Source organism: Streptomyces sp. NPDC107538, assembly GCF_055657445.1.
On the sequence record NZ_JBVKAY010000019.1, the window covers coordinates 1 to 54,847 of the forward strand.

Here is a 54,847-nt window from a genome sequence, read left to right on the forward strand (position 1 = left end):
AGGACCCTAGACAAGTCCCATCGTTGCAGGTCAGGAGCACTCTCCGCTTATTTGATCAAGCCTCGGACACCCCACCCCGTGAAAGCGCGAGGTTAAGTAGCATGTTGCGTGAGCCCCGCGTCGGCGCCGCGGGGTGACGGGGGAAACCGCTGGGGGGAGCGGTCATGGCAATTCACACACGCTTGCGAACATGTCTGTTTTTGGTGGGCGTACTGCTCCTGAGCGGGTGCGGCGACTCGGCCCCCTCACTGCTCGCGGTGAAGGCGGTGGCAGCGGGGGTACCGGCTCTCGCCCCCTTCTTCGACGAGGGCGAACAGCTGGGCCGGGACGCGCCAGACCTGCGGGCCCTTGAACCGCACAGCGGTCTTCAGCAGGGCAACACCTCTGGTCTGTACGGGGGCACACAGAAACCGAAGATCTGCGACGTGGGCAAGCTGGAGGATTTCCTCACCGCTCCGGAAAACAAGAAAAAGGCTCAGGAATGGGCCCGGATCGTCGGGATCGATGTCGACGGAATCGAACGTTATCTTGACGAACTCACACCCGTTCTCCTGCGCCACGACACCCTCGTGAAGAACCACGACTACAAAAAGGGCAAGGCCCTCCCCTTCGACGCGTTGCTCGAAGCCGGTATCGCGGTTCTGGTCGACGATCAGGGTCTGCCCGCCGTGAAGTGCAGCTGCGGGAATCCACTGCGCGCGTTCGACGAGAACCCCGAGCACATCGAGGTGGAGTTCGCCGGCGACCACAAGAAGTGGAAGGGCTACGACAAGTCCCGGGTGGTCGTCGTCAAGCCCGCTCCGGAGCAGTTGAAGGAGATCAAGCTCGTCGACGTCGAGGACCCGGACCAGGGCATCAGCCGGGAGGTCGGCACCACGGGCGAGGCCGACACGACGTTCGACACGCGGGTGCGGCAGGCCGTGCCGAAGGTGCGCGGGATGACCTTCGGCGAGGCGAGCGCGGCCATGGCGGACAAGGGGCTGGCGGTGACCGTCGCCGGGGACGCGCTGCCGCCGGGTGACGCGCCGGTGACCGGGTCGAGCCCCGGGGCGGGCACCGAGCTGGAGTTCGGGGCGGCGGTGGCCCTGCATGGGGAGTGGCCGGGCAGGGCCTCGGAATCGGACGAGGGAGCGGATGAGACGGACGGTTCTTCCCCCGACGGCTCTTCCTCCGACGGCTCGTCGTCGAGCGGTGACTCGTCGAGCGGTGACTCGTCTGGTGGTGACTCGTCGGGTGGGACCTCGCCGGGTGGGGAGTCCCCGTCGGAGACCGGCCCTACGTCGACGGATCGCGACACGGCACCGTCGAGCGGGGGTTCCTCCCCTACGGACGACGGGTCGTCGCCCACGGATTCGCCCCCTCCCCCTCCCCCGTCGACGGACGGCACCTCACCCGCGCCACCGCCGTCGCCGACCAAGCCCTCTGAGCAACCGTCGCCGGAGCCCACGCCCACGTCCGCGCCCACCTCCGCCGTTCCGCCGACGCCGCCCAGCCCCAGCAGGTCGACCCGGCCGCCGCCGACACCCGACCCCGACCCCACCCCGCCGGACGACAGTGGCCCGCCCACCGACACCCCGACCACGAGCGCTCCCGATCCGACGAGCGCGCCTCCGGACGACCCTGTCGGGGAATCGGCCCGGTTCATGTGGATCTGACGGAACTGAATTCCGGGAGTGACCGATGCAGTCAGGAGCACCGCATTCGGGAGTCGGCCGGGTCATCGCTGACCGCTATCTCCTGCTGAACCGGCTGGGCAGCGGCGGTATGGGCCATGTCTGGCTGGCACACGACCGGCAGCTGGACTGCGAGGTGGCGCTCAAGGAGATCGTGTTCCGCAATCCGGGCGAGGCCGAGCGGGAGCGCACGGCCCGGGTGGCCCGCGCCCGCGCCGAGGCCCGGCACGCCGCCGGGCTGCGCCACCACCCGAACGTGGTCACCGTGCACGATGTCCTCGAACACGACGAACTGCCGTGGATCGTCATGGAGTACGTGCCCGGCGCCCTCGACCTGAAGGCGCTCGTCGCCCAGCGCGGGGCCCTCGCGCCCGCCGAGTGCGCCCGGATCGGGCTCTGCGTGCTGGACGCGCTCACCGCCGGGCACGAGCGCGGCGTCATGCACCGGGACGTCAAGCCCGCCAACATCCTGCTCGCCCCGGACCGCACCGGATCGCCGTACGCGCGCGTGCTTCTCACCGATTACGGCATCTCCGTCCAGCCCGACACCCAGGAGACCCGCTACACCCGCACGCATGTCCTGGTCGGCACCGCCGGGTATCTGGCGCCGGAGCGGGCGCAGGGCGGGCCGCCGACCGCCGCGTCCGATCTGTTCTCGCTGGGCTGCACGCTCTACCACGGCGTCGAGGGGTACGGGCCCTTCGACCGCGACTCGGAGATCGCCGCGCTGACCGCCGTCGTACTGGAGGAGCCACGGCCCATGCTCCGGGCGGGCGCGCTGGAGCCCGTCCTGGCCGCCATGCTCACCAAGGACCCCGTACGCCGAATCACCGCCGCCGAGACCGAGGCGGCGCTCTCCGTGATCGTCACCCCCCAGGCCCACCCCCGCACCGAACCCGACCTGGGCTCGCAGCCGCACTGGGCGAACGAGGCCACGCACACGGCGGAGCGCGAGATCCTCGCTTCGCGGGCGCCCCACGCGACACCGTGGCACGCGCCGACGCCCGCGCCGCAGCCTCCCCCCGCCCGACCGGCGACCGGAACCGGCGGGCACCCCCGCGACCGCCCCCGCCGGCACCGGGGCCGGGCCCTGCTCGCCGGTATGGCCACCACCCTCGGGCTGGCCATGGTGGTCGGCGGGATCTGGTGGGCGACGGGCAACCTCAAGGAGCTGCCGGGCGGGCTGGGCGGCAGCGGCGACACCCTGAGCACCCAGCTGCCGTACGGGAGCACCGTGGGGCTGACCGAGCCGCTGCGGGACGGCGACTGTGTGGATGTGACCTGGACCGACACCCCCTTCACGGACGCCGCCCGGCTGCGGATCGTGCCCGAGTGCGTGGGGCGCGCGATGGACGGACAGGTGATGGCCTCCTTCGAGGTGTCGTCCGCCGAGGACGCCCGCACGGCCGGGGCCGCCCGATGCGAGCAGCTGACGGTGGAGGCCCGCGAAAGGCTCGTGGACTTCCGGACCTACGCCGTCCTGCCCACCGACGACGGCTTCGACGCCGCCGGGCATCGGGTCGCCTGTCTGCTGCTGGGCACACGCAGGCCGGTCTACGGGCCGATCGGCGACTACCGGACCGTGGGCTCCGCGGTGCTCGTCGATGTGGCCACCCTGCAGAAACAGGACTGCCTCGACCCGATCTCCGGCAACAAGATCCGGCTGGTCTCCTGCCGGGACCGCCACCGGCAGAAGGTGCTCGGCTTCCACCAGATGGACCCCGACACCACCTACGAGGACGCCCAGGACCAGGCTCTCGACGCCTGCCGGGAGAACCTGCCGCCGCAGCAGTACGGCTATGAACCCGGTCTGACGGGTTCCGGTTTCTGGATCAGCGAGGACGGCTGGAAAAAAGGCGCACATTTTGTCGTCTGCACTGTCATTTCCGGTAGTGGAGGCACCATGGAGGGAGAAGAAGCCTGAGGAAGGGTGTTGCGATGCCCGGTTCGACGAAGGCCATGGGGGTGCTCACCGTCGGTGGGCTGGTCGCGGTGACGGCCTACTCGGTGGCGCTAGGCAGCAATGGCTGGCTGTGGTTCGGATGGGTCGTCCTGGGTTTGCTGACCCTGGGGATGGTGGCGTCCCGCACCTGAGGCTCACACCTGGTGACCCTCAGGCCCGCGGTATTCCCCCGTCCGGGTGTACGCCCGGCTGGTACTTCGGCAGCCGGGCGGTGATCTTCATGCCCGCGCCGACCGCGGTCTCGATGACGAGGCCGTGGTCGTCGCCGTAGACCTGGCGGAGCCGCTCGTCGACATTGCTCAGGCCGATGCCGCCCGAGGGGCTGGTCTCGCCGGCGAGGATACGGCGCAGCACCTCGGGTTCCATGCCGACGCCGTCGTCCTCGATGACGACGAGCGCCTCGGCGCCCGCGTCCTGGGCGGTGATGCTGATGTGGCTCTTGCCCTCGGCGTTCACCGTGGTGCCTTCGAGGCCGTGCTTCACCGCGTTCTCCACGAGGGGCTGGAGGCAGAGGAAGGGCAGGGTGACCGGCAGGACCTCGGGGGCTATCTGGAGTGTGACCGAGAGCCGGTCGCCGAAGCGGGCCCGGACCAGCGCCAAGTAGTGGTCGATGGCGTGCAGTTCGTCGGCGAGGGTGGTGAAGTCGCCGTGCTTGCGGAACGAGTAGCGGGTGAAGTCGGCGAATTCCAGCAGGAGTTCACGGGCGCGCTCGGGGTCGGTGCGGACGAACGAGGCGATCACCGCGAGCGAGTTGAAGATGAAGTGCGGGGAGATCTGGGCGCGCAGGGCCTTGATCTCGGCCTCTATCAGGCGGGTGCGGGACTGGTCGAGGTCGGCCAGTTCGAGCTGGACCGAGACCCAGCGGGCGACCTCGCCGGCGGCCCGGACGAGGACGGCGGACTCCCGGGGCGCGCAGGCGACGAGCGCGCCGTGGACCCGGTCGTCGACCGTGAGGGGGGCGACGACGGCCCAGCGCACCGGGCAGTCCAGGATGTCGCAGGTCAGCGGGAAGGCCTCGCCGCGGCCGGTCTCCAGGGGGCCCGCCAGCCGGCCCATGATCTCGGCGCGGTGGTGCTCCGCCACGCCCTCCCAGGCGAGGACCGACTCGTGGTCGGTGAGGCAGAGGGCGTCCGTGCCGAGCAGGGTGCGCAGCCGCTTGGCGGATCTGCGGGCCGTCTCCTCGGTGAGTCCGGCGCGCAGCGGGGGCGCGGCGAGGGTGGCGGTGTGCAGGGTCTGGAAGGTGGCGTGCTCGACGGGGGTGCCGAGGCCGCCCAGGCTGTTCCGGGGGTGGGCCGTACGCCGGCCGAGCCAGAACCCGGCCGCGAGCAGCGGCAGTACGGCCACACAGAACCCCGCGAGGAACCCGGTCACTTCAGCGCTCATCGCTCACCTCCTGCAATGGGTACACCGCTCGCGGCTCGTGGGTTCCCTTCCGTCGCTGCCGACCCGGGCCCGGCCCGGCCCGTGCGCGTCCTCACCCCCGCCACAGTTCGACCTCCTTGGTCGCCGCGCGGGTCCGGCCGCCGACGAGTTCCTCGGGGAGGTGGAAGCGGGCCAGGATCGCCGGGGTCTCGGGCGGGACCTTGCCGGGGGTGGCCAGGGACACCAGGACCATCGTGAGGAAGCCGAGGGGGACGGACCAGAGGGCGGGCCAGGCCAGCAGGGCGTGCAGGGTGCCGGTGCCGGGGTATCCGGCCATGGTCGCGGCGACCGCGAGGAGGGCCGCGCCGCCGCCGACGAGCATGCCCGCGGCGGCGCCCGGCGGGGTGAGGCGGCGCCACCAGATGCCGAGGACGAGCAGCGGGCAGAAGGAGGAGGCGGACACGGCGAAGGCGAGACCGACCGCGTCGGCGACGGGCAGCCCGCCGACCAGGCCGCTCGCGGCGAGCGGTACGGCCATGGCGAGGACCGTGCCGAGCCGGAAGTGCCGTACGCCCCGTGCGGGCAGCACGTCCTGGGTGAGCACGCCCGCGACCGCCATGGTCAGCCCCGACGCGGTGGACAGGAACGCGGCGAAGGCGCCGCCCGCGACCAGCGCGCCGAGCAGGTCGCCGCCGAGGCCGCCGATCATGCGGTCCGGGAGGAGCAGGACGGCCGCGTCGGCGTCGCCGGTGAGGGTGAGGTCGGGGGCGTAGATCCTGCCGAGCGCTCCGTAGAGCGGCGGGAGGAGATAGAAGAAGCCGATCATGCCGAGGACGACGACGGTGGTGCGGCGGGCGGCGACGCCGTGCGGGCTGGTGTAGAAGCGGACGACGACGTGGGGCAGGCCCATGGTGCCGAGGAAGGTGGCGAGGATCAGTCCGTAGGTGGCGTACAGGGGGCGTTCCTCGCGGCCCGCGGCGAGGGAGGTGGACATGCCGCCGTTGGTGCCGCGGTCGGCGACGGGGACGGTGTCGCCCTCGGTGAAGGTCAGGCGGGTGCCCCGGTCGATGCGGTGAGTGCCGGTGGGCAGGTCGACGCGCCGGTCGTCGTAGCGGCGGCCGTCGATGGTGCCGGAGGCGGTGACGGTCAGGGGACTTTCGAGCTTCAGGTCGAGGGTCTCGTCGACCCGGACGACACGTTGTTCGCGGAAGGTCGCGGGTTCGTCGAAGGCGTGGCGCGGGGCGCCGTCGCCCTGCCAGGCGAGGACGAGGAAGAGCACGGGGACGAGCAGGGCGGTGAGCTTGAGCCAGTACTGGAAGGCCTGGACGAAGGTGATGCTGCGCATGCCGCCGGCGGCGACCGTGGCGGCGACGACGACGGCGACGATGACTCCGCCGAGCCACTCGGGGGCGTCGGTGAGCACGTTCAACGTCAGTCCTGCGCCCTGGAGTTGGGGCAGGAGGTAGAGCCAGCCGACGCCGACGACGAAGGCGCCCGCGAGCCGCCGTACGGTCTTGGAGGCGAGCCGGGCCTCCGCGAAGTCGGGCAGGGTGTAGGCGCCGGAGCGGCGCAGCGGGGCGGCGACGAAGAGCAGGAGGACGAGGTAGCCGGCGGTGTAGCCGACCGGGTACCAGAGCATGTCGGGGCCCTGGACGAGGACGAGGCCGGCGATGCCGAGGAAGGAGGCGGCGGAGAGGTACTCGCCGCTGATCGCGGCCGCGTTGAGGCGGGGGCCGACGGTGCGGGAGGCGACGTAGAAGTCGGAGGTGGTGCGGGAGATGCGCAGGCCGAAGGCGCCGACGAGGACGGTCGCGACGACGACGAGGGCGACCGCGGGGACGGCGTAGTTCTCGTTCACGGGTTCACTGTTTCCGTCGCCTCAGCGGTCCTCGACGAGCCGGACCAGGTCCTGTTCGTTGCGTTCGGCGCGGCGTACGTGCCAGTACGCGAGGAGGACCAGGGGTGGGTAGACGCCGAAGCCGAGGAGGGCCCATTCCAGGCCGGCGCCGTCCGGCATCGCGGCGAAGACCAGGGGCAGCGGGGCGACCAGCAGGACCAGGACCGTGAACACGGCGAGGGCGGCGCGGAGTTGGCTGCGCATGAGGGAGCGGACGTAGGTGTGGCCGAGGGTGGTCTGTTCGTCGATCTCGGTGCGGGGGCGCTGGTGGCCGGTGGCGCGCCGGGTGCGGCGGGGCACTCCGGTGACGACGACGCGGCGGTCGGCACGGCGCTCGGCGGGGCGGTCGGCACGGCGCTCGGCAAGGCCGTCGGCGGGGCGTCCCGTGGGGTCGTTCGGCATGGCGGCTCCTCAGCCCGTGGTCCGGCGCATCAGCAGATCGCGCAGCTCGCGGGCGTGCCGGCGGCTGACCTGGAGTTCCACGGGGCCGACGAGGACGCTGACCGTGCCCGCGTCCAGGCGGAGTTCGCCGACGTGCCGCAGGGCGACGAGATGGCGGCGGTGGATGCGGACGAACCCGCGTGCGCGCCAGCGCTCTTCGAGGGTGGAGAGCGGGATGCGGACGAGGTGGCTGCCCTGGGGGGTGTGCAGTCGGGCGTAGTCGCCCTGGGCCTCGACGTGGGTGATGTCGTCGACGGCGACGAAGCGGGTCACCCCGCCGAGTTCGACGGGTATGTGGTCGGGGTCGGGTTCGTGGACCGGTATCGGCGGGGCCGGGGCGGTGGTGGCCTCGCGGAGCTGGGCGGCCCGGCGGATCGCCTCGGCGAGGCGTTCCCGGCGGACGGGCTTGAGGACGTAGTCGACGGCCTTGAGGTCGAAGGCCTGGACGGCGAAGCCCTCGTGCGCGGTGACGAAGACGACCAGCGGGGGCCGGGCGAAGCCGGTGAGGAGACGGGCGAGGTCGAGGCCGTCGAGTCCGGCCATGTGGATGTCGAGGAAGACGACGTCGATCGCCTCGGGCCCGTCGGGTCCGGACTCCAGGGCCCGGTTGATCCGCCGCAGAGCCTCGGTGGCGTCGCTGGCGCCCTCGGCGCTGCCGACGCGTGGATCCGCGTTCAGCAGGTAGAGCAGTTCCTCCAGGGAGGGTTTCTCGTCATCGACGGCGAGCGCGCGCAGCATGAACGTGGAGTGTAGGAGCAATTCGCACGCATGCACACGGGCGCACGCCGGAGGGCTTCGCGCCGGGGGCCGTGAGCCCCCTCGCTGGATACAGTGCCCGCATGAGCAGCAAGTCCGCGGCGTTCGACGAACTCGACCGCAAGATCATCACGGCGTTGATGGCGAACGCGAGGACCAGCTTCGCCGAGATCGGCTCGGACATCGGTCTTTCGGCCACCGCGGTGAAGCGGCGGGTGGACCGGTTGCGGGAGACCGGGGTCATCACGGGCTTCACGGCCACGGTGCAGCCGGCCGCGCTCGGCTGGCGCACGGAGGCGTACGTGGAGGTGTACTGCGAGGGCGCGGCGCCGCCCCGGCGGCTCGCGGAGGTGGTGCGCAACCATCCGGAGATCACCGCGGCGATGACGGTGACCGGGGGCGCGGACGCGCTGCTGCACGTACGGGCGGTCGACGTGGAGCACTTCGAGGAGGTGCTGGAGCGCATCCGCACCGAGCCGTTCATCCGGAAGACGATCAGTTACATGGTGCTGTCGCATCTGCTGCCGGAGGCTCCGGAGGCCGGGGCGACCCAGGACGCAGCGAACGTGCGTTGAGCCGCTTCAACACGCAGCATTACTGCGCGAACACGCAACGTTCGTTTCTTGTCGTGCGCCTGGCCTGATTCCTACCGTGGTGTCATCCCAGCCGACACTCGTCAGGAAGCGGAGAAACCCTCTGTGCCCGACAGCCGTGTGCCGCGCCTTCGGCGCTTTCTCGTCTGTGAACCCAGACACTTCGCCGTGCAGTACTCGATCAACCCCTGGATGCATCCGGACGCCCCCGTGGACGTCGATCTCGCCCAGGATCAGTGGCAGGAGCTGATCCGCACCTACCGGACCCACGGCCACACCGTGGACAGCGTGGAGCCGGTGGCGGCGCTGCCCGACATGGTCTTCGCGGCCAACTGCGCCCTCGTCCTCGGCGGCCGGGTCCTCGGCTCGCTGTTCCACGCGCCCGAGCGGCGCCCCGAGTCCACCGCCTACGACGCCTGGTTCAAGACAGCCGGGTACGAGGTGCTGCGCTCCGAGTCGGTGTGCGAGGGAGAGGGCGACCTGGTGCCCACCGGTCGCTATCTGCTCGCCGGGACCGGCTTCCGCACGACCCGTGAGGCCCATCGCCAGGCGCAGGAGTTCTTCGGCGTCCCCGTGATCAGCCTCCAGCTGGTGGACCCCCGCTTCTACCATCTGGACACCGCGCTGTTCGTCCTCGACGACGGCGCCGACGGCTCCCCCGGGAACATCGCGTACTACCCGGAGGCCTTCTCCCCCGGCAGCCGCGCGGTCCTCGCCCGGCTCTACCCGGACGCGGTGATCGCGACCCGCGAGGACGCCATGGCCTTCGGCCTGAACTCCGTGTCCGACGGCCGCCACGTCTTCATCTCGCCCCGCGCCAAGGAACTCGCCGACCAGCTCACCCGGCAGGGCTATGTGCCCGTCCCCGTCGACCTGTCGGAGTTCCAGAAGGCCGGCGGCGGCATCAAGTGCGTCACCCAGGAGCTCCGCCCATGACCCACGCGACCCCTGAGACCGGCACGGCCCACACGGCTGTGCCCCGCACGGCCCACGTGCCCCAGGACACCCGCCGCCCCGTCCCGGCGATCCGCCCCGCGACCCCGGAGGTCCGCTCATGACCGCCCCCGTCCACACGCGTTCGTCGGCCGACCTCATCCGCGCCGAGGAGCCGGTCCTCGCGCACAACTACCACCCGCTGCCCGTGGTCGTCGCCCGCGCCGAGGGCACCTGGGTGGAGGACGTCGAGGGCCGCCGCTATCTGGACATGCTGGCCGGCTACTCCGCCCTCAACTTCGGCCACCGCCACCCGGCGCTGATCGAGGCCGCGCACCGCCAGCTCGACACGCTCACCCTCACCTCGCGGGCCTTCCACAACGACCGGCTCGCCGAGTTCGCCGAGTCCCTGGCCGCGCTGACCGGCCTGGACATGGTGCTGCCGATGAACACCGGCGCCGAGGCCGTGGAGAGCGCGATCAAGGTGGCCCGGAAATGGGCGTACGAGGTCAAGGGCGTCCCCGCCGACCGGGCCACGATCGTCGTCGCCGCCGACAACTTCCACGGCCGTACGACGACGATCGTCAGCTTCTCCACGGACCCGGTGGCCCGGGACGGCTTCGGCCCGTTCACGCCCGGCTTCCGGGTGGTGCCGTACAACGATCTCGCCGCGCTGGAGGCGGCGATCGACGAGACGACGGCGGCGGTGCTGATCGAGCCCATCCAGGGCGAGGCGGGGGTGCTGATCCCGGACGACGGCTATCTGCGCGGGGTCCGTGAGCTGACCCGCCGCACGGGCTGTCTGTTCATCGCGGACGAGATCCAGTCGGGCCTCGGCCGCACCGGGCGCACGCTGGCCGTCGAGCACGAGGACGTCCTGCCCGACGCCGTCCTGCTCGGCAAGGCGCTCGGCGGCGGCATCGTGCCGGTGTCCGCGGTGGTGGCCCGCCGGGAGGTGCTGTCGGTCCTGCGTCCCGGTGAGCACGGGTCGACGTTCGGCGGCAACCCGCTCGCGGCAGCGGTCGGCTCGGCGGTGGTCGAGCTGCTGCGTACCGGGGAGTTCCAGCGCCGGGCCGCCGACCTGGGCGGAGTCCTGCGGGACGGGCTCACGGAACTGGTCGGCCGGGGCGTGGTCGGGTTCCGGGCGCGCGGCCTGTGGGCGGGCGTCGACGTCGACCCCGCGATCGGCACGGGCCGCGAGATCAGCCATCGCCTCATGCACCACGGCATCCTCGTCAAGGACACCCACGGCTCCACCATCCGCCTGGCCCCACCCCTGACGATCACGGCAGCGGAACTCCGCTCGGCGCTGGGGACGTTGGGGAAGGTACTGGAAGAGGGCTCCTAGGGTCCGGGGTCCCCGCGCCCCGAGAGGGGCGCGGGGAACTGCGCGAGCAACCACGACGGACCCGTGCACAGCGAACCGTCCGCAGCCGGTGCGCCCCCGCCCTCAGGCCCGCAACCGGTCGAACCGAAACGGCGAGAGCACCTCGGGCCGCCTCCCCGTACGGACGTACTCCGCGAGCCACGCCCCTGTCACCGGCCCGAGCGTCACCCCCAGCATCCCGTGCCCGGTGGCCGCGTACGCGTTCTCGTGCCCCGGCACCCGGTCGACGACGGGCAGCCCGTCCGGCAGGAACGGCCGCCCGCCCACCCATGGATCGCGGATCAGCCCGACCAGGTCGTCCGGATCGTCGAACCAGCGGCCCAGATAGTGCCGGCTCGCCAGCGCGACCGCGACCACCCGCCGCCAGTCGAGCCGGTTGTTGTTGCCGCTCAGCTCCATCGTCCCGCCGATCCGCGTGGTGCCCCCGATCGGCGAGGCGACGGCCCGGCGCTCACCGAAGTACAGCGTGTGACGCGGCGCCGGATCCAGCTCCACGGAGAAGCTGTAGCCCTTGCCCGCCTGGAGAGGCAGACGGCTGCCCAGGGCGCGCAGCAGGCCGGGGGAACGCATCCCGGCCGCGACGACCACGGCCGAGCAGGGGATCTCGCCCTGCTCGGTGCGCAGCGCGGTGACCCGGCCCCCGGCGGACCGGAAACCGGTGGCCTCCGCGTTCTCGTGGACCTTCACCCCGGCGGCGGCCAGCGCCTCGCCGAGCGCGCGGGCGAAGGCCTTCGGGTCGACCACGCCCTCCCCCTCGACGAGATAGGCCGCGCGCACCTTGGGCGACAGCGCGTCGTCCAGCAGCCGGGCCTCGGCGCCCGTGGTGACGTCGTCGGGCAGCGGGTAGCGGCCGTCCGCCATCTCCCGCTGGACGGCGAGGTGGTGGCGGGCCTCGGCCGGTGACAGGAAGGCGTGCACCATGCCGGGCCGGGTGAGCGTCGTGTCGACGCCCGCCTCGCGCAACCCTTCGAACAGGTCGAACGTGGTGCGGTTCAGCTCGGCGATCGCCGCGTAGCCGTGCCGGAACGCGGCCGGTGTGCTGCTGCGCCAGAACCGCCACAGCCACCGGACGAACGCCGGGTCCGGCAGCGGCCGTAGATACAGGGGCGAGTCGGGGCGGCCGAGGGAGCGCAGGGCGTAGCGCAGGACTCCCGGGGCCGGCACCGGTGTCGAGTGGCTGAGGCAGACCCAGCCCGCGTTGCCCCGGGACACCCCGGAGCCCAGGCCGCGCCGTTCGACGACCTCCACCGGGATCCCGGCGGCGGCCAGGTAGTAGGCGGTGCACAGGCCCACGACACCGCCGCCGACGACCACGACGGGACCGTCGCCGGTGTGTGCTCCCGCAGCGGTCATGACGCGGTTCCGTAGGACGCGAGGAACTCCCGGGTGCGGGCCTGGGAGGGGGCGTCGAGGACCTCCTCGGGCCGGCCCTCCTCCACGATCCGGCCGCCGTCGACGAAGACGACGTGGTCGGAGACCTCGCGGGCGAAGGGCAGTTCATGGGTGACCAGCAGCATGGTCATGCCGTCGGCCGCGAGTTCCCGCATCACGCTCAGTACCTCCCGGGTCGCCTCCGGGTCGAGGGAGGAGGTGGGTTCGTCGAAGAGCAGCACCTCGGGGGTGAGCGCGAGGGCGCGGGCGATGGCGACGCGCTGTTGTTCGCCGCCGGAGAGCTGGTCGGGGAGGGCGAGGGCGCGGTGGGCGACCTTGACCCGGCGCAGCAGGGCCACGGCCCGCTCCAGCGCCCGCTGTTCGGGGACGCCCGCCTTGCGCTGGGCGAGGACGACGTTCTCGACGGCCGTGAGATGCGGGAAGAGGTTGAACCGCTGGAAGACCATGCCGACCGTGCGGCGCAGCCGGGCGAGGTCGCGGCAGACCGTACGGCCGCCCTGGTGCACGACCTCCCCGGCGACCTCGACGGTGCCCCGATCTGGGCGTTCCAGCAGGTTGACGCAGCGCATCAGGGTCGTCTTGCCGCCACCGCTCTGCCCGATGACGCTGACGATGCGGCCGCGGTCGACCTGCAGGCCGACGTCGTCGAGGACTAGACGGCCGTCGAAGGACTTGCTGAGTCCGCTGATGCGCACGACGGCGTCGGCCTTGTCTGTCACGGCCTTGTCCGTCACGGCCTTTTCGGGGGTGGTCGCCGACTCGGTCATACGGCACCTGCCTTCAGGTCGGCGTCGTCCCCGACCGGGGCCGGCGAGTCGGTGGCGAGCAGCGCGCGGGCCGCCGTGAGGCGTCGGCGTCGCCAGGGGGACAGGGGGACTCCCGCCCGCACCTTGCGCTCCAGCAGGAGGAGCAGTTGGGAGAGGGGATAGCAGAGGGCGAAGTAGAGGGCCGAGATGACGAGGTACACCTCCAGGGCGCGGAAGGTGGCCGAGGTGATGAGCCGGCCCTCGGACATCAGCTCGGCGGCGGAGACGGTGACCAGCAGCGAGGTGGACTTCAGCAGGTCGACGAGCATCGTGTTGGTGCCGGGCAGCGCCTGCCGTACGGCCTGCGGCAGGATGACGTGCCCGAAGATGCCCGCCCGTCCGAGGCCCAGCGCCTCCCCGGCCTCCGTCTGGCCGGCGTGCACCCCGCTGATCGCCGCGCGGAAGATCTCGGAGAGATAGGCGGCGTAGAAGACGACGAGGCTGAGGCAGCCGGCCGTGAACACGTCGAGCCGGATGCCGGCCGAGGCCAGCCCGAAGTAGGTGAGAAAGATGATGGCGAGGAGGGGGACGTTCTTGAACACCTCGGTGTAGACGGCGGCGACGGCCCGCGCGGGCCAGGCCCGGCTGAGCCGCAGCAGCGCCACCGCGAGGCCGAGCAGCACCGCCCCGGCGAAGCTCACCACCGTGTACGAGATGGTGCGCCAGAGCGCGTCGAACAGGTCGGACCGGTAGTCGGCCCAAGGGACTTCGAAGAACCCGGCGAGATCGGACATGTCAGCCCCTCACTCGGCGACGGACGGCGGGGTCCAGTTCTGCGGCCGGTCCACGCCCCGGCGCGCGGTGGCGACATCGGCGGCCGGCACGAGGAACTGCTTCGGGTCGCCGCCGTACTTCTCGACCAGCTCGGCCATCTCGCCGTCGGTGTACATGGCGTCGATCTCGGCGGAGATCGCCTTCTCCAGCTTGGTGGCCTTCTTGGGCAGGTAGAAGCCTGTCTGGTACGGCTGGAAGTAGGCGTAGGCGGGGTTCGCCTTCACCTCGGCGGCGCTCGGCGGGGTCAGGTACTGGGTGCTGATCTTCAGCTCGGGGCGTTCCTTCTGGGCCGCGATGATGATGAGCGGGTCGAGGAAGCCGACGTCGACGCGGCCCGCGCCCAGGTCGTCGAAGACGCCGTTGGCGTCGGGGTAGGCGTGCAGCTTCGCGTCCGGGACGGCCTGGATCGACTTGACCCAGACATAGCCCTCGACGGTCCCGAGGTCGAGTCCTTTCAGATCGTCGACGGTCCGGTACGTCTTGCCGCTGCGGACGGCCATCGCCGGGGGCGAGTAGTAGGGCGGGTCGGTGAACAGGCCCTGCTTCTGTCTGTCCGCCGTCCAGGCGACCCCGCCTATCGTGATGTCGACGCGGCGGGACTGCACCCCGGCGAGCATGCCGGCGAAGTCCGTGACCTGCGGCTCGACCGTGAGACCGAGCTTCTCGGCCACCCTGTCGAGGATGTCGCCGTCCAGGCCGACGATCTTGTCGCCCTGGACACTGGTGTACGGCGCGTACGGCTGGACGGCGACCTTGATGACACCGAGGGTGAGGGTGCCCAGCGCGGCGGTCTTGGCCGACACGTTCTTCGGGCCGTCGTCGCCGTCCCCGCCACAGGCGGCGACGGTGGACAGCAGGAGGGTGGCGGACAGGGCGGCGACGAGCGAACGCAGACGGTTCATCGGGGTGGGCCTTCCAGATCGGCCTGCGGAACCCGCCGTTCACCGCGGTGTGCCCCGGCGGGAGGTGATGGGCCCAAAGGCTACGAGCGTGCCGGTCGCGGGTCACTGTTCGCTTCGTACGGACTTGTGGTGGGCAGCACCCCCCGCGCTGTACGGTTCGTCCAGCTCCGGTCCATCCCCCGACGGGAGGAACACCCGTGCTGAGCCCGTCACTCGCGCAGGAGATCGCCGGGGACACCTCCGCGGTCATCGGTTTCAACGTGCTGATCACCGATGCGGAGGGCATGGTCATCGGCAGCGGCGACAGCAGCCGGGTCGGCACCTTCCACGAGGCCTCCGTGGAGGTGATCCGTACACAGGAACCGGCCGCGCACAGCGCCCCGGAGGCCCTGCGGCTGCGGGGTGTGCGCCCCGGGATCACCTTGCCGCTGGTCACGGACGGGCAGGCGGTGGGCACGGTCGGGATCACCGGGACCCCTGCCCAGGTCCGGCGGTTCGGTCTGCTGGTGAAGCGTCAGACGGAGATCCTGCTGCGGGAGTCGGTGATGCTGCGCTCCCGGCTGCTCGCCGAGCGGGCGGCCGAGAAGCTGTTCACCGACCTCGCCTCGTACGACCCCCAGGTCGTCGAGGGCGACTTCCTGCACTTCCGCGCCGCCGAGCTGGGCTTCGATCTGCGGCTGCCCCGGGTCGCGGTGGCCTTCGAGGTGACCGTGGCCGGACCGGGCGGCCGCCGGCACGGCGGGGCGCCCGCCCAGGACATGGCGCTGGTCCGCTCGGAGCTGCTGCGCACGGTCCGCGAGGTCTTCGCCGACCCTCAGGACATCGTCGCCACCACGGCCCCCGGCCGGCTGGGGGTGCTGCACCGGCTGCGGGCCGACCGGGCGACGGCGTCCCTGGTGGCCGACTGCCGCCGGGTCGTCGATGTCATCGCCGCGCAGAACTCCCTCACGGCCCGCGCCGGGATCGGCGAACCGGCCGACTCCGTCGGCGCCCTCCACGACTCCTACCAGGACGCCTGCGACGCGCTCCGGCTGACCGCCCGGTCCCGTGCGCGCGGGGCGGGCGGCGCCCCGGTCCAGCTGATCGCCGAGCTGCGGATCCATCAGGTCCTGGCGACGGTGGGCCAGCCCGCCCGCGGCCGACTGCTCGCGACGACCGCGGCCGAGCTGCGGGCCCAGCCGGAATGGCCGGTGCTCCGCGACACGGTCACCGCGTGGTGCGAGGGCGGCTTCAACCTCGTCCGGGCGGCCGAGGCGCTGCATGTCCACCGGAACACCGTCGTCTACCGCATGCAGAAGATCGAGCAGCTCACCGGCCGGCCGCTGCGTGACCACCGCGCCACGATGGCCCTGTATCTCGCCTGCCTGTCCGACGAGTTGGGCGGCGCCCCCGAGACACCCACGCGGCCCGGGGAGACCGCGGCCGACCTGCCGGCGAGGCCCGGCCGCACCAGCTGAGCGCCGCCGGGGCGCCGGACCCGGCGGCGCTCACGGCTCGGTGGTGCGGTGGGGCCGCAGCAGGAGCAGGGCGATGTCGTCGGTGTGCCGGTCGGTGTGCCGGGTGTGGTGGACGAGGCTGTCCACGAGCTGGTGCAGGGGGAGGCCGCCGACCTCGCCGAGGTGCTCGGCGAGGTCCTCGATGGTCCGGGTGATGTCGGTGCCGGGATTCTCCACGAGGCCGTCGGTGTACAGCGCGAGAAGCGTGTCCGGGGCCAGGGACAGCGAGGTGAGCGGGTAGGCGGGGCTCCCGATGCCGATGCCGAGCGGGGGGCCGGGGCAGATGTGCACGGGGTGGGTCCGGCTGTCGGGGTGGTGCAGCAGCGGGGGCGGGTGTCCGGCGCTGGCGAGCGTGACCTGGTGGCGGGCCAGGTCGAGGTGGGCGTAGAGGCAGGACACGAAGCGGCTGGCGTGCAGGTCGGCGAGGTCGCGGTCGGTGCGGGTGAGGACCTGGTCGGGGGTGGCGCCGGCCGTGGCGTGCGAGTGGACGGCCATCCGGACCTGCCCCATGAGGGCCGCCGCCGTCATGTCGTGGCCCTGGACGTCTCCGATGACGGCCGCGGCGGTGGTGTCGGTGAGGCGGATGAGGTCGTAGAAGTCGCCGCCGATGTCCATGCCGTGGCTGGCGGGCAGATAGCGGGCGGCGACGTCGAGCCCGGTCACGGTGGGCAGCGCGTGGGGCAGCAGGGTCTGCTGGAGGGCGTGGGCGAGGTTGTGCTGGGCGTCGTAGAGGCGTGCGCGGTCCAGGGCCTGGGCGATGAGTCCGGCCAGCGGCGTGAGGATGGAGCGCTCGGCGGCGGTGAAGGGGTGGGGTTCGTTGTAGGCGAGGAGCAGACAGCCGATGGGGTGGCCGGAGCTGAGCAGCGGCAGGAAGGCCCACGCGTGCTTGTCGGTGATCTGCGGGGCCCTCGGATAGAGGAGGGACAGTTCGCCGCGGTCGGCGAAGAACGAGGAGGTGCCGGTGGTCAGGGTGCGGCCGGCGGGGGTCAGGTCGGCGTCCGTGGGCAGTCCGTCGAACAGTTCGATGACGGCGGGGTCGTAGCCGCGGTGTCCGATGATGTGGATGCGGCCGGCGTCGGCGGTGGACATGATCATGCCGTGGGCGCCGAACGCGGGCAGGATCCGTTCGGCGACCAGGTCGACGACGTCCTGGACGCCGAGGGTCTCGGTCAGCGCGGCCGCCAATGCCATCAGCAGATGGATGCGGCTGTGCGTGGGGGTGCCGGTGAAGGTCGGCTGTGCGCCGGGCGGCCGGGAGGTGGGGTCGGGGGCGATGAGGACGCTGGTGCCCGTGTCGTCGGTGTGGAGGCGGAGGTCGAGCCAGCGGTCGGGTGGGCGCAGCACGGTCAGGGCGATGGGCTCCCGGCTGCTCACGGCCGTGCGGTAGGCGTCCATGTACGCGATGTTGTCGAGCCAGGCCAGTGACTGCCACGGCTGCGTGCCCAGCAGCCGGTCGGCCGGTCTGCCGAGCAGGTCGGCGGCTGCCGCGTTCAGGTAGGTGACGCATCCGCCGAGGTCGAGGCCGAGGGCCCCGAGGGGCAGCCGTTCCACCAGCTGGGCCGCGGCGAGCCCGGACTGCGGTCTCGGCTCCGCGTGGTGGGGAGGGACGAAGCGGGGCCGGTCCGGGATGACCGGGGGGTGCGCGGAGGCGTCCAGGACGTGGGCGATCCGGCGGGCGCCGTCGGCGATGTGCCCGCGCTCGCGGCGGCTGAGGCGGGACGAACGGCCGGGGGGCCACATCAGCAGCAGTGCGCCGCGGCAGTGCCGGACGTCCTTGAGGGGCACGACCGCGAACGCGACCTGGTAGGGGATGCTCGCGGCGACGCGGGGGTAGCTGCGGGCCAGCTCGTCCAGCGAACTCACCCAGACCAGACGCTCGTTGCGTATCGCGTCCTGGCTCGGACCGTGCACGGCGAAGGGAGCCCGCCACCACGGGGCGAAGGCGTCGACCGGGATGCCGCACAGGGCGACGAGGCCGATCACGGCTTCCGCCGGGTCCAGCAGATAGACACCGCCGGACCTGGCACCGGTACGGCGCACCGCCGCCGCCAGGGTCTCACCGAGCGGATCGACCACACCCGGCTCCACACCGGACCCGGTCATGCGGCGCCACACCTAACGCCCATAAGCCGACGCTAAGCCCGCACGCGGACGACGGCATGTGGATCACGGGCACGACGGCGGGTGGGGCCGTGCGGGCGAGGCGCTGGCCGGACGCTGGACGGGGCCGCCCGACCGACTGCCGACGGACGGCCCGCTCCGGTCGATGCCGAGGAGGTGAGGAGGTGAGGAGGTGACGGGCGAGGGCGCAGCTGGACGGCTGGGCAGCCCGGCAGCTCGACGGCTCGACGGCTGGACGGCTGGGCAGCCCGGCAGCTCGACGGCTCGACGGCTCGACGGCTCGACGGCTGGGCAGCCCGGCAGCCCGGCAGCTCGACGGCTCGACGGTTGGACGGCTGGGCAGCTCGACGGCCCGGCGGCCCGGCGGCCCGGCGGCTCGACGGCCCTGCGGCCCGGCGGCTCGACGGCCCGGCGGCTCGACGGCCCGGCGGCCCGGCGGCCCGGCGGCTCGACGGCTCGACGGCCCGGCACGGTGATATCCGGCCGAGTACCGGAGCCTCGCACGGGCGCCCCGTGGCGGCCCGGGTGCCGCCGCCCCGCCGCTCCACGGCGCCGAGCGATCCCATCCGCCACCCCACCGCCGCACCTCCCCGACATGGTCCGGCCAGAAGTCCGTACGGGACGATCCGGGCGGCTCCGGGTGCTCCCGGTGACGCGGCGTGTCGGGCTACGATCAGTCGTCGACACGCGGGACGGGGCTCACCAGCGCTCATGCGCCTGACGCAACGTCAGCAAAGTTGGCCGATCCGGTAGCGCGAGGGAGACGCCGTGTTCTATTACCTGCTCAAGTACGTGCTTCTGGGGCCGCTGCTGAGACTGGTCTTCCGGCCTCGCATCGAGGGCCTCGAACACGTACCGTCATCGGGCGCGGCCATCGTCGCGGGCAACCACCTGTCCTTCTCGGACCACTTCCTGATGCCCGCGATCATCAAGCGCCGCATCACGTTCCTGGCGAAGGCCGAGTACTTCACCGGCCCGGGGCTCAAGGGCAGGCTGACGGCGTTCTTCTTCCACAGCGCCGGGCAGATCCCGGTCGACCGCTCCGGCAAGGACGCGGGACAGGCCGCCATCCGCGAGGGTCTCGGGGTGCTGAGCAAGGACGAACTCCTCGGCATCTACCCGGAGGGCACACGCTCGCACGACGGCCGCCTCTACAAGGGCAAGGTCGGCGTCGCGGTCATGGCGCTGAAGGCCGGGGTGCCAGTGATCCCCTGCGCCATGATCGGCACCTTCGAGGCGCAGCCGCCGGGCAAGGTCATCCCCAACCTCCACCCCGTCGTCATCCGCTTCGGCAAGCCCCTGGACTTCTCCCGCTACGAGGGGATGGAGAACGAGAAGGCGGTCCTGCGCGCCATCACCGACGAGATCATGTACGCGATCCTCACGCTCTCCGAGCAGGAGTACGTCGACCAGTACGCGGCCGTGGTGAAGGCGGAGGAGGCATCGGCGGCCAAGGCCGGAAAGGCGGCGAAGGAACGCAAGTTCCCGCGTATGCCGTTGAGTTGAGCAAGTCGCCGCGGGCCATGCCGAGTTGGGTGAGGCACCACAGGCGGTTCCGGGTTGGGGGAGGCACCACAGGCGGTTCCGGGTTGGGGGAGCGCGCCGGGCGGCGGGGCGTTCTGCCGGGAGCAGATCGTCACCGCGGTCGGGCGCGGGCGTCGTACGGTCGGGGGCATGACACGACGTGCTGTGGTGATCGGAGCGACGGGACAGATCGGGCGCGTGGCCGTGGGCGCGCTGGCGCGGGACGGCTGGGCGGTGACGGCCCTCTCGCGGGGCGGTGGCCGGGACGACGGCTGGCCGGAGGACGTTCGGACCGTACCGGCGGACCGGGGCGACGACGCGGCGCTGGCGGCGGCGGTCGGTGACGGCTGTGACGTGATGGTGGACGTGGTCGCGTACGGCCCCGAGCACGCCCGGCAGTTGCTCGGCCTGGCCGACCGGATCGGCTCGGCGGTCGTGATCTCCAGCGTCTCGGTGTACGAGGACGACAAGGGCCGTAACTTCGACACCCAGGCGGAGCCGGACGGCTTCCCCGCATACCCGCTGCCCCTCCCGGAGAGCCAGCGCACGATCCGGCCGGGCGAGACCTCGTACAGCACCCGCAAGGCGGGGCTGGAGCGCGAACTCCTCGCCGGGGGCGACCGGTTGCCCACGACCCTGCTGCGCGCGGGCGCCGTCCACGGCCCGCACTGCCGTACGCCGCGCGAGCTGTACTTCGTCAAGCGCAACCTGGACGGGCGGCGGCGCCGGGTCCTCGCGTACGGCGGGGAGAGCCGGTTCCATCCGGCGAGCGTCCACAACCTCGCCGAGCTGATCCGGCTGGCCGCCGCGCGGCCGGGGACACGGGCGCTGAACGCCGTCGATCCCGAGGCGCCGACCGTCGTGGAGATCGCCGCCGCGATCGACGCGGTGATGGGCGTCGAGCCGGAGAACGTCCTCGTGGACGGCCCGGCCCCCTCCCCCACCGTGGGCGACACGCCGTGGACCGTGCCGGTGCCCGTGGTGTGCGACATGGCGCTGGCGGAACGGGAGTTGGGCTACCGCCCGGTGGTGCGGTACGCGGAGTCGCTGCCGGAGACGATCGCGTGGATCGAGGACCGGCTGGCCGGCGCACGGGACTGGCGGGAGGCGTATCCCCGGATGGCCGAGGTGTACGGGGACCTGTTCGACTACGCGGCGGAGGACGCGTGGCCGGCCGGGCGGTAGGCGGGCGCACAGAAGGGAGGGGCGACCGGGTTCCTCCGGTCGCCCCTCCCTCCTCTCACACTCCTACGGCGTCGGCGTGGCGTGCGGGGCGCACTTCACGTCGGCCTTGCCCACCTTGCCGGTGAGCAGATAGGTGTCGACCCGCTCGTTGACGCACGGGTTGACCAGGCCGGTGACTCCGTGGGAGCCGGCCTTCGTCTCCGTGATCAGCCGCGAGCCCTTGAACCGCTTGTGCAGTTCGACGGCACCCTCGTACGGGGTGGCCGCGTCCCGCTCGGACTGGACGATCAGGACGGGCGGCAGGCCCTTCTTCGTCTTCACGTCCACCGGGGTGTACTGCTTGGACGGCCAGGTGGCGCACGGCAGGTTCATCCAGGCGTTGGCCCAGGTCATGAACGGGTGGTCCTTGTGCAGCCGGGTGTTGTCGCGGCCCCACTTCTTCCAGCTCGTGGGCCACTTGGCGTCGGTGCACTCGACCGCCGTGTAGACGGCGTTGCCGTTCTCGGCGGCGGCGTTGCCCGCGGTGTCGGTGAGGTCCGGGGCGGCGGCGTCGACCAGCGCCTGGGTGTCACCGGCGGCGTACTTGCTCCACACCTGGGCGGTGGGCGCCCACGCGGAGTCGTAGTACGGGGCGCTCTGGAAGAAGGAGATCAGCTCGGCCGGCCCGACGAGCCCGCCGAGGGGCTTCTTCTTTGCGGTGGCACGCAGCTCCAGCCACTTCGCCTGCACCTTGGCCTGGGTGTTTCCGAGGTGGTACGTCGCGTCGTTGGCCGCGACCCACTTCGTCCAGTCCTTCCAGCGGCCCTCGAACGCGACGTCCTGGTCCAGGTTGGCCTGGTACCAGATCTTCTCGCGGGAGGGGTTCACCACGCTGTCGACGACCATACGGCGCACATGGTTCGGGAAGAGGGTGCCGTAGACGGCGCCGATGTACGTGCCGTAGGAGACGCCGAGGAAGTTGAGCTTCTTCTCCCCCAGGGCGGCCCGGATGACGTCCAGGTCACGCGCGGTGTTCGGGGTCGTCATGTGCGGCAGCATCGCGCCGCTGCGCTTCTTGCAGCCGTCCGCGTACGCCGCCGCGAGCTTGCGCTGCTTGCGCTTGTCGGCCTCGGAGTCCGGGACCGGGTCCATCTTCGGCGCCTTCACGAACTCCTGCGGGTCGGCGCAGGAGATGGGCGCCGACTTGCCGACACCGCGCGGGTCGAAGCCCACGAAGTCGTACGCCTTGGACGTGTTGACCCACAGCGGGGCCTTGGTCGTGACCCGGCGCGGGAAGCGCAGACCGGAACCGCCCGGACCGCCCGGGTTGTAGACGAGCGCGCCCTGGCGCTCCTGCTTCGTACCGGTGCTGCCGATCCGGTCCACGGCCAGCTTGATCTGCTTGCCGTTGGGCTTGGCGTAGTCCAGCGGGACGGTGACCCAGCCGCACTTGATCGGCTTCTCCAGGCCCCAGCTCTCGGGGCAGTCCTGCCAGGCGATGCCCTTCTTCGCCGCCTTCGCGGCGGCGACCGCGACGCCCTTGGCCTCGCGGTCCTGCGCGGGAGCGTCGGTCGCGGCGCTGGCCACGGGGGCGGTGACGGCACCGGCTATCAGGGTCGCCGTGACGAGCAGTCCGGCGGAGCCGAACGCTGCCGCCCTTCTGGTCGGCCTCATACCTCTCAAGAGGGAACTCCCCGTACATAGATTCGAAGTTTCGAATGGTCACGGGGATCCTCGTGCCTGTGAGGTGCCTGAGGACAGGGGGGCGAACAGTTCTTTACTAATCCGATAACCGGTGCGGAAAGTCCCGTTCAGCGGAGGGACGACCGCGGCTCCTCGCGATCCGGAGCCGCCTCCGGGGAGCCGCTTCCGTCAACCGTCCAGCTCGGCAAGGGCCTCGTCCAGTACGCGGCGCAGCCTCAGCGCGTCCGGCGCGAGGGCGCTGACGAGGACGGCGGGCCCGGCGAGCGGGGTGAGCGCGGCGGTCTCCCCCAACACCCTCGGCGCGGGTGCCCGTTCGGCGAACTCCGGCCGTACGACGACGAGTTGCCCCAGCGCGCGGAACCCGCCCAGCACGGCGGGCCCGTCCCAGCCGCCGGGCGCGCCCGGCCCGTACCCCACCTGCTGATCGAGCAACGGCCGCCCGCCGAGCAGCACGGTGAGCCGACTGGTGAGCCGACCGGGCTCCTCCCCCACCCGTCCGAGCACCTGCTCCTCCCGGAACACCAGCCGGGTCCCGGCCGCTAGCTCCACCCGCGTCGACACCGACAGATCGCTGCCCTGCGCGGAGATCAACTGCTCGGGCAGCCACCGCAGTTCACCGCCGTCTGCGACATCGATCCGTACGTCGTAACGTGCCTCGCCCTTCGCCTGCCCCGGCAACGCGATCGTCGCGGCGGCCGACCCGACGCGCAGCCGGGCCCCCTCGCCGACCTCGGCCTCGACGGCGAACCGGTCGCCGCCGAGCGGTCCGCTCATCGCCCCGACCAACATGACCCGGGCTTCGTCGCCGCTGCCCCGGGTGCGGCGCAACGCCAGGGGTCCGTCGCTCTCCAGCACGGGCAGGGCCGTACCGCCCCGCCCGTCGGCACGGGCCGCGATACGGGCGGTGGCCCTGACGCCGGAGGTCCCTCGTGCCTCTTCCGTCACTCTCCTACCGTCCACCCCGCGAGCTTCTCCCGCACCCAGGCCGCGACGTCGCCGACCCCGGCCTCGCTCCGCAGCGACTGGAACACCACCGGCAGCTCCGCGCGCTGTGCCTTCGCGTCCGCGGCCATCCGGGCGAGGTCGGACCCGACGTACGGCGCGAGGTCCGTCTTGTTGACGACGAGCAGGTCGGCGGTGGTGACACCGGGGCCGCCCTTGCGGGGGATGTCGTCGCCGCCGGCCACGTCGATGACGAAGATCTGCGCGTCGACGAGGCCCTTGGAGAAGGTGGCGGTGAGGTTGTCGCCCCCGGACTCGACGAGGATCAGATCGAGCGGCCCGACCTCGTCCTCCAGGTCCTCCACCGCTTCGAGGTTCGCCGAGATGTCGTCCCTGATCGCGGTGTGCGGGCACGCGCCCGTCTCCACGGCCGTGATCCGCTCCGGCGGCAGCACGGCCTCGCGGAGCAGGAACTCCGCGTCCTCCCGCGTGTAGATGTCGTTCGTCACCACCGCGAGCGACAACTCCTCGCGCAACGCCTGGCACAGCGCGGCCACGGTGGCCGTCTTACCGGACCCCACGGGCCCACCGAGCCCGATCCGCAACGCGCGCCGCGTCCCGTCCACGCGGTGCGCGTCCGCGCTGAGGGCGGCGGGGCCGTCGTGGGAGTGGGTGTGATCGAGATGCATGCTGATGACTCCTGGGGGTGGGGGCGGTTTCGTTGTCGGGTGCGGGTGCGTGGGGCTTCTCGCGCAGTTCCCCGCGCCCCTTAAGGGCCTACGGCCCTTTCGGGCCGAAAAAGCAGGGGCGCAGCCCCGCTTTTTCAGGGGCGCGGGGAACTGCGCGAGAAGCCCCACCGGACGGACGTCTGGGGGTCGAAGGGGCGCAGCCCCTGGGGATGGGACGGGTAGGGGCGGCGGGGGCGAGAAAGGTCAGGACGCGAACAGTCGTACGGGCCAAGCCGCATGCACCTCCGCCCCGATCTCCAACAGGGGCCCGGAAGCCGCAGGCAACTCCCCCGCCCCCCGAGCCGCCTCCACCGCCGCCCCCACCACCACATCCATCTCGGGAGCCAACCGCGCCAACACCCCACTCGCCTCGAACGGATCCAGACTCAGCAACCGCACCACCGCACTCGCCACCCCGCTCACACTCTCGTACACGGAGCAGTACGCCGCGTCATCCGCCCCCAGCCCGGCCGCACGAGCCACCACCCCCAACACCACCGGCTGATGCGCCCCCTTGGGAAACGCCCGCGCCAGCGCGTCCAGTTCGGCCGACGGCCACGTCGCCCGCGCCGCCCGCGTCAACTGCCGCCCCAGCTTCCGCGAAGCGACCCGCAGCGCGAGCGACGGCGTACGGGCGTCGGCGGCCGTATCCAGCTCGACCGGATCGCCCCCCAGCGCGGCAGCGGCGGCGAGGGACGCCGACACCAGCCCGGCCGTGTGCAACCGCCCCCGGCAGAACGCCTCCAGCTCCTCCGCCCCGGTGATCCGCCCGGCCTTGACGGCCGCCTCGGCCCCGCCGGAGTGCGCGTGCCCCCCGGCGGGAAACCGGCCGTCGGCCAGTACGAGAAGAGTCGCCCTGCCCATCAGCACCCACCCATCAGAATCCGCCCATCAGAATCGGCCCATCAGAATCGGCCCATCAGAAGAGGAAGTACCGCTGGGCCATGGGCAGTTCGGCGGCCGGTGTCGCCTCCACCAGCTCCCCGTCGATGTGCACGGCGAAGCTGTCGGGGTCGACCCGCACCTCGGGCCGCGCGTCGTTCTCCCGCATGTCGGCCTTGGTGACCCCGCGCGTCGACTCGATGGCGACGAACCGCTTCCCCAGCGCAAGCCGCTCCGGCAGCCCGTCCTCGACGGCGAGCGGCGCCACGAAGTTGAAGGAGTTGGCGGCGGGCGCCCGCCCGATGGCACCGAACATGGGGCGCGGCAGGATCGGCTGCGGTGTGGGGATGGACGCGTTGGCGTCGCCCATCTGCGCGTACGCGATCTGTCCGCCCTTGATGACAAGCTGCGGCTTGACCCCGAAGAACGCGGGCTCCCATACGACAAGGTCGGCGAGCTTGCCGCTCTCGACGGACCCGATCTCCCGGGCGAGCCCCTGCGCGAGCGCCGGGTTGATCGTGTATTTGGCGACATAGCGACGTACCCGGTGGTTGTCCGCGCGCCCGTCGCCCGGCAGCGCGCCCCGCCGCCGCTTCATCACATGCGCGGTCTGCCAGGTCCGCAGGATGACCTCGCCGACCCGGCCCATGGCCTGTGCGTCGGACGAGATGATCGAGATCGCGCCGAGGTCGTGGAGGATGTCCTCCGCCCCGATGGTGGACGGCCGGATACGGGACTCGGCGAACGCGAGATCCTCGGGCACGGCCGCGTTCAGGTGGTGGCAGACCATCAGCATGTCGAGGTGTTCCTCGGCGGTGTTGACGGTGTAGGGCCGGGTCGGGTTGGTGGAGCTGGGCAGGACGTGCGGCTCGGACACCACGGTCATGATGTCCGGCGCGTGCCCGCCGCCGGCGCCCTCCGTGTGGTACGCGTGGATACCGCGTCCGGCGATCGCGGCGAGGGTGTCGCCGACGAAACCGGCCTCGTTGAGGGTGTCCGTGTGGATGGCGACCTGGATGCCGGTCTGTTCGGCCACCGTCAGCGAGGCGTCGATGACGGCCGGGGTCGAGCCCCAGTCCTCGTGCAGCTTCAGGCCGAGGGCGCCGCCGCGGATCTGGGACAGCATCGCCTCGTGCGAGACGGTGTTGCCCTTGCCCAGGAAGCCGATGTTGAGCGGGTACCGCTCCATCGCCTCCAGCATCCGCGCGAGGTGCCACGGGCCGGGGGTGACGGTCGTGGCCTTGGAGCCCTCCGCCGGTCCCGTACCGCCGCCGACGAGCGTGGTGACACCGGACGACAATGCCTCGTCGGCGATCTGCGGACAGATGAAGTGGACATGGGCGTCGACGCCGCCGGCGGTGACGATCCGCCCGTTGCCCGCGATGATCTCCGTCTCGGGGCCGATGACCAGGTCGGGGTGGACGCCGTCCATGGTGTCGGGGTTGCCGGCCTTGCCGATGCCGGTGATCCGGCCGTCGCGGATGCCGATGTCGGCCTTGACGATGCCCCAGTGGTCGATGATCACCGCGCCGGTGATCACCGTGTCCGGGGTGCCCTCCGCGCGCGTGGCACGCGCCTGGCCCATGGATTCGCGGATGACCTTGCCACCGCCGAACACGGCCTCGTCCCCGGCGAGTCCGGGACCGCCGGACCGGTCCTCCTCGATCTCCACGAGCAGATCGGTGTCGGCCAGCCGGATACGGTCACCGGTGGTCGGGCCGAACAGGTCCGCGTACGCGGCACGCGAGATCTCAGGCATCGAGAGCACCTCCGGTCTCCCCGCGCAGTCCGGGCACGACGCGGGCGCCGGTGAGCGGGACGAGTTCCACGGCGACGGGGATCCCCGGCTCGAACCGCACGGCGGTGCCGGCGGCGACGTTCAGCCGCAGCCCGCGCGCTGCGGCACGGTCGAACTCCAGGCCGGGGTTGGCCTCCGCGAAGTGGTAGTGGGAACCGACCTGGACGGGCCGGTCGGCGGCGTTGAGGACGGTCAGCCGGGTGACCTCACGGCCCTCGTTGTACACGATCGGGTCCTCGGCGAAGAGGATCTCTCCGGGAATCATGGACGGCTCATCCCCCTCAGACGATCGGGTCGTGGACGGTGACGAGCTTGGTGCCGTCCGGGAAGGTCGCCTCGACCTGGACGTCGTGGATCATCTCGGGGATGCCCTCCATGACGTCGTCCCGGGTGAGCAACTTCCGCCCGGACACCATGAGTTCGGCCACCGTGCGGCCGTCCCGGGCGCCTTCGAGGATGTGCGCGGTGATGAGCGCGACGGCCTCGGGGTGGTTCAGCTTCAGGCCACGGGCCCGACGCTTCTCCGCCACGTCGGCCGCCACATGGATCAGCAGCCTCTCCTGCTCGTGCGGGGTCAGTTGCACGGCGTCCACCTCACATCCTCGCTCCGGACCGTGCGGGGTCCGGTTGCCTCGCCACCGGGCAAATTCGCTGGTGGCGTGGCCGCAGGCTAATTGGGCGGCGTTTCGGCGACGTTAACCGGACCGTGATCCACGCACGCGACCCCGCAGCCTCGCAGTCCCTCCCCGGCCCGCCCCGGCCCGCCGTGCCGCGCCTCGCCGTCCGCCCCGCTCAGTCCCGTGCCTTCGGATCCCCCATGCTCGTCAGTGCCTTCACGCCCAGCTCGACCACCTGGATCGGTACGTCCCCGAACAGCGCGTACTGGGCGGCGAAGCCCTGGGCGAGCGCGACCATCGTGCGCGCCACGCTGAGGGCCGGGATGTCGGCGCGCATCATCCCCGCGTCCTGGTACCCCTCGACGATCTTCACCCAGGGCTTGCGGACCGCGGCGAACCCGTCGACGAGGATGGCGTGCAGCTCGGGGTTGCGCAGGGTCTCGCCCCACACCTGCACCATCAGCCTCGGATACAGGGACTCCTTCGTCTCCCCCAGCGACGGCTGCTCGTGCAGGATCCGGCGCAGGACCGCCCCGATGAGGACGTCCGGGGGCGGGGGCGGGCTCTGCGTCGCGGCCTCCTCGAAGGCACCGCGCACCCGGTCGAGCACCTCGCCGACGATCGCCGCGATCAGCTCCTCCTTGCCGCTGAAGTAGCGGTAGACCGCCCCGGCGGAGAGGTCGGCCTCCTTCAACACGTCCTGCATCGAGGTGGCATGGAAGCCGTTGCGGGCGAAGCAGCGGGCGGCGGCGTCGAGGATCTGGCGGCGGCGGGCGTCGAGGCGCTCCTGGGATACGCGGGGCATGCCCCCCAACGTAAAACGAACGTTCCTTCTTGACAAGCGCCACCCCCGGGAGCATGGTGAAGTCAAGAAAAACGAACGATCCTTCTTTTTAGCGACTCCCACCTAAGGAGAGCCATGTCCGCCCCGTCCGCTGCACCCACCGCGACCCCGGCCCACTCGGCACCCCCGAGCCGCCGCATGGTCGCGATCATCGTCCTGGTCCCGGTCATCGCGGCGCTCGCCCTCTGGGCCTTCGCCTGGCCCAACGCCCGCACCGCCCCCCGCGACCTGCCGCTCGGCGTGGCCGGGCCGGCGACCGCTGTCGCCCAGGTCGAGCAGCAGCTGGAGCGGCGGGAGGGCGCGTTCGAGATCCACCGCTACGCCGACGAGGCGGCCGCCCGAGAGGCGATCGAGGACCGGACCGTATACGGCGCGGTGGTCGTCACCCAGGCCGGGCCCAAGCTGCTCACCGCCTCGGCCGCGAGCCCGATGGTCGCCCAGTTGTTGCAGCAGGCGGTGGTCCAGCAGGCCGCCGAGGAGGGCGTCGAGGTCACGACCGCCGATGTGGTGGCCGGTTCGACGAACGACCCGCGCGGCTCGGCCTTCGGTTCGAGCGTGCTGCCGCTGGCCCTGGCCGGCACCGCCTCCGGCGCGATGGTCACCGTGCTCGGGCTGCGCCGGTGGCGTGCGGCCGGCGCGCTGGTCGGGGCCGCCGTCCTGGTCGGTACGGCCGCCACCGCGATCACGGACAGCTGGCTCGGTGTGCTCGGCGGGCACTGGTGGGCGGAGGCCGGCGTGCTGAGCCTGGCGACCCTGGCCGTCGGGGCCACCGTGGCCGGATTCGCCTCCCTGCTGGGCAGGGCGGGCCTCGGACTGGGCGCGCTGCTGATCGTGTTCCTCGGCAACCCGTTCGCGGCCGCCTCCTCGGCACCGCAGCTGCTGCCCGAGCCGGTGGGCACGCTCGGTCAGCTCCTGCCGCCGGGCGCGGGCGCGTCACTGCTGCGCTCGGTGTCCTTCTTCGACGGCGCCGCCGCCCTCACCCCGACCCTGGTCCTCATCACGTGGGCGACCCTCGGCCTGGCCGCCGTACTCCTGGGTGACCTGCTCAAGCGGCGCCCGAAGGCCACGGAACCCACGGAGCGGACCACCGCCGCCCCCACACCGGCCTCGGCACCGGCCTCGGCCTCGGCCTCGGCCTCGGCCCCGGCACCGGCGCACTGACCCGCCCACGCGACCGAGCCCGGCGATCACCACGCCGACACCGCCGACCACGCAGACCGGCCGTGCGCCCCCGCTGTAGCGGACGGGGACGCACGGCCTCTTCGTCACGGCCTCTTCGTCACGACGCACCGCTCCCTACGAAGCCCCCGGCCCCCGATGCTCCGCCGCGATACCGAACCGCTGCTGCTCCCTCGCCGTCGCCGGCGCGACCTCGCGGACTCGGGAGACGGCGCTGATCACCGGCTCGTCGGCGGGTTCCTGGAGCGCTTCGAGCTGCTCCAGATCGGCGGCGGAGACCAGGGCGACGAGGGGCTTTCCGTGCCGCGTCACGACGACGCGCTCACCGCCGTAGACCACGCGGTTGATCAGATCGGCGAGCTCAGCCCTGGCTTGCGTCACCGGAATCTCGTAGGCCATGGAGTCCAGCTTAGACCGGGCGCCGCGTACCGCCCTGAGCGGAAGATCCCATTCTGGCCCACGGCGACCACTCCGTTCGTACGATCGGGCTCGACCTCCCACGGGAGGCGTCCATGACAACCGAAGACAGGGGGATCCATGTCCAGCGTTTCCAGGCGTTCACTGCTCGGGTACTCGGGATCGGCGGCGGCGGGGGCCGTGCTCGCGGCGAGCGGCACGGCGGAGGCGGCCACGGCGGTGGGCGCGAGTGCCGAGGGCGGCGAGAGCGAGGCGGCGGCGGTCGACTTCCCGGAGGGCACGAGGTTCAGCGGAACGGTCCGGATGCCCGGCACCGAGATGACGGAACTGACCGTCAGCTTCTCCGTCGCCGCCTCGGAAGCCCCGGCCGCGCAGCGGATCACCGCGCTGGAGGTGGCGGAGGCCCTGAACGAACTCGCCGCCACCCGCGGCTGGCCGCCGGTCACCTTCTACGGGACCCCCGCCCCGGCGCCACTCAACTGAGGACCGCTCGCCCCAGCACCCACTCGACCGGGCACGATCCCACGCAAGATCCCCGCGGAGCCTCGCCCCGCGGGGATTTTCGCTTTCAGCCGATCCCGCCCCTTCCCCCTCCTGCCCCCTCCCCCCGGCTACGTACGTCCTGTACATTTTTTACAGAAGTCGATCAGAGGAGGCGCTCCCATGCCCGCGAACCGCCCGTCGGCCCGTCATGTGCTGCCCGAGTTCACCGAGCGCACCAGTGCGGGTCACCGAACGATGGATCCGTACTCGAAGCTGCTGGAGGAGCGGATCGTGTTCCTCGGGACGCCGATCGACGACACCTCGGCGAACGACGTGATGGCGCAGTTCATGCACCTCGAGTACCAGTCGCCGGACCGCGACATCTCGCTCTACATCAACTCGCCGGGCGGCTCGTTCAGCGCGATGACGGCGCTCTACGACACGATCCGCTTCGTCACCTGTGACGTGGAGACCATCTGTCTGGGGCAGGCGGGTTCGGCCGCCGCGGTGCTGCTGGCGGCGGGCACGCCCGGCAAGCGGTTCATGCTGCCGGGGGCACGCGTGCTGATCCATCAGCCGGAGGTGACCGACCGGATCGAGGGGCAGACGAGCGATCTGGTCATCCAGGCCCAGGAGTTGACGCGCAACCGCCGGATGCTGGAGGAGATGCTCGTCCGGCACACGGGGCGGAGCCCGGAGCGGATCAGCGCCGACATCGAGCGGGACATGTTCCTCGACGCCGAGGCGGCGGTGGCGTACGGCCTGGCCGACCGGGTGATCCCGAGCCGTAAGGGTTCGCACACGCTCCCCGGCGCGAGGTGAGGCGCGGATGCTGCCACCCGAACTGCCGCCGCTGCCCGCGCTCACCCGCGCCGAGGCGGAGCTGATCGACCGTTACCTGGACGTGGTCGATCTGCTCGGCCGGATCAATCCGGCGCGTCCGGGCGACACGTACCGCGGGTTGCGTGCGGCGCAGGCGCTCGTCGCCAAGGCGATCGCACTGCGCGAGGCGCTCGAACTGATGCACAAGCGTGGGGAGAACGAGGTGCACGCCCCGACGCTCGCGCGAGCTCTGCGGGTTCTCGACGGGGAGCGGCGGGCCGGCCGGGTGGCCCTGCCGCCGGAGCCCGAGGACTCACCGGCCTGAACCGGGCGACTCACCCGCCGAGGACGGGGCGACTCACCCGTCTGAACCGATCGCGGGCCGTTCGCCGTACTACTGACGGAGTGTCCGGTCCGGGTTTCGCGCCCTCCGGACGGCCTACCACGATCGACCCATCGGCCCATACGTCATGAGGACCTGTGAAGTTGCGCAACATGCCTGGTACATGGCCGGAACGCATCATTCCGGTGCTGGTGCGGACCTCCTCGACCAGTGGGACACACCAGCCGAAAAGGCTCTGTCCACCCGAACGGTCGAGTGGTGAGTAAGACCACAAATCCACGGTTCCGTTGGGATTTTCGGACGTCCGTACGCCAAGATCCCTTCCTGACGACAAGCCCCCGCCGCAGCGGCGGGGCGATCCGGGTGGACGCCGAGTCCTGCCGCTACCCGGATGACCGGTCGACAGGAGTGCATCGGCAGGAGTGGAGGACCCAAGCACGACGGGTCGCCGGAACGGTCACGCCATGACCGGGCCGAGCAGCCCTTGGGGTGAAGCCGCGTCAGCGGCCGGGCAACTTCGCCAGCCCGAATCCGACAGGTCATCCTTCACAGGCGGCTGACGAAGGGTTGCGCATGACTGCGCTGAATCGTGTCCCGTCGCTGTTGACCCGGGCCGGCACGGCCTCGGCTCTGACCATCGCCGCTGTCAGCGGCAGCATCGTGGTCCCGGGCGCCGCATCCGGCGCCGAGGCCGCCACAGTGGCGTCGAAGGCACTCAAGGTCGCGGCTTCCAAGAAGGGCTCCCCTTACAAGTACGGCGCCACGGGCCCGGGCAGGTTCGACTGCTCAGGGCTGACGCTCTACTCGTTCAAGAAGGCGGGCAAGAAGCTGCCCCGTACTGCTCAGCAGCAGTACAACAAGACGAAGCACATCTCCGCGAGCAGCCGCAAGCTCGGAGACCTGGTCTTCTTCCACTCGGGCTCGAACGTCTACCACGTCGGTATCTACGCGGGGAAGGGAAAGATCTGGCACTCGCCGAAGACGGGTGACGTCGTCCGGCTGCAGAAGCTCTGGACGAAGAACGTCTGGTACGGCCGGGTCCGCTGACCCACCGTCGGGGGCGGCGGAGGGCTCCGCCGCCCCCGACAGGCGTGCTACCGACAGGCGTGCTACCGACGGGCGTGCCACGGCTGGATCTGGTTACCCGTCCGCCCATGGCCGACGAACGCACCGTCCCCGCACGCAACGAGACCCCCCTCGAACGCGCCGACCGCAATTTCTCCGAGTTGCTCCAGGAGTTGCGGGTCACCCAGACCGGGGTGCAGATCCTCTTCGCGTTCCTGCTGACGCTGGCCTTCACGCCGCGCTTCCCGGACCTGGACTCCGTACAGCGCGCCACCTATGTCACCACCCTGCTCCTCGCGGTCCTCGCGGCGGCCCTCTTCACCGCCCCGGCCGCACTGCACCGCTCGCTCTTCGGGCAGAACGCCAAGCCCGTCATCGTCCGGGTCTCCTCCCGGCTGGCAGGCACCGGCCTGGCGGTGCTGATATTCGCCTTCGCCGGATCCGTCCTGCTGGTCGTGGATGTGACGCTCGACCGGACGGCCGGCATCCTCGCCGGTACCGGCACACTCGTCGGATGTGTGTTCCTGTGGGGTGTGCTGCCGCAGCTGGTGGGACGCGCGAAATCCCTCGGGTCCGAGAAATCCCCCAGGTCCGCGGAATCCCCCCGGTAAGCGGACTCTCTCAGGTCTCCTGGGGGCCGCCTGCCGTGACCGGTTGCACGGGGACCGTCCACGGAAGTTCGATCGCCACCGTCTTGCCGCCCTCCCGCGTGGGTCTGACGCTCAGCCTGCCGCCGCACTCGGCGGTCAGCCAGCGGATGATGACCATGCCCCGGCCGTTGTCCTGCTGGACGGCGGCCGGCAGCCGTTTCGGGAAGCGTGGATGGCTGTCGGTGACGCCGATGCGCAGGTGCTCGTCGCGGTCCAGCGCGAGGTCCACCGTGAAGGTGGGCGACTGGCCCAGGGTGTGCTGGACGGCGTTGGTGGCGAGTTCGGACACGATCAGGCGCACGGTGTCCGCGATGTCGGTGTCGCCCGGCAGGCCCCATTCGGCGAGCACACTGGCGACGTAGTTCCGGGCCGCGGACACCGAGGCGGGATCGCTCGGCAGAGTGACGGATGCTTCCAGGTGATCTGCCATGGCGAGGCGTCCCTTTCCCACGGGACCGGTGTCCGACAGGGAGCGGATGGTTCGACTACGGTCCCGGACTGGTGCTTCGCGCCAGACTGCCACTACCTGGGCCGTCTCGGGTGGCGATCCACCAAGATATGCATATATCTGTCGCTCGAAGCGGTGAACTATCCGACGGCCGACCGTATTTGGGTGGGGGTTTCGTCCATCCTCTGTCGTCACCCCGACTTCCGTCGTCGTCCCGACTTCGCGCACCGGGTGGAAGGAGAGTCCCATGCAGTACGGTCCGGCGGTGCGCCGCCGCAAGCTCGGTGCCGAGTTGCGTGTCCTGCGCACCCGTTCCGCGCTCACCAGTATCGAGGCGGCCCATCGGGTGGGCTGGCACCAGTCCAAGGTGAGCCGGATCGAGACGGGCGCCAGCGGGGTGAAGCCCGCGGACGTACGCAAGCTCCTGGACGCGTACGGCGTCGACGACACCGAGTTACGGGAGCTGCTGCTGGCGCTCGCGGGCTCCGAGGACGGCGGCGGGCGGCACAACTGGTGGCACGCGTACCGGGGTGTACTGCCGCCGACGTACCGGGACTTCATCAGTCTGGAGTCGCAGGCCGGCGGGATGCGGACGCTGGAGACCTCGGTGGTGCCGGGGCTGCTGCAGATCCCCGAGTACGCGCGGGCGGTGACCCGGGCCGCGGTGGAGGGGCTGGAAGACGACAAAATCGACGCGCTCGTGGAAGTGCGGCTGGCGCGGCAGGAAGTGCTGCGCGGGAACCCGCCGATGCGGCTGAGCGCGGTGCTCGACGAGGGCGTTCTCCGACGTGAGGTGGGCGGGCCCGAGATCATGACCCGGCAGCTGGTCCGTCTGGTGGAGGCGGCGCGCCTTCCCCAAGTGCGACTGCAGGTGCTCCCGTTCACTGCCGGGGCGCATATCGGCGTCACCGGGCCTTTCGTAATTTTCTCATTTAGGAGCACATCTGATCTGGACGTGGTTGTTCTCGACCACTTGACGAGTAGCCTCTACCTCGAACGGAAAGAAGACCTCAAGGCGTATGTCGAGGCCTTCAACACCCTTCAGATCCACGCCCTTTCGCCCGAGGACTCGTTGGATTACATCGCCGGGCTAGCCGCCGGCGCGTAAGGAGGCACCATGTCCGCACTGCCTCGGAACGTACCCACCAGTACCGAACTGCGCGGAGTGCGATGGCTGCGCAGCAGTCGCAGCACCGGAATGAACAACTGCGTGGAGACGGCCCGTCCCGGGCCCGGCCGCTGGGCCGGTCTGGTGGCCGTACGCGACTCGAAGAACACGGCGGGGCCCGCCCTGCTGTTCGACCCCGACGCCTGGGAGGGATTCATCACCACGCTGCGGTGACCCCCACCGACAGCGCGAGCACTTCCGCTTACGGCGACGCTCGGCCGGGACGCCGACTCACGGTCGCGTATCGCCGATGATCCCCACGGCTCGGTCGATCTGCCCCCGCGTGAGATCCGCGCGGGCGGTCAACCGCAGCCGCGAGACGCCGTCGGGCACGGACGGTGGGCGGAAACAGCCGACGGCGAGACCCGCCGCCCGGCAGTCGGCCGCCCAGCGCACCGCCTGATCCGGCGACGGCGCGCGCACGGACACCACGGCGGCGTCGGGCCGCACCGCTTCATGGCCCGACGCCGTCAGCCGTGTGTGCAGCTCCCGCGCCACCTCCCGGGCCCGCCCGGCCCGCTCGGGCTCACGGCGCAGCAGCCGCAGCGCGGCGAGCGCGGCACCGGTCGCGGCCGGGGCGAGGCCGGTGTCGAAGATGAACGTCCGGGCCGCGTTGACCAGGTGGTCGATGACCTTCGCCGGGCCGAGGACGGCACCGCCCTGGCTGCCCAGCGACTTCGACAGTGTGACCGTCACGACCACGTCGGGGTCGCCCGCGAGTCCGGCCGCGTACGGCGCGCCCCGACCCCCGTCGCCCAGGACACCGAGCCCGTGGGCGTCGTCGACGACGAGCCCGGCGCCGTACTCCCGGCAGGCGGCGGCGAGGGAGGCCAGCGGGGCGGCGTCGCCGTCCACGGAGAAGACCGTGTCGGAGACGGCGAGGGCGGGCACCCCGCCGCCCGTGCCGAGCGCCTTGCGGACCGCCTCCGGGTCGGCGTGGGCCACGACCTGGGTGGTGCCCCGGGCCAGCCGGCAGCCGTCGATGAGGGAGGCGTGGTTGCCCGCGTCCGAGACGATCAGGGAGCCGTGCGGGGCGAGCGCGGTGACGGCGGCGAGGTTGGCGGCGTAGCCGGAGGAGAAGACGAGGGCGGCCTCGAAGCCGCAGAAGTCGGCGAGTTCCCGCTCCAGTTCGCCGTGGAGTTCGGTGGTGCCGGTGACGAGCCGGGAGCCGGTGGCCCCGCCGCCCCACCGGCGCGCGGCCTCGGCGGCGCCCTCGGTGATCTCGGGGTGCCGGGCCAGACCGAGGTAGTCGTTGCTCGCGAGGTCCAGGAGCGGCGAGTCGGCCGGCCGGGGGCGCAGGGTCCGTACGAGCCCGGCCCGGCGGCGCGCGGAGGCCTGCTCGTCGATCCAGCCGAACGCCATGGGTCCTCCGGGGTGGTGTGGCGGGCGGGTGCCGTGGGCAGCCCGCGGCACCGGGCCGTGGTGGACGGCGCGGCGGGGGCTTTTGTAGGCAGTGCACAGACACTAACGGCAGGACCGGCCGCTCACGATGTGGTGATACCCACACGCCGATCCCACTCTGTTGTCCGAACTCTCCTTGGCCGGGAGCGGTCCCGTAGGACAGGATCGGCTCTCATGGACCTGCTGAACACGCTGGTGGACAAGGGGCTCAGGCGCGAGCCGCCGAGCCGTGCCGAGGCGCTCGCCGTCCTCCGCACCTCCGACGACGAACTGTTGGACGTGGTGGCCGCGGCCGGGAAGGTGCGCCGCCACTGGTACGGGCGCCGGGTGAAACTGAACTATCTGGTCAACCTCAAGTCCGGTCTCTGCCCCGAGGACTGCTCCTACTGCTCCCAGCGGCTCGGCTCCACCGCCGGCATCCTCAAGTACACCTGGCTCAAGCCGGACGAGGCCTCCCAGGCCGCCGCGGCCGGGCTCGCCGGGGGTGCCAAGCGGGTCTGTCTGGTGGCGTCCGGGCGGGGTCCGACCGACCGGGACGTGGACCGGGTCTCCGACACCATCAAGGCGATCAAGGACCAGAACGAGGGCGTCGAGGTCTGCGCCTGTCTGGGTCTGCTCTCCGACGGGCAGGCGGAACGGCTGCGTGAGGCCGGCGCGGACGCCTACAACCACAACCTGAACACGTCCGAGGCGACCTACGGCGAGATCACGACGACCCACACCTACGCCGACCGGGTGGACACCGTCCAGAAGGCGCACGCCGCCGGACTGTCGGCCTGCTCCGGGCTGATCGCGGGCATGGGCGAGAGCGACGAGGACCTGGTCGACGTGGTCTTCTCGCTGCGCGAACTGGACCCGGACTCCGTGCCGGTGAACTTCCTGATCCCGTTCGAGGGCACCCCGCTCGCCAAGGAGTGGAACCTCACCCCGCAGCGCTGTCTGCGCATCCTGGCGATGGTCCGGTTCGTCTGCCCGGACAGCGAGGTGCGGATCGCGGGCGGCCGCGAGGTCCATCTCCGCACGATGCAGCCGCTGGCCCTGCACCTGGCCAACTCCATCTTCCTCGGCGACTACCTGACCAGCGAGGGCCAGGCCGGCAAGGCCGACCTGGAGATGATCGCGGACGCCGGGTTCGAGGTGGAGGGCACCGACCAGGTGACGCTGCCGGAACACCGGGCGCACGTCGCCGCCGCCGCCGTCGCCGCCGGTGGCGGCTGCGGGTCGCAGGAGGGCGCCGGGTGCGGGTCGCACGCCGGTGGTGGCTGCGGGGCGCACGCGGAGGAGCAGGGCGCGGGCGCGGGTTGCGGGTCGCACGCGGGGGGCGGGGTGTGCGGTTCCGCCGCCGAGGCACCGGCCCCGGTCCCGGCCGCCCAGGCTCCGGGCGCCGTCGCGGCCCCGGCCGGCGAGGCCCGTACGGACCTGGTGGCCGTACGCCGCCGGGGTGCCGGAACCGATCTCGCGCCCAATGCCTGATCTGCCCGGCCTGAGCGTGCCGGAGCTGCTGGAGCTCGATCGGCGGCATGTGTGGCATCCGTACGGGCCCATGCCGGGCCGGCAGGAACCGCTCGTCGTGGAGTCGGCGAGCGGGGTCCGGCTGAAGCTCGCGGACGGCTCGGGCGAGCTGGTCGACGGCATGTCCTCGTGGTGGTCGGCGATCCACGGCTACAACCACCCCGTCCTCAACGAGGCGGTGCGCGAGCAGCTCGGCCGGATGAGCCATGTGATGTTCGGCGGGCTCACCCACGAGCCCGCCGTACGGCTGGCGAAGCACCTGGTCGACCTGTCCCCCGAGGGCCTTGAGCATGTGTTCCTCGCCGACTCGGGGTCGGTCTCCGTCGAGGTCGCGGTCAAGATGTGCCTGCAGTACTGGCGTTCGCTCGGCCGCCCCGGCAAGCAGCGGCTGCTGACCTGGCGCGGCGGCTATCACGGGGACACCTGGCAACCGATGTCGGTGTGCGACCCCGAGGGCGGGATGCACGAGCTGTGGCAGGGCGTCCTGCCCCGGCAGGTGTTCGTGGACCCGCCGCCGGCGGAGTACGAGGAGTCGTACGCGGAGTCGCTGCGCTCGGCGGTCGAACGGCACGCCGGTGAACTGGCCGCCGTGATCGTGGAGCCCGTGGTGCAGGGCGCGGGCGGGATGCGGTTCCACTCCCCCGCGTATCTGCGGGTGCTGCGCGAGGCGTGCGACGCGCACGACGTGCTGCTGGTGTTCGACGAGATCGCCACCGGGTTCGGGCGCACGGGCGCGCTGTTCGCGGCGGACCACGCGGCGGTGACGCCGGATGTGATGTGCGTCGGCAAGGCGTTGACCGGCGGTTATCTGACCATGGCGGCGGCCCTGTGCACGGCCCGGGTGGCCGACGGGATCTCCCGGGGCGAGGTGCCGGTGCTGGCCCACGGCCCCACCTTCATGGGCAACCCGCTGGCGGCGGCCGTGGCCTGTGCCTCGATCGAGCTGCTGCTCGGTCAGGACTGGCTCACGGAGGTCAAGCGCATCGAGACGGGCTTGCGCGAGGGGCTCGCGCCGGCGCGCGAGGTGCCGGGCGTGAAGGACGTACGCGTCCTCGGCGCGATCGGGGTCGTGCAGCTCGACCACGCGGTGGACATGCGGGCGGCCACGGAGGCGGCCGTGCGCGAGGGCGTGTGGCTGCGCCCGTTCCGGGATCTCGTCTACACGATGCCGCCGTACGTCACGGGCGACGAGGACGTGGCGCGGATCGCGCGCGCGGTGTGCGCGGCCGTGCGGGAGGGATGACATGGCGATCCTGGTGATCACGGGGACGGGCACGGAGGTCGGCAAGACCGTCACCACGGCGGCCGTCGCGGCCGTCGCCGTGGCGGCCGGCCGGTCCGTGGCCGTCCTCAAGCCCGCGCAGACGGGGGTACGGCCGGACGAGCGCGGCGACGCGGACGAGGTGGCCCGGCTCGCGGGCGCCGTGACAGCCCATGAACTCGCGCGCTATCCCGAACCCTTGGCCCCGGGAACCGCCGCCCGGCGGTCCGGGCTGCCGCCCGTGCACCCCGAGGACGTCGCCGAGGCGGCGGCCAAGCTGGCCGTGGACCACGAGCTGGTCCTGGTCGAGGGCGCGGGCGGCCTCCTCGTCCGCTTCGACGAGGCGGGCGGCACGCTCGCGGACACGGCCCGGCTGCTGGGGGCACCGGTGCTGCTGGTCGCCTCGGCGGGGCTGGGCACGCTGAACACGACCGAGTTGACGTCCCGCGAACTCGCCGCGCGCGAGCTGGAGTTGGCGGGCGTCGTCATCGGCAGCTGGCCCGGGACCCCGGATCTGGCGTCGCGGTGCAACCTGGCGGACCTGCCGGTGGTGGCGGATGCTCCGCTGGTGGGGGCGGTACCGGCGGGGGCCGGAGCCTTGGCCCCGGCCGACTTCCGCGCGGCGGCCCCGGGTTGGCTGGCACCGGCGCTGGGCGGGGTGTGGGACGCCGCCGCCTTCACGGCACACCAGAGCCTCGCGCCCCGATAGGGGCGCGGGGAACTGCGCGACCAGCCACGACGGACCCGCAGCCAACAGACGTCGGCACCCCTACGGCGCCGATTGCTCCCCCAACAACCGCACCAACTCGATCCGCGACCTGATCCCCAACCGCGAGAACACCCCCCGCAGATGGTGGTCGATCGTGCGCGGGCTCAGCAGCAGTCGCGACGCGATCTCCCGGTTCGTGGCGCCCTCCGCCGCCATGCGGGCGATCATCAGCTGCTGGGCGGTGAGGCGGGACGCCAGGGCCTCCGCGGCGGGCGCGGCGGCGGCGCGCTCCCCCAGGGCGCGGAGTTCCGCGCGGGCCTGGGACGCGCAGTGCGGGGAGCCGAAGTGGTCGAAGGCCTCCAGCGCGCTGTGCAGCCGGTCGCGTGCCTCGGTGCGGTTGCGGAGCCGACGCAACGCACTGCCGAACAGCAGTTCCGTACGGGCACGTTCGAAGTCGCGCGTGCCGGAGGCGTGCAGGTCCAGCGCGGTGCGGTAGTGCTCGACGGCCTCCTCCCCGGTCGCGAGGAGGGCCCGGCAGCGGGCGCTGAGGGCGAGGTCGTCGGCGCTGCGGACGGTACGGGCCCAGCGGTCGTAGTCGGCGTGCGCGGCGACGGCCACCCGGGTCTCGCCGGTGCGGACGGCGGCCTCGACGTAGTGCGGGGTGGCGATGTGCCGGATGGCCCGGTGCCCGTGTCCTGGACCGAACCCGGCGAGCGCGCGGAGGCGGGCGGCGGAGGCGGCGTACCGGCCGGTGCTCAGGTCGAGGAAGGCGAGGGCGAACATGGCGAGCGCGGCGGGCAGTCCGAGGCCGCGCTCCAGGGCGTAGGCGCGGGCGGACTCGGCGCGCTCCCTGCACACCTGTTCGTCGCCGGTGACGGCCGCGAACATCGCGAGGGCGGCCTGGAGGTGGCAGGCCCCGTTGTCCTGCCCGGTGGCATGGGCCTGGCGGAGGGCGTCCAGGGCGGCGGCCTCGGCGGCCTTGGGGCGCCCGGTCCAGAACTCGGCGTAGGCCCGGAACTCCATGGCCTGCGGGACGGTCACCGTCTCGCCCCGGGCCCGTGCGGAGGCGGCGGCGCGGGCGGTGGCGGTGAAGGCGCGGGTGTGGTCGCCGAGGAGGAGGGCGGCGATCCCGGAGTGGATGAGCTGGGTGGGGTCGCCGCCGGGACCGCAGCGTCCGGCGGCGGCTTCGAGGACGTCGCGGGCGTCGTCGTAGCGTCCCTCGAACGCGGCGGCGAGGGCGCCGAGGGTGCTGGGCGGGAGGATGCCGAGGCTGTCAGCGACGGCGGCGGCCTCCCGGCAGCGGCGGAGGTCCCCGGTGTAGATGGCGGCCTCGGTGGCTCGTGCCAGCAGATGGGCGGCCCGGTCCGGGGTGTGGTCGCCGACGTGCCGGACGGTGGCGGTGAGCAGGGCGTCGAAGGCCTCGGCGGCGTTGCCGGCGCGCAGGGCGAGGAGTCCGCCGAGGGCGTCGTCGTCGGTGGCGGTGACGAGGCGGCGGGCCCGGTCGCCGTCGCCGGACTGCCAGGCCTCGGCGGCGGCCTGGGCGAGCAGGGGCGCGCGTTCGGCGGGCTCGGGGGTGAGGCCGGCCGCGCGCTCGGCGAGGGCGGAGGCGAGGGCGGGGTCGCCGATGGCACGTGCCACCCGTGCCGCGAGGCGGAGTTCGGCGGCGAGGCGGCGGCTGGGGCCGAGGGCGGCGGCGGCCCGGTGCCAGGAGCGGCCGGGTCGCTCGCCCTCGCCGCTGAGGACGGCGGCGAGGAGGCGGTGGGCCTCGCGCCGGTCGGCCATGGACGCCGACTCGTAGACGGCGATGCGGGTCCAGGCGTCCCGGAAGACGATGCCCTGGGCGGTGGCGTGCGCGAGGCCCGCCGCCTCCGCCGTGTCGAGGGGGCGGGTGTCGAGGCGGGCGGCGGTGACGGCGCGCGCGTAGGCGTGGGTCGGCACCGGGTACTGGTCGGCGGCGGCGAGGAGCAGCAGGAAGCGGGTGTCGTCGGGCAGGGCCCGTACGTCCCGCCGGTGGGTGCGCAGCAGGGCGGGGGCCAGCGCCAGGGGCTCGGCGGGGAGCGGGTCGAGGCCCGTGAGCTGGCGTGGGGTGAGGGCGGCGGCGAGTTCCGCGGCGGCGCGCGGATCGCCGTGGGCGGCGTGCAGCAGTCGTACGCGCACGCCTTCGGACAGCGTGGGCACGGGGGCCGACGCTGTGTTCGGGCTCGACCACACGTTCATGGGGGGCGGTGGCGAGCGATGCGGAAGTTGTGGGGGGTTCACCGGAGTCACCACGCTCATCACGTTACTGGCGGGTTAACCGACCAGTAAAGACCGGCGATTTCACCGATGCGGCGCGCGTAGACCCCGCTGACACTCCTGACGAACCCCACCCGTTTCAGGAGGCACCATGCATCGCCGCATGCGCCGTATCGCCACGGCCCTCGCGACCGTGACCAGCACGCTCCTTCTGTCGCTCTCGTTCTCGGCGTCCTCCGCCCAGGCCGCCACCCACAATCCGGTCGTCTTCGTGCACGGACTGAGCAGTTCGTCCAGCAGCTGGGACGACTGGATCGCGTACTTCAAGGCGGACGGCTACACGTCCGCGGAGCTGTACTCCTGGTCCTACGACTGGGGCCAGTCGAACGCCACCACGGCGGCACAGCTGAAGACCAAGATCGACAGTGTGCGCGCCGCGACGGGCGCCGCGAAGGTCGACGTCGTCGTGCACTCCATGGGCGCGCTCAGCTCCCGTTACTACCTCAAGAACCTCGGCGGGACGTCGTACGTGGACGACTTCGTCTCCACGGCCGGTGTGAACCACGGGACGACCGTCGCCGGTTGGTGCCGCTGGCTCTACACGTCCTGTGGCGAGATGTACACCGGCAGCTCGTTCCTGACCTCGCTCAACTCCGGTGACGAGACACCGGGCAGTGTGTCCTACGCCAGCTACTGGTCGAACTGCGACGACGCGCTCACCCCGGACACCAGTGCGATCCTCAGTGGCGCGACGAACGTCGAGGTCGGCTGTGTCTCGCACAACGAGATGAACAACGACGAGGGGATCTACGACCAGGTCCGGGCCTTCATCGCCTGACCCCGCCCGTCCGGCGGTCACCTCATGCCGTACGCCCCACACCCGTCGCACAGTCGTTCCCCACGGCTGTGCGACGGGTGAGCCGGTGCTTCCCGGGGGACAATCGCGGTATCTGCCGCCTTCTTCGGGAGGTCCTCATGGCCCGTGCCCGCGCCACGAAGGACGCCGTGCACCACCCCCTCTTCGCCCGGTTCTACGCCAGACTCAGCGTGTCGGCGGAGCCGAGGATCGGGCCGCTGCGCGACGAACTGCTCGCCGGACTCTCGGGCCGGGTGATCGAGATCGGCGCCGGGAACGGTCTGAACTTCGCGCGCTATCCGGCCGCCGTCTCGGAGGTGGTCGCGATCGAACCGGAGCACTCCCTGCGGCGGTTGGCCCTGGAGTCCGCCCTGCGCGCCGACGTCCCCGTGGACGTGGTGCCGGGCGCGGCGGAGGCACTGCCGGTCAAGAGCGAGGCGTTCGACGCGGCCGTGGTGTCCCTGGTGCTGTGCAGCGTGCGGGACGTCCGGCGCTCCCTGAACGAGGCACGGCGGGTGCTGCGCCCCGGCGGTGAGCTGCGGTTCTTCGAGCACGGCCGGGGCGGCGGACGGGCGATGCGGTCGGCCCAGCGGGTGCTGGACGGCACGGTATGGCCGCTGCTGTTCGGTGGCTGCCACGTGTCCCGCGACCCGGTGGCGGTGATCCGGGCCGCCGGGTTCGAGGTCGGGCCGGTCCGGGAGGTCCTGGTGCCCGAGCAGGGGCCGCGGCTGCCCAGTTCCTACTGTGTGCTGGGCCGGGCCCGGCGGCCCGGTACCGCCGAGTCCACCGGCCTCACAGACTCCACTGGCGCAGCTCCTGGGTGATGTCGTGCACGCTCGCCTCGCCGCTCTTGACCAGCCGGGCCAGTTCGCGGACCTGCTCGGCGGTGGTGACGACCTTGACGCCGCTGGCCACGAGGTAGCCGTAGGCGACGGCGGAGGCGAACAGCGCGTTGGAGCGCTCCAGCGCCGGGATGTGCAGCAGGAGTTGGAGGAGGGCGGCGGCGCGCGCGTGCGGGGTGTCGTAGACGGCGACGTCGAAGATCTGGGCCTCGTGGCGGGCGACGGCCGCGACGAGGGCGCCCCAGTCGGTGACCTGGGGATCTCCGGGCGTCTTGCGTTCGGCGACCATCAGGAGCCAGGCGAGGTCGATGCGGAGCTGACTCAAGGGATCAGCGACGTCCCTCGCGCCGGTCTTCGGGTCGGCCTTGGGGTTCGGTGCCGAACTCCTCGGCGAAGACCGCCTCGTACTGCTTCATGAAGTCGGCGGCGGACTCGACGAAGGTATGGCCCGCTTCGCCGGTGTCCTGCCGGACCAGTTCCTCGATGTACCGGTTCACACTCATCCCGCGCTCCAGGGCTCGTTCACGGGCGGCCCGGGCCGTGTCCTCATCCACCCGTACGTTCAGCTGGGTCTTGGCCATGGTTCGACGCTAGCGCCGGAGTGCTAGCGGAGGCAAGGGCGCCTTTGTCGCGCACTCCCTCTCAGCGCCCGCCGAGGGTCCCTTAGGGCCCCTAAGGGGGCACCTTGGGTGCCCCTTACATCGACATCGGGAACCCCGACCTGCGGCGGAGACGGTCTCGGACTTCGGGGGGATTTCGACTGTGCCATGCATCACACTAGGCTCGGCCGGGAACGCCCGGAATTCGAACTGGTTCGAGCCTGGAGGCCGTTTTGTCCACTGCTGCCGCTGAGCACACCCTCGGCCGCGCGGAAGCCGACGGCATCGCCGCCCGCGCCCGGGCCCTGACGAAGGCGTACGGCTCGGGCGAGACGGCGGTGCTCGCCCTCGACGCGGTCGACGTGGACATCGCACGCGGCCGCTTCACCGCGGTCATGGGCCCCTCGGGCTCGGGGAAGTCCACGCTGATGCACTGTCTGGCGGGGCTCGACAGCGTCTCGGCGGGACAGGTGTGGCTCGGGGACACCGAGATCACCGGGCTGAAGGAGCGGGATCTGACGCGGCTGCGGCGGGACCGGATCGGCTTCATGTTCCAGTCCTTCAATCTGATCCCGACGCTGAACGCGGCCGAGAACATCACCCTGCCGATGGACATCGCGGGCAAGAAGCCCGACGAGAAGTGGCTGGACCAGGTCATCGACACCCTCGGGCTGCGGGACCGGCTCAAGCACCGGCCCTCGCAGCTCTCCGGCGGCCAGCAGCAGCGCGTCGCCTGCGCCCGCGCGCTCGCCTCCCGGCCCGAGCTGATCTTCGCCGACGAGCCGACCGGCAACCTCGACTCCCGCGCCGGGCTCGAAGTGCTCGGCTTCCTGCGCGAGGCGGTCGACCAGCTGGGCCAGACGGTCGTCATGGTCACCCACGACCCGGGCGCCGCCGCCCACTCCGACCTGGTGCTCTTCCTCGCGGACGGGCGGATCGTGGACCGGATGGAGCGGCCGTCGGCGGACGCGGTGCTGGAGCGCATGCGCCTCTTTTCCGGGGGAAACCCCCAGACCCCCGGCTTCGACACGATCCGGGCGACCTTCGACGGCGAAGGGCGCCCCGCCGACGCGTCCGATCCGGCGCACGCGCCCGGCGCAACCGGCGGCACGTCAGCCCCCACGGGTTCAGCCGGCCCCACCGGTACCGCGTCCACCGACCTCGACAAGGGCTGAGGCCGTGCTCAAGGCGACCCTGCGGAGTTTCCTCGCGCACAAGGGGCGGCTGCTGCTCTCGGCGCTTGCGGTCGTGCTGTCCGTGGCGTTCGTCTCGGGCAGTCTGATCTTCTCGGACACGGTCACCCGTACCTTCGACCGGCTCTTCGCCTCCACCTCCGCCGATGTGACCGTGGGCCCGAAGGACGACGATCTGTCGGGGCAGCTGCCGACCGGGGCCGTGGAGACCGTGCCCGCCTCGCTCGCGCAGCGGGTCGAGGGGATCGACGGCGTCGCGGACGCCCATGTCGACGCGGCCGTGGAGAACGTCACGGTCGTCGACGGCGAGAACGAGTCGGTGGGGCCGACGACGGGCGCCCCCACCATCGCCACCAACTGGTACCTCACCGACCGCAGCCCGGTGAAGCTGACCAGCGGGCACGCGCCGGAGGGCCCCGGCGAGGCGCTGCTCGACGCCGACACCGCGAAGAACAAGGACGTGGAGATCGGCGACACCCTGACGGTGCTTGCCCAGCCGGGCTCCTTCGAGGTCGAGATCGTCGGCATCGCCACCTTCACCACCACCAACCCCGGCGCCGCGCTGGTCTTCCTCGACACCCGGGCCGCGCAGACCGAACTGCTGGGCGACCCCGACGCCGCCACCACCATCTCGGTGACCGCCGAGCCGGGTGTGAGCGACGACGTGCTCAAGCGGCGGATCGCCGACGAGCTGGGACCGACGGCGTACGACTACCAGACCGCCGACGAGCAGGCCGAGTCCGCCGCCGCCTCGCTCGGCGGATTCCTCGACGTCATCAAGTACGTGATGCTGGGCTTCGCCGGTATCGCCACGCTCGTCGGCGTCTTCCTCATCGTCAACACCTTCTCCATGCTCATCGCCCAACGCACCCGGGAACTGGGCCTGTTGCGCGCGCTGGGCGCCGACCGGCGGCAGGTGCGGCGGTCGGTGCTCGCCGAGGCGGCGCTCCTCGGCCTCGTCGGGTCGACGGTCGGCCTCGCCGCGGGCATCGCCCTGGCCTTCGGGCTGATCGAGCTGATGGGCGCCTTCGGCATGAACCTCAGCTCGGCCGAGATGGTGATCGGCGTGGGCACGCCGATCGCGGCGTACGTCGTCGGGCTCGGCGTCACCTTCGTGGCGGCCTATCTGCCGGCGCGGCGGGCGTCGACCGTGTCGCCGATGGCGGCGCTCTCGGACGCCGAGATCGCGGGCGTGGGACGGCCGCTGAAGGTACGCGCGATCGTCGGCGGCGTCGTCGGCGCGGCCGGTGCCGCCGCCCTCGTGGGGTGCGCGGTGTCCTCGGACACGGGCTCGGCGGCCTCGCTGCTCGGCCTCGGCGTGGTCCTCACCCTCATCGCGACGGTCATCGCGGGACCGCTGCTCGTACGGCCGGTGATCCGGGTCCTCGGCGGCGCGTTCCCCGCGCTGTTCGGCTCCGTCGGCCGGATGAGCCAGCGCAACGCTCTGCGCAACCCGCGCCGGACCGGGGCCACCGCCGCCGCGCTGATGGTGGGGATCGCCCTGGTCGGCGGGATGTCCGTGGCGAGCGCGTCGATGACCAAGTCCTTCGACGACGAGATCGACAAGACCCTCGGCGCCGACTTCGTCATCCAGAACCAGAACTTCCTGCCCTTCCCGCAGGAGGTCACCGACAAGGTCCGCGCCACGGACGGCGCCGGCCTCGTCGTCCGGCAGCGGTTCACCCCCGTCGAGGTGCGGCTGCCGGACGGCGACCGGGTCGAGACGACCGCCGCGGCCTACGACCCCCAGCTCGACGAGGTCGCGAACGTCACCTACGCCCAGGGCGACAGCGCCGCCGCGCTCGCGGACGGTGCCCTCGCGATGGACGTGGACTTCGCGCGGGAGCACGACGTGAAGGTGGGGAGCACGATCCCCGTGCGGTTCCCGGCCGGGAAGAACGCCGAGCTGAAGGTCGCCGCGCTCACCGACCAGGACACCGCCGACGGCTTCGGGATGCAGGGCGGGCTCTACTTCGGGATGGGCACCATCGAGAAGTACGTGCCCGAGGGACAGGACTCGTCGCTGTACGTGAACGTCGGGTCCGGCGTCGGCGCCGACGAGCTGCGCGCGAACCTGGAACGGACCCTGGACGCGTATCCGCAGGTGCAGGTCCGCGACCAGGCCGACTACAAGGAGCTGATCCGCAACCAGATCGCCGTACTCCTCTATCTGGTCTACGCGTTGCTCGGCCTGGCGATCGTCATCGCGGTGCTCGGGGTGGTCAACACCCTCGCTCTGTCGGTGGTCGAACGCACCCGGGAGATCGGGCTGCTGCGCGCGATCGGGCTGGCCCGGCGGCAGCTGCGGCGGATGATCCGGCTGGAGTCGGTGATGATCGCCGTGTTCGGGGCCGTCCTCGGCCTCGCGCTGGGCCTGGTCTGGGGCGTGTGTGTGCAGCAGGTGCTGGCGCTGCAGGGAATGAAGGCGTTGGCGATCCCGTGGGGCACGGTGGTCGCGGTGGTGATCGGCTCGGCGGTGGTGGGTGTCGTCGCGGCCCTGCTGCCCGCGCTGCGCGCCTCTCGGATGAACGTGCTGGCGGCCATCGCGCACGAGTGATGTACTCGCCGGGATGTCGGCTCAAGTCCCTTGTAGGTGAGGAGAGTTCATGCCGCGCCCGTTCCGTTTCGGAGTCAACCTGCTCAGTCCCGTGTCGGGAGAGGAGTGGCGCGCCAAGTGCCGCCGGGCCGAACAGCTCGGATACGACGTGATCCTGGTCCCGGACCATCTGGGCATGCCGGCCCCGTTCCCGTCGCTGATCGCGGCGGCGGAGGTGACCGAGCGGCCCCGGCTCGGCACGTTCGTGCTCAACGCGGGCTTCTGGAACCCGACGCTGCTGGCCCGCGAGGTCGCCACCACGGACACCCTGACCGGCGGGCGGCTGGAGCTGGGGCTCGGCACCGGGTACGTACCGGCCGAGCACGAGAAGGCCGGGCTGCCCTGGGGGTCGGCGGGCGAGCGGGTCGACCATCTGCTGCGTACCGTCGAGGAGTTGGACCGGCTGTTCGGCTCCGAGGAGCACGAGCCCCGGCCCGTGCAGCGGCCCCGGGTGCCGCTGCTCGTCGGCGCCAACGGCGACCGGATGCTGCGGCTCACCGCCGAGCACGCGGACATCGCGGCGTTCACGGGCGCGCGGACGGCGGCGGACGGCAGGATGGAACCGCTGACCGCCGAGGAACTCGCCGAACGCGTCGGCCGCTACCAGGAGTTCGCGGCCGGACGGAAGGAACCCGCCGAGCTGAACCTGCTGATCCAGATCGTCGAACTCAGCGACGACCGCGGCGCCGCCGTACGGCCGTGGCTCGGCCACCTCCCGAACCTGAGCGAGGAGCAGGTCCTGCGGCTGCCGCTGGTCCTCGTGGGGACCCTGGAGGAGATCGTCGACCAGGTGCTGGCGCAGCGGGAGCGGTACGGATTCTCGTATCTGACCGTCCTGGAGCCGAACATGGAGACCTTCGCGAAGGTCGTCGAGGCGCTGCGGGGCCGGTGACGGGCGCGGGTACCCCCGGCGGGCGTGGGGGCGCGTACGCGGGTCGCGTACGGGCTGGTCCGGTTCGTGGCCGAGCGGCCCCTGTCCGGATTCTGGAATTCCAGGTGTGGCGTGCGGCCCCGTGATGGGATCGGTCCATGATCGACTTGCGTGTACGGACCGCGACGCCCGACGACCTCGACGCCGTTCTCGCCTTCTGGAAGGTGGCCGCCGAGGGCACGAGCATCAGCGACGACCGTGCGGGCGTCGAGCGGCTGGTGGCCCGTGACCCCGAGACCCTGATCCTCGCCGAGCTGGACGGCGAGCTGGTGGGCACGGTCATCGCCGGCTTCGACGGCTGGCGGTGCCATCTGTACCGGCTCGCGGTGCACCCCGAGCGCCGGCGCAGGGGCATCGGCTCGGCGCTCCTCACCGCGGCCGAGGAACGCTTCGTACGGCTCGGCGGGCGGCGCGGCGACGCGATGGTGCTCGTCCGCAACGAGACGGCCCAGCATGCGTGGCGGGCTGCCGGGTACGCACCCGAGGAGAAATGGCGTCGATGGGTGAAGCCGCTCGGGGACTGACCCCTCTTTGCCGGTCCTTTACCATGGGTGGACCCGTCAACCTCTACGGAAAGGTTGTGAGCGTCCGCCCATGGGCGAGCCTCCCAGTACCCGCCTCGGTACACCTCGTACCCGAGCCGGTGCACGACATCGCGCGATCCTCCCGCCCCTGTCCGACCATGGGACGGAGGTGACCCGATGACCGAAGTGCTCCTCCTTCTGGTGGCGGTGCTGCTCTCGCTGATCTGTGGCGCCTTCGTCGCCGCCGAGTTCTCCCTGACCACGGTCGACCGGGGCCGGCTGGAGCGGGCCGTGGAGCGCGGCGAGCGGGGCGCCGCCGGCGCCCTCAAGGCCGTACGGAACCTGACGTTCCAGCTCTCCGGCGCCCAGCTCGGCATCACCGTCACCAACCTGGTCGTCGGCATGCTCGCCGAGCCGTCCATCGCCAAGCTGATCGCGGGCCCGCTGGAGGCGGTCGGCATCCCGGCGTCCGCGTCGAGTTCCGTCGCGCTGGTGATCGGTACGGCCCTGTCGACCGTCGTGCTGATGGTGGTCGGCGAGCTGGTGCCCAAGAACTGGGCGATCTCCGCGCCGCTGCCGGTGGCGAAGAAGGTCGCGAACCCGCAGCGCTGGTTCAGCGCCGCGTTCCGGCCGTTCATCACCCACCTCAACAACACCGCCAACCGGCTCGTACGCCTCCTCGGCATCGAGCCCGCCGAGGAGCTGGCCTCCGCGCGCGGGCCCCAGGAGCTGGCGGCGCTCGCCCGGCACTCCGCCAAGGAGGGCGCGCTGGAGGCGGACACCGCCGAGCTGTTCGTCCGCACCCTGAACCTCGCGGACCTGACCGCGGAGAACGTGATGACTCCGCGCGTCCAGGTCATCGCCCTCGACGCCCTGGCCACCTGCGAGGACGTGGCGAACGCGACCCGGGCCACCGGCCTGTCCCGCTTCCCCGTCTACCGGGGCAGCCTGGACTCGGTCGTCGGCACCGTGCACATCAAGGACGTCCTGGCCGTGCCCGCCGAGCGCCGACTGCGCACGTCCGTCGCCGAACTGCTGCGCGAACCGCTCCTCGTCCCCGAGTCCCTGACCGTCGACCGGGTCCTCGACCGGCTCTCCGGCAAGCGCACCATGGCCGTCGTCATCGACGAGTACGGCGGGACCGCCGGTGTCGTGACGCTGGAGGACATCGTCGAGGAGGTCGTCGGCGAGGTACGCGACGAGCACGACCCGCACGAGACGCCCGACCTCGCCCCCGTCGGCACCGACGAACACGGCCGCGAGCTGTACTCGGCCGACGGCTCGGCCCGCACCGACCAGCTGGCCCGCGTCGGTCTGCGCGCGCCGGAGGGGCCGTACGAGACGCTCGCGGGGCTCGTCGCCACCGAGCTGGGCCGGATCCCGGCCGTCGGCGACACCGTCGAGGTCGTCGGCTGGCGGATGGACGTGGTGGACGCCGCCGGCCGCCGGGCCGCCCGGGTGCTGCTGCACGCGCCGGTCGCGTCCGAGGAGGAGCACGAGGAGCCTGCTGAGCACAAGGGGGAGACGCGATGACCGCCGTCCAGTTGCTGATCGGTTTCGCGACGCTGGTCGTCAACGCCTTCTTCGTGGGGGCCGAGTTCGCCCTGATCTCCGTGCGCCGCAGCCAGATCGAGCCGTACGCCGAACAGGGCGACCGGAGGGCCCGCAGCGTGCTGTGGGGTCTGCAGCACGTGTCCGCCCTGATGGCCGCCGCCCAGCTCGGCATCACGCTGTGCACCCTGGTCCTCGGTGTGGTCGCGGAGCCAGCGATCGAACACCTGCTGGAGCCGGTGTTCCATGCGATGGGCGTGCCGGAGGGCGCGGGGCACGTGGTGTCCTTCGTGATCGCCCTGACCCTCGCCACCTACCTCCACATGCTGCTCGGCGAGATGGTGCCGAAGAACATCGCCCTCGCGGAGCCGGTGCGCAGCGCGCTGCTGCTCGGCCCGCCGCTGGTGGCCCTGTCGCGCGGACTGCGCCCGGTGATCTTCACGGTCAACGCCTTCGCGAACACACTGCTGAAGCTGATGCGGATCGAGACGAAGGACGAGGTCGCGGCGACCTTCTCGGACACCGAACTCGCCCGTCTCGTGGCCGACTCCAGCGAGGCCGGGCTCATCGACGACCGCGCCCAGGAGCGGCTGCGCGACGCCCTGGAGCTGGGCCGCCGGCCCGTGCGCGATGTCGTGCTGCCACTGGAGCGGGTCGTGTACGCGGGGATGGGGGTCACCCCGGAGGAGCTGGAGCGGCTGTCGGCCGAGTCCGGGTTCTCCCGCTTCCCCGTGGTCGACGAGGGGCGCCGGATCGTGGGCTACCTCCATGTGAAGGACGCGCTCGACGCGGCCCCGCGCGATGTGCCGTTCTCCGTCCGGGACATGCGGTCCATCGCCCGGGTCCGGGAGACCACACCGCTGGACGACGTCCTCACCGCGATGCGCCGCAGCCGGACACACCTGGCGGCCGTACTGGGCGAGGACGGCCGCCTCGCGGGCATCGTGACCATGGAGGACGTACTGCGGGAGCTGCTGGGTCAGCCGAGCCTGTGAGGGAGCCGAGCGGGTGAGGGAGCCGACCGACCGTCGGGTATGTGAACGCGTTAGCATCGTTCCGCCATGCAGACGAATCCCACCTACTCCAGCCTTGTCACGGTCGGCGACTCCTTCACCGAGGGCATGTCCGACCTCCTCCCCGACGGCTCCTACCGGGGCTGGGCGGATCTCCTCGCCGGCCGGATGGCCGCGCGGACGCCCGGCTTCCGGTACGCCAACCTCGCGGTGCGCGGAAAGCTGATCGGGCAGATCGTCGCCGAGCAGGTGGAGGTCGCGGCCGCGATGGAACCGGACGTGATCACCCTGGTCGGCGGCCTCAACGACACGCTCCGGCCCAAGTGCGACATGGGCCGGGTGCGCGGTCTGCTGGAGGAGGCCGTGGAGCGCCTGGCCCCCTCCTGCAAGCAGCTCGTCCTGATGCGCAGCCCCGGCCGTCAGGGCCCGGTCCTGGAACGGTTCCGGCCGCGCATGGAGGAGCTGTTCGTCTGCGTCGACGACCTGGCCGCCCGGCACGGCGCCCTCGTCGTCGACCTGTACGGGGCGCCTTCACTGGCCGACCCCCGGATGTGGGACGTGGACCGGCTGCACCTGACGGCCGAGGGGCATCGCCGGGTCGCCGAGGCGGTCTGGCAGACCCTCGGCCACGAGGCGGAGGACCCGGAGTGGCGCACGCCGATGCCCGTCACCCCGCCGCCCGGCTGGACCGCCCGCCAGGTGGCCCACGCCCGGTTCGCCCGCCAGTACCTGCTGCCCTGGATAGGCCGCCGCCTCACCGGCCGCTCCTCGGGCGACGGCATGCCGGCCAAGCGGCCCGAGTTGCTGCCGTACGAGGGCCCACTAGCGTAGGGAGCCACTAGCGTCGGGAGCCGCCGTACCGGGAGGCACGCGTGTCCACGACAGTGATCAATCTCAAGGGCCGCATCCGCGACTTCGGGCCCCGGCTGGAGTTCGCGCCCAGTGACCTCGTGTACATCGGCCGCCGCTGGACCATGGGCCACTGGGACCTGCCGCGGCACCCGCTCTTCAACCCGTTCCAGTACGACACCGAGAAGAAGAAGCGGGACGGGACACGGGCCGAGGTGATGGCGAAGTACCGCGAGTACCTGCTCGCCGACCCCGAGCTGCTGGCCCTCGTCCCGGAACTGCGCGGCAAGACGCTCGCCTGCTGGTGCGCGCCCGAGCAGTGCCACGGAGACATCCTGGCGGAGCTGGCCGACACCCCGGACTCGCCTTCGCATCCGCCTTCGTAGGTTCCTCCGAAGAGACCCCCGGCGCCCACCTGCACGAATCGCCAGTAGAATCCGTACACGTGACTTCTGCGCCAGCCAAGCCCCGCATCCCGAACGTCCTCGCCGGACGGTACGCCTCCGCCGAGCTCGCCACGCTCTGGTCGCCCGAGCAGAAGGTGAGGTTGGAGCGGCAGCTCTGGCTGGCCGTGCTGCGGGCCCAGAAGGACCTCGGCATCGAGGTGCCCGAGGAGGCGCTCGCCGACTACGAGCGGGTCCTCGACACCGTCGACCTGGCCTCCATCGCCGAGCGCGAGAAGGTCACGCGGCACGACGTGAAGGCGCGGATCGAGGAGTTCAACGACCTCGCCGGGCACGAGCACGTGCACAAGGGCATGACCTCCCGCGACCTCACCGAGAACGTGGAGCAGCTGCAGATCCGGCTCTCCCTGGAGCTGGTCCGCGACCGTACGGTGGCCGTGCTGGCGCGCCTCGGCAAGCTGGCCGGCGAGTACGGCGAGCTGGTCATGGCCGGCCGCTCGCACAACGTGGCCGCGCAGGCCACCACCCTCGGCAAGCGGTTCGCGACCGCCGCCGACGAGCTGCTCGTGGCGTACGGCCGGGTCGAGGAACTGCTCGGCCGGTACCCGCTGCGCGGCATCAAGGGCCCGGTGGGCACGGCCCAGGACATGCTCGACCTGCTGGGCGGCGACGCGGCGAAGCTCGCCGAGCTGGAGGACCGGATCGCGGGCCACCTCGGCTTCGCGCAGGCGTTCACCTCGGTCGGCCAGGTCTACCCGCGCTCGCTGGACTACGACGTGGTGACCGCGCTGGTGCAGCTGGCGGCGGCGCCGTCCTCGCTGGCGAAGACGATCCGGCTGATGGCCGGGCACGAGCTGGTGACCGAGGGCTTCAAGCCGGGCCAGGTCGGCTCGTCCGCCATGCCGCACAAGATGAACACGCGGTCGTGCGAGCGGGTCAACGGCCTCATGGTCATCCTGCGCGGGTACGCGTCGATGACCGGCGAGCTGGCCGGCGACCAGTGGAACGAGGGCGACGTGTCCTGCTCGGTGGTGCGCCGGGTCGCGCTGCCGGACGCGTTCTTCGCGCTGGACGGGCTGCTGGAGACCTTCCTGACC

Annotated in this window: 55 protein-coding genes and 1 riboswitch (1 of these 56 cut by a window edge); of the genes, 32 read left to right on the top strand and 23 right to left on the bottom strand. The window is 71.9% G+C overall.

Features of this window, described 5'->3' with window-relative positions; all coding sequences use genetic code 11:
- Positions 1–203: 203 nt before the first annotated feature.
- The 3 genes from ACZ7MG_RS38860 to ACZ7MG_RS38870 are packed head-to-tail and all read left to right on the top strand — an operon-like array spanning position 204 to position 3,767.
- Complete coding sequence (locus ACZ7MG_RS38860; RefSeq protein ID WP_471396823.1) at positions 204–1,655, top strand: DUF6777 domain-containing protein; 1,452 nt, start codon at positions 204–206, stop codon at positions 1,653–1,655.
- A gap of 25 nt (positions 1,656–1,680) precedes the next feature.
- On the top strand, positions 1,681–3,597 hold the full coding sequence (locus tag ACZ7MG_RS38865; protein WP_471396826.1) for a serine/threonine-protein kinase: 1,917 nt from the start codon (positions 1,681–1,683) through the stop codon (positions 3,595–3,597).
- 14 nt (positions 3,598–3,611) lie between these two features.
- On the top strand, positions 3,612–3,767 hold the full coding sequence (locus ACZ7MG_RS38870; RefSeq protein WP_152167271.1) for a hypothetical protein: 156 nt from the start codon (positions 3,612–3,614) through the stop codon (positions 3,765–3,767).
- Positions 3,768–3,786: 19 nt separating this feature from the next.
- Here the strand turns inward: ACZ7MG_RS38870 and ACZ7MG_RS38875 are convergent, their stop codons facing one another.
- The 4 genes from ACZ7MG_RS38875 to ACZ7MG_RS38890 form a co-directional block, all read right to left on the bottom strand.
- Entirely contained in the window at positions 3,787–5,007 is a 1,221-nt protein-coding gene (locus ACZ7MG_RS38875; protein WP_471396876.1) for a sensor histidine kinase, read from the bottom strand.
- Positions 5,008–5,110: 103 nt separating this feature from the next.
- On the bottom strand, positions 5,111–6,856 hold the full coding sequence (locus ACZ7MG_RS38880; protein WP_471396828.1) for a sodium/solute symporter: 1,746 nt from the start codon (positions 6,854–6,856) through the stop codon (positions 5,111–5,113).
- Positions 6,857–6,877: 21 nt separating this feature from the next.
- A complete protein-coding gene (locus tag ACZ7MG_RS38885) occupies positions 6,878–7,297 on the bottom strand; it encodes a hypothetical protein (RefSeq protein ID WP_471396831.1) in 420 nt (139 codons plus the stop codon).
- Positions 7,298–7,306: 9 nt separating this feature from the next.
- Complete coding sequence (locus ACZ7MG_RS38890) at positions 7,307–8,074, bottom strand: LytR/AlgR family response regulator transcription factor (RefSeq protein ID WP_471396834.1); 768 nt, start codon at positions 8,072–8,074, stop codon at positions 7,307–7,309.
- A gap of 101 nt (positions 8,075–8,175) precedes the next feature.
- Between ACZ7MG_RS38890 and ACZ7MG_RS38895 the strand changes: the two genes are divergently transcribed.
- The 4 genes from ACZ7MG_RS38895 to rocD all read left to right on the top strand — a co-directional run bounded on the left by ACZ7MG_RS38895 (position 8,176) and on the right by rocD (position 10,966).
- The gene (locus ACZ7MG_RS38895) at positions 8,176–8,667 is read left to right on the top strand and encodes an Lrp/AsnC family transcriptional regulator (protein ID WP_216588426.1); all 492 of its coding nucleotides are present in this window, start codon (positions 8,176–8,178) and stop codon (positions 8,665–8,667) included.
- Positions 8,668–8,790: 123 nt separating this feature from the next.
- Entirely contained in the window at positions 8,791–9,621 is an 831-nt protein-coding gene (ddaH, locus tag ACZ7MG_RS38900) for a dimethylargininase (RefSeq protein ID WP_471396837.1), read from the top strand.
- Positions 9,618–9,743, top strand: a complete 126-nt coding sequence (locus tag ACZ7MG_RS38905) for a hypothetical protein (protein ID WP_471396840.1) — start codon at positions 9,618–9,620, stop codon at positions 9,741–9,743. Before ddaH ends, ACZ7MG_RS38905 begins: the two co-directional genes overlap by 4 nt.
- Positions 9,740–10,966 carry an ornithine--oxo-acid transaminase gene (gene rocD, locus ACZ7MG_RS38910; RefSeq protein WP_471396843.1) on the top strand — a complete coding sequence of 409 codons (1,227 nt, stop codon included), beginning with the start codon at positions 9,740–9,742 and terminating at the stop codon, positions 10,964–10,966. The genes ACZ7MG_RS38905 and rocD overlap by 4 nt, the downstream gene beginning before the upstream one ends.
- A 102-nt stretch (positions 10,967–11,068) precedes the next feature.
- On the opposite strand, the gene ACZ7MG_RS38915 is transcribed toward rocD, so the two are convergent.
- The 4 genes from ACZ7MG_RS38915 to ACZ7MG_RS38930 are packed head-to-tail and all read right to left on the bottom strand — an operon-like array spanning position 11,069 to position 14,879.
- Positions 11,069–12,358, bottom strand: a complete 1,290-nt coding sequence (locus tag ACZ7MG_RS38915) for an NAD(P)/FAD-dependent oxidoreductase (protein ID WP_471396846.1) — start codon at positions 12,356–12,358, stop codon at positions 11,069–11,071.
- The gene (locus ACZ7MG_RS38920; RefSeq protein ID WP_471396849.1) at positions 12,355–13,164 is read right to left on the bottom strand and encodes an amino acid ABC transporter ATP-binding protein; all 810 of its coding nucleotides are present in this window, start codon (positions 13,162–13,164) and stop codon (positions 12,355–12,357) included. Before ACZ7MG_RS38920 ends, ACZ7MG_RS38915 begins: the two co-directional genes overlap by 4 nt.
- Entirely contained in the window at positions 13,161–13,937 is a 777-nt protein-coding gene (locus tag ACZ7MG_RS38925; protein ID WP_471396852.1) for an amino acid ABC transporter permease, read from the bottom strand. Before ACZ7MG_RS38925 ends, ACZ7MG_RS38920 begins: the two co-directional genes overlap by 4 nt.
- A 9-nt stretch (positions 13,938–13,946) precedes the next feature.
- Complete coding sequence (locus ACZ7MG_RS38930; protein ID WP_471396854.1) at positions 13,947–14,879, bottom strand: substrate-binding periplasmic protein; 933 nt, start codon at positions 14,877–14,879, stop codon at positions 13,947–13,949.
- Positions 14,880–15,076: 197 nt separating this feature from the next.
- Between ACZ7MG_RS38930 and ACZ7MG_RS38935 the strand changes: the two genes are divergently transcribed.
- Positions 15,077–16,336: a CdaR family transcriptional regulator gene (locus ACZ7MG_RS38935; protein WP_471396857.1), complete on the top strand. Its 1,260-nt coding sequence runs from the start codon at positions 15,077–15,079 to the stop codon at positions 16,334–16,336.
- 30 nt (positions 16,337–16,366) lie between these two features.
- Here the strand turns inward: ACZ7MG_RS38935 and ACZ7MG_RS38940 are convergent, their stop codons facing one another.
- A complete protein-coding gene (locus ACZ7MG_RS38940; protein WP_471396860.1) occupies positions 16,367–18,478 on the bottom strand; it encodes a SpoIIE family protein phosphatase in 2,112 nt (703 codons plus the stop codon).
- Between the two features lie 786 nt (positions 18,479–19,264).
- Here ACZ7MG_RS38940 and ACZ7MG_RS38945 point away from each other — a divergent pair.
- Positions 19,265–20,002 (top strand): lysophospholipid acyltransferase family protein, encoded by a 738-nt coding sequence (locus ACZ7MG_RS38945; RefSeq protein ID WP_471396863.1) that lies wholly within the window; start codon positions 19,265–19,267, stop codon positions 20,000–20,002.
- A 183-nt stretch (positions 20,003–20,185) separates the two neighbouring features.
- Positions 20,186–21,205, top strand: a complete 1,020-nt coding sequence (locus ACZ7MG_RS38950) for an NAD-dependent epimerase/dehydratase family protein (RefSeq protein ID WP_471396879.1) — start codon at positions 20,186–20,188, stop codon at positions 21,203–21,205.
- Between the two features lie 63 nt (positions 21,206–21,268).
- On the opposite strand, the gene ACZ7MG_RS38955 is transcribed toward ACZ7MG_RS38950, so the two are convergent.
- The 8 genes from ACZ7MG_RS38955 to ACZ7MG_RS38990 form a co-directional block, all read right to left on the bottom strand.
- Positions 21,269–22,858 (bottom strand): alpha/beta hydrolase, encoded by a 1,590-nt coding sequence (locus ACZ7MG_RS38955; protein WP_471396866.1) that lies wholly within the window; start codon positions 22,856–22,858, stop codon positions 21,269–21,271.
- A gap of 198 nt (positions 22,859–23,056) precedes the next feature.
- The gene (locus ACZ7MG_RS38960) at positions 23,057–23,833 is read right to left on the bottom strand and encodes an urease accessory protein UreD (protein WP_471396869.1); all 777 of its coding nucleotides are present in this window, start codon (positions 23,831–23,833) and stop codon (positions 23,057–23,059) included.
- A complete protein-coding gene (gene ureG / locus ACZ7MG_RS38965; protein ID WP_471396873.1) occupies positions 23,830–24,519 on the bottom strand; it encodes an urease accessory protein UreG in 690 nt (229 codons plus the stop codon). Before ureG ends, ACZ7MG_RS38960 begins: the two co-directional genes overlap by 4 nt.
- A gap of 243 nt (positions 24,520–24,762) precedes the next feature.
- The gene (locus ACZ7MG_RS38970) at positions 24,763–25,422 is read right to left on the bottom strand and encodes an urease accessory protein UreF (RefSeq protein ID WP_471395448.1); all 660 of its coding nucleotides are present in this window, start codon (positions 25,420–25,422) and stop codon (positions 24,763–24,765) included.
- Between the two features lie 55 nt (positions 25,423–25,477).
- The gene (locus ACZ7MG_RS38975; protein ID WP_471395449.1) at positions 25,478–27,199 is read right to left on the bottom strand and encodes an urease subunit alpha; all 1,722 of its coding nucleotides are present in this window, start codon (positions 27,197–27,199) and stop codon (positions 25,478–25,480) included.
- Complete coding sequence (locus tag ACZ7MG_RS38980) at positions 27,192–27,503, bottom strand: urease subunit beta (RefSeq protein WP_471395450.1); 312 nt, start codon at positions 27,501–27,503, stop codon at positions 27,192–27,194. The genes ACZ7MG_RS38975 and ACZ7MG_RS38980 overlap by 8 nt, the downstream gene beginning before the upstream one ends.
- A 16-nt stretch (positions 27,504–27,519) precedes the next feature.
- Complete coding sequence (locus tag ACZ7MG_RS38985; protein WP_471395565.1) at positions 27,520–27,822, bottom strand: urease subunit gamma; 303 nt, start codon at positions 27,820–27,822, stop codon at positions 27,520–27,522.
- Between the two features lie 208 nt (positions 27,823–28,030).
- Complete coding sequence (locus ACZ7MG_RS38990) at positions 28,031–28,660, bottom strand: TetR/AcrR family transcriptional regulator (protein ID WP_471395451.1); 630 nt, start codon at positions 28,658–28,660, stop codon at positions 28,031–28,033.
- 114 nt (positions 28,661–28,774) lie between these two features.
- Here ACZ7MG_RS38990 and ACZ7MG_RS38995 point away from each other — a divergent pair, with 114 nt between their 5' ends.
- On the top strand, positions 28,775–29,860 hold the full coding sequence (locus ACZ7MG_RS38995; protein WP_471395452.1) for an ABC transporter permease: 1,086 nt from the start codon (positions 28,775–28,777) through the stop codon (positions 29,858–29,860).
- 135 nt (positions 29,861–29,995) lie between these two features.
- Here ACZ7MG_RS38995 and ACZ7MG_RS39000 read toward each other — a convergent pair whose 3' ends face one another.
- Positions 29,996–30,277 carry a type II toxin-antitoxin system Phd/YefM family antitoxin gene (locus tag ACZ7MG_RS39000; RefSeq protein ID WP_471395453.1) on the bottom strand — a complete coding sequence of 94 codons (282 nt, stop codon included), beginning with the start codon at positions 30,275–30,277 and terminating at the stop codon, positions 29,996–29,998.
- A 138-nt stretch (positions 30,278–30,415) separates the two neighbouring features.
- Between ACZ7MG_RS39000 and ACZ7MG_RS39005 the strand changes: the two genes are divergently transcribed.
- From ACZ7MG_RS39005 to ACZ7MG_RS39025, 5 genes are all read left to right on the top strand, one after another.
- Complete coding sequence (locus ACZ7MG_RS39005) at positions 30,416–30,778, top strand: hypothetical protein (protein ID WP_471395454.1); 363 nt, start codon at positions 30,416–30,418, stop codon at positions 30,776–30,778.
- Between the two features lie 180 nt (positions 30,779–30,958).
- Complete coding sequence (locus tag ACZ7MG_RS39010) at positions 30,959–31,600, top strand: ATP-dependent Clp protease proteolytic subunit (RefSeq protein WP_471395455.1); 642 nt, start codon at positions 30,959–30,961, stop codon at positions 31,598–31,600.
- A 7-nt stretch (positions 31,601–31,607) separates the two neighbouring features.
- Complete coding sequence (locus tag ACZ7MG_RS39015; RefSeq protein WP_471395456.1) at positions 31,608–31,925, top strand: hypothetical protein; 318 nt, start codon at positions 31,608–31,610, stop codon at positions 31,923–31,925.
- 417 nt (positions 31,926–32,342) lie between these two features.
- A riboswitch (cyclic di-AMP (ydaO/yuaA leader) is annotated at positions 32,343–32,513 on the top strand.
- Positions 32,514–32,516: 3 nt separating this feature from the next.
- Positions 32,517–32,990 (top strand): C40 family peptidase, encoded by a 474-nt coding sequence (locus ACZ7MG_RS39020; protein ID WP_471395457.1) that lies wholly within the window; start codon positions 32,517–32,519, stop codon positions 32,988–32,990.
- A gap of 107 nt (positions 32,991–33,097) precedes the next feature.
- A complete protein-coding gene (locus ACZ7MG_RS39025) occupies positions 33,098–33,619 on the top strand; it encodes a DUF6328 family protein (protein WP_471395458.1) in 522 nt (173 codons plus the stop codon).
- Positions 33,620–33,629: 10 nt separating this feature from the next.
- Here the strand turns inward: ACZ7MG_RS39025 and ACZ7MG_RS39030 are convergent, their stop codons facing one another.
- Entirely contained in the window at positions 33,630–34,088 is a 459-nt protein-coding gene (locus ACZ7MG_RS39030; protein ID WP_086755566.1) for an ATP-binding protein, read from the bottom strand.
- Between the two features lie 265 nt (positions 34,089–34,353).
- On the opposite strand from ACZ7MG_RS39030, the gene ACZ7MG_RS39035 reads away from it, so the two are divergent.
- Entirely contained in the window at positions 34,354–35,214 is an 861-nt protein-coding gene (locus tag ACZ7MG_RS39035; RefSeq protein WP_471395459.1) for a helix-turn-helix domain-containing protein, read from the top strand.
- 9 nt (positions 35,215–35,223) lie between these two features.
- Complete coding sequence (locus ACZ7MG_RS39040; RefSeq protein WP_471395460.1) at positions 35,224–35,448, top strand: DUF397 domain-containing protein; 225 nt, start codon at positions 35,224–35,226, stop codon at positions 35,446–35,448.
- Between the two features lie 57 nt (positions 35,449–35,505).
- Here the strand turns inward: ACZ7MG_RS39040 and ACZ7MG_RS39045 are convergent, their stop codons facing one another.
- Complete coding sequence (locus tag ACZ7MG_RS39045; RefSeq protein ID WP_471395461.1) at positions 35,506–36,636, bottom strand: 8-amino-7-oxononanoate synthase; 1,131 nt, start codon at positions 36,634–36,636, stop codon at positions 35,506–35,508.
- Between the two features lie 213 nt (positions 36,637–36,849).
- On the opposite strand from ACZ7MG_RS39045, the gene bioB reads away from it, so the two are divergent.
- The 3 genes from bioB to bioD are packed head-to-tail and all read left to right on the top strand — an operon-like array spanning position 36,850 to position 40,157.
- A complete protein-coding gene (gene bioB / locus ACZ7MG_RS39050) occupies positions 36,850–38,148 on the top strand; it encodes a biotin synthase BioB (RefSeq protein WP_471395462.1) in 1,299 nt (432 codons plus the stop codon).
- Entirely contained in the window at positions 38,141–39,430 is a 1,290-nt protein-coding gene (locus tag ACZ7MG_RS39055; RefSeq protein ID WP_471395463.1) for an adenosylmethionine--8-amino-7-oxononanoate transaminase, read from the top strand. The genes bioB and ACZ7MG_RS39055 overlap by 8 nt, the downstream gene beginning before the upstream one ends.
- A 1-nt stretch (position 39,431) precedes the next feature.
- Complete coding sequence (gene bioD, locus ACZ7MG_RS39060; RefSeq protein ID WP_471395464.1) at positions 39,432–40,157, top strand: dethiobiotin synthase; 726 nt, start codon at positions 39,432–39,434, stop codon at positions 40,155–40,157.
- Positions 40,158–40,217: 60 nt separating this feature from the next.
- Here the strand turns inward: bioD and ACZ7MG_RS39065 are convergent, their stop codons facing one another.
- The gene (locus ACZ7MG_RS39065; RefSeq protein WP_471395465.1) at positions 40,218–42,374 is read right to left on the bottom strand and encodes a LuxR C-terminal-related transcriptional regulator; all 2,157 of its coding nucleotides are present in this window, start codon (positions 42,372–42,374) and stop codon (positions 40,218–40,220) included.
- A gap of 169 nt (positions 42,375–42,543) precedes the next feature.
- On the opposite strand from ACZ7MG_RS39065, the gene ACZ7MG_RS39070 reads away from it, so the two are divergent.
- On the top strand, positions 42,544–43,230 hold the full coding sequence (locus ACZ7MG_RS39070) for an esterase/lipase family protein (RefSeq protein ID WP_471395466.1): 687 nt from the start codon (positions 42,544–42,546) through the stop codon (positions 43,228–43,230).
- Between the two features lie 137 nt (positions 43,231–43,367).
- Positions 43,368–44,072, top strand: a complete 705-nt coding sequence (locus ACZ7MG_RS39075; protein ID WP_471395467.1) for a class I SAM-dependent methyltransferase — start codon at positions 43,368–43,370, stop codon at positions 44,070–44,072.
- Here ACZ7MG_RS39075 and ACZ7MG_RS39080 read toward each other — a convergent pair.
- Entirely contained in the window at positions 44,041–44,415 is a 375-nt protein-coding gene (locus ACZ7MG_RS39080; RefSeq protein ID WP_471395468.1) for a fic family toxin-antitoxin system, toxin component, read from the bottom strand. The genes ACZ7MG_RS39075 and ACZ7MG_RS39080 overlap by 32 nt on opposite strands.
- A gap of 4 nt (positions 44,416–44,419) precedes the next feature.
- The gene (locus tag ACZ7MG_RS39085) at positions 44,420–44,671 is read right to left on the bottom strand and encodes a toxin-antitoxin system HicB family antitoxin (protein WP_471395469.1); all 252 of its coding nucleotides are present in this window, start codon (positions 44,669–44,671) and stop codon (positions 44,420–44,422) included.
- Between the two features lie 251 nt (positions 44,672–44,922).
- Between ACZ7MG_RS39085 and ACZ7MG_RS39090 the strand changes: the two genes are divergently transcribed.
- From ACZ7MG_RS39090 to purB, 9 genes are all read left to right on the top strand, one after another.
- Positions 44,923–45,864, top strand: coding sequence for an ABC transporter ATP-binding protein (locus ACZ7MG_RS39090; RefSeq protein ID WP_471395470.1), 942 nt, complete (start codon positions 44,923–44,925; stop codon positions 45,862–45,864).
- Positions 45,865–45,868: 4 nt separating this feature from the next.
- Positions 45,869–48,439 (top strand): ABC transporter permease, encoded by a 2,571-nt coding sequence (locus ACZ7MG_RS39095; RefSeq protein ID WP_471395471.1) that lies wholly within the window; start codon positions 45,869–45,871, stop codon positions 48,437–48,439.
- 49 nt (positions 48,440–48,488) lie between these two features.
- Positions 48,489–49,370, top strand: coding sequence for an LLM class F420-dependent oxidoreductase (locus ACZ7MG_RS39100; protein WP_471395472.1), 882 nt, complete (start codon positions 48,489–48,491; stop codon positions 49,368–49,370).
- 137 nt (positions 49,371–49,507) lie between these two features.
- Positions 49,508–49,933 (top strand): GNAT family N-acetyltransferase, encoded by a 426-nt coding sequence (locus ACZ7MG_RS39105; protein WP_471395473.1) that lies wholly within the window; start codon positions 49,508–49,510, stop codon positions 49,931–49,933.
- A gap of 177 nt (positions 49,934–50,110) precedes the next feature.
- Positions 50,111–51,466 (top strand): hemolysin family protein, encoded by a 1,356-nt coding sequence (locus ACZ7MG_RS39110; RefSeq protein WP_471395474.1) that lies wholly within the window; start codon positions 50,111–50,113, stop codon positions 51,464–51,466.
- Entirely contained in the window at positions 51,463–52,479 is a 1,017-nt protein-coding gene (locus ACZ7MG_RS39115) for a hemolysin family protein (RefSeq protein ID WP_471395475.1), read from the top strand. Before ACZ7MG_RS39110 ends, ACZ7MG_RS39115 begins: the two co-directional genes overlap by 4 nt.
- 66 nt (positions 52,480–52,545) lie before the next feature.
- Entirely contained in the window at positions 52,546–53,328 is a 783-nt protein-coding gene (locus tag ACZ7MG_RS39120) for an SGNH/GDSL hydrolase family protein (RefSeq protein WP_471395476.1), read from the top strand.
- A gap of 41 nt (positions 53,329–53,369) precedes the next feature.
- Positions 53,370–53,732 (top strand): DUF4326 domain-containing protein, encoded by a 363-nt coding sequence (locus ACZ7MG_RS39125; RefSeq protein WP_471395477.1) that lies wholly within the window; start codon positions 53,370–53,372, stop codon positions 53,730–53,732.
- Positions 53,733–53,791: 59 nt separating this feature from the next.
- On the top strand, positions 53,792–54,847 hold the 5' portion of the coding sequence (gene purB, locus ACZ7MG_RS39130) for an adenylosuccinate lyase (protein WP_471395478.1). The gene runs 387 nt beyond the window's last position; the window shows 1,056 of its 1,443 coding nt (coding positions 1–1,056); its start codon is at positions 53,792–53,794; the stop codon falls past the right edge of the window.

What these genes read in the sequence shown, in the direction of transcription:
- ACZ7MG_RS38865 (WP_471396826.1), top strand. Translation starts at nt 1,681, where the DNA reads ATGCAGTCAGGAGCACCGCATTCGGGAGTCGGCCGGGTCATCGCTGAC.
- ACZ7MG_RS38870 (WP_152167271.1), top strand. Translation starts at nt 3,612, where the DNA reads ATGCCCGGTTCGACGAAGGCCATGGGGGTGCTCACCGTCGGTGGGCTG.
- ACZ7MG_RS38885 (WP_471396831.1), bottom strand. Translation starts at nt 7,297, where the DNA reads ATGCCGAACGACCCCACGGGACGCCCCGCCGACGGCCTTGCCGAGCGC.
- ACZ7MG_RS38890 (WP_471396834.1), bottom strand. Translation starts at nt 8,074, where the DNA reads ATGCTGCGCGCGCTCGCCGTCGATGACGAGAAACCCTCCCTGGAGGAA.
- ACZ7MG_RS38895 (WP_216588426.1), top strand. Translation starts at nt 8,176, where the DNA reads ATGAGCAGCAAGTCCGCGGCGTTCGACGAACTCGACCGCAAGATCATC.
- ACZ7MG_RS38905 (WP_471396840.1), top strand. Translation starts at nt 9,618, where the DNA reads ATGACCCACGCGACCCCTGAGACCGGCACGGCCCACACGGCTGTGCCC.
- rocD (WP_471396843.1), top strand. Translation starts at nt 9,740, where the DNA reads ATGACCGCCCCCGTCCACACGCGTTCGTCGGCCGACCTCATCCGCGCC.
- ACZ7MG_RS38915 (WP_471396846.1), bottom strand. Translation starts at nt 12,358, where the DNA reads ATGACCGCTGCGGGAGCACACACCGGCGACGGTCCCGTCGTGGTCGTC.
- ACZ7MG_RS38920 (WP_471396849.1), bottom strand. Translation starts at nt 13,164, where the DNA reads ATGACCGAGTCGGCGACCACCCCCGAAAAGGCCGTGACGGACAAGGCC.
- ACZ7MG_RS38925 (WP_471396852.1), bottom strand. Translation starts at nt 13,937, where the DNA reads ATGTCCGATCTCGCCGGGTTCTTCGAAGTCCCTTGGGCCGACTACCGG.
- ACZ7MG_RS38930 (WP_471396854.1), bottom strand. Translation starts at nt 14,879, where the DNA reads ATGAACCGTCTGCGTTCGCTCGTCGCCGCCCTGTCCGCCACCCTCCTG.
- ACZ7MG_RS38940 (WP_471396860.1), bottom strand. Translation starts at nt 18,478, where the DNA reads ATGACCGGGTCCGGTGTGGAGCCGGGTGTGGTCGATCCGCTCGGTGAG.
- ACZ7MG_RS38955 (WP_471396866.1), bottom strand. Translation starts at nt 22,858, where the DNA reads ATGAGGCCGACCAGAAGGGCGGCAGCGTTCGGCTCCGCCGGACTGCTC.
- ureG (WP_471396873.1), bottom strand. Translation starts at nt 24,519, where the DNA reads ATGCATCTCGATCACACCCACTCCCACGACGGCCCCGCCGCCCTCAGC.
- ACZ7MG_RS38970 (WP_471395448.1), bottom strand. Translation starts at nt 25,422, where the DNA reads ATGGGCAGGGCGACTCTTCTCGTACTGGCCGACGGCCGGTTTCCCGCC.
- ACZ7MG_RS38975 (WP_471395449.1), bottom strand. Translation starts at nt 27,199, where the DNA reads ATGCCTGAGATCTCGCGTGCCGCGTACGCGGACCTGTTCGGCCCGACC.
- ACZ7MG_RS38980 (WP_471395450.1), bottom strand. Translation starts at nt 27,503, where the DNA reads ATGATTCCCGGAGAGATCCTCTTCGCCGAGGACCCGATCGTGTACAAC.
- ACZ7MG_RS38990 (WP_471395451.1), bottom strand. Translation starts at nt 28,660, where the DNA reads ATGCCCCGCGTATCCCAGGAGCGCCTCGACGCCCGCCGCCGCCAGATC.
- ACZ7MG_RS38995 (WP_471395452.1), top strand. Translation starts at nt 28,775, where the DNA reads ATGTCCGCCCCGTCCGCTGCACCCACCGCGACCCCGGCCCACTCGGCA.
- ACZ7MG_RS39000 (WP_471395453.1), bottom strand. Translation starts at nt 30,277, where the DNA reads ATGGCCTACGAGATTCCGGTGACGCAAGCCAGGGCTGAGCTCGCCGAT.
- ACZ7MG_RS39005 (WP_471395454.1), top strand. Translation starts at nt 30,416, where the DNA reads ATGTCCAGCGTTTCCAGGCGTTCACTGCTCGGGTACTCGGGATCGGCG.
- ACZ7MG_RS39010 (WP_471395455.1), top strand. Translation starts at nt 30,959, where the DNA reads ATGCCCGCGAACCGCCCGTCGGCCCGTCATGTGCTGCCCGAGTTCACC.
- ACZ7MG_RS39015 (WP_471395456.1), top strand. Translation starts at nt 31,608, where the DNA reads ATGCTGCCACCCGAACTGCCGCCGCTGCCCGCGCTCACCCGCGCCGAG.
- ACZ7MG_RS39020 (WP_471395457.1), top strand. Translation starts at nt 32,517, where the DNA reads ATGACTGCGCTGAATCGTGTCCCGTCGCTGTTGACCCGGGCCGGCACG.
- ACZ7MG_RS39025 (WP_471395458.1), top strand. Translation starts at nt 33,098, where the DNA reads ATGGCCGACGAACGCACCGTCCCCGCACGCAACGAGACCCCCCTCGAA.
- ACZ7MG_RS39030 (WP_086755566.1), bottom strand. Translation starts at nt 34,088, where the DNA reads ATGGCAGATCACCTGGAAGCATCCGTCACTCTGCCGAGCGATCCCGCC.
- ACZ7MG_RS39035 (WP_471395459.1), top strand. Translation starts at nt 34,354, where the DNA reads ATGCAGTACGGTCCGGCGGTGCGCCGCCGCAAGCTCGGTGCCGAGTTG.
- ACZ7MG_RS39040 (WP_471395460.1), top strand. Translation starts at nt 35,224, where the DNA reads ATGTCCGCACTGCCTCGGAACGTACCCACCAGTACCGAACTGCGCGGA.
- ACZ7MG_RS39045 (WP_471395461.1), bottom strand. Translation starts at nt 36,636, where the DNA reads ATGGCGTTCGGCTGGATCGACGAGCAGGCCTCCGCGCGCCGCCGGGCC.
- bioB (WP_471395462.1), top strand. Translation starts at nt 36,850, where the DNA reads ATGGACCTGCTGAACACGCTGGTGGACAAGGGGCTCAGGCGCGAGCCG.
- ACZ7MG_RS39055 (WP_471395463.1), top strand. Translation starts at nt 38,141, where the DNA reads ATGCCTGATCTGCCCGGCCTGAGCGTGCCGGAGCTGCTGGAGCTCGAT.
- bioD (WP_471395464.1), top strand. Translation starts at nt 39,432, where the DNA reads ATGGCGATCCTGGTGATCACGGGGACGGGCACGGAGGTCGGCAAGACC.
- ACZ7MG_RS39065 (WP_471395465.1), bottom strand. Translation starts at nt 42,374, where the DNA reads ATGAACGTGTGGTCGAGCCCGAACACAGCGTCGGCCCCCGTGCCCACG.
- ACZ7MG_RS39070 (WP_471395466.1), top strand. Translation starts at nt 42,544, where the DNA reads ATGCATCGCCGCATGCGCCGTATCGCCACGGCCCTCGCGACCGTGACC.
- ACZ7MG_RS39075 (WP_471395467.1), top strand. Translation starts at nt 43,368, where the DNA reads ATGGCCCGTGCCCGCGCCACGAAGGACGCCGTGCACCACCCCCTCTTC.
- ACZ7MG_RS39085 (WP_471395469.1), bottom strand. Translation starts at nt 44,671, where the DNA reads ATGGCCAAGACCCAGCTGAACGTACGGGTGGATGAGGACACGGCCCGG.
- ACZ7MG_RS39100 (WP_471395472.1), top strand. Translation starts at nt 48,489, where the DNA reads ATGCCGCGCCCGTTCCGTTTCGGAGTCAACCTGCTCAGTCCCGTGTCG.
- ACZ7MG_RS39105 (WP_471395473.1), top strand. Translation starts at nt 49,508, where the DNA reads ATGATCGACTTGCGTGTACGGACCGCGACGCCCGACGACCTCGACGCC.
- ACZ7MG_RS39110 (WP_471395474.1), top strand. Translation starts at nt 50,111, where the DNA reads ATGACCGAAGTGCTCCTCCTTCTGGTGGCGGTGCTGCTCTCGCTGATC.
- ACZ7MG_RS39115 (WP_471395475.1), top strand. Translation starts at nt 51,463, where the DNA reads ATGACCGCCGTCCAGTTGCTGATCGGTTTCGCGACGCTGGTCGTCAAC.
- ACZ7MG_RS39120 (WP_471395476.1), top strand. Translation starts at nt 52,546, where the DNA reads ATGCAGACGAATCCCACCTACTCCAGCCTTGTCACGGTCGGCGACTCC.